This is a genomic window from Caulobacter segnis (assembly GCF_003243465.1).
GTDB lineage: Bacteria > Pseudomonadota > Alphaproteobacteria > Caulobacterales > Caulobacteraceae > Caulobacter > Caulobacter segnis_A.
In genome coordinates this window covers 1-53609 of sequence record NZ_QFQZ01000012.1, presented here as the reverse complement: position 1 = coordinate 53609, position 53609 = coordinate 1, and the positions used below count along the sequence as shown (strand labels likewise).

60 protein-coding genes, 1 tRNA gene and 2 pseudogenes (1 of these 63 running past the window's edge) are annotated in these 53609 nt (G+C 67.5%); 13 read left to right on the top strand and 50 right to left on the bottom strand.

Features of this window, described 5'->3' with window-relative positions; translation table 11 throughout:
• A protein-coding gene (locus tag DI526_RS06005) for a pyridoxal phosphate-dependent aminotransferase (RefSeq protein WP_304275339.1) crosses the window boundary here: on the bottom strand, window positions 1–615 show its 5' portion. 546 nt of this gene lie to the left of the window's left edge; the window shows 615 of its 1161 coding nt (coding positions 1–615); it begins with the start codon at window positions 613–615; its stop codon lies off the left edge, out of view.
• Window positions 616–701: 86 nt separating this feature from the next.
• Here DI526_RS06005 and DI526_RS06000 point away from each other — a divergent pair, with 86 nt between their 5' ends.
• Window positions 702–1724, top strand: coding sequence for an SGNH/GDSL hydrolase family protein (locus tag DI526_RS06000; protein WP_304275336.1), 1023 nt, complete (start codon window positions 702–704; stop codon window positions 1722–1724).
• A gap of 127 nt (window positions 1725–1851) precedes the next feature.
• Here the strand turns inward: DI526_RS06000 and rnr are convergent, their stop codons facing one another.
• The 3 genes from rnr to topA all read right to left on the bottom strand — a co-directional run bounded on the left by rnr (window position 1852) and on the right by topA (window position 7416).
• Window positions 1852–4134: a ribonuclease R gene (rnr, locus tag DI526_RS05995; protein ID WP_304275333.1), complete on the bottom strand. Its 2283-nt coding sequence runs from the start codon at window positions 4132–4134 to the stop codon at window positions 1852–1854.
• Window positions 4135–4339: 205 nt separating this feature from the next.
• A complete protein-coding gene (locus DI526_RS05990) occupies window positions 4340–4702 on the bottom strand; it encodes a hypothetical protein (RefSeq protein ID WP_304275330.1) in 363 nt (120 codons plus the stop codon).
• Window positions 4703–4740: 38 nt separating this feature from the next.
• A complete protein-coding gene (topA, locus tag DI526_RS05985; RefSeq protein ID WP_304275329.1) occupies window positions 4741–7416 on the bottom strand; it encodes a type I DNA topoisomerase in 2676 nt (891 codons plus the stop codon).
• Window positions 7417–7590: 174 nt separating this feature from the next.
• On the opposite strand from topA, the gene DI526_RS05980 reads away from it, so the two are divergent.
• From DI526_RS05980 to DI526_RS05965, 4 genes are all read left to right on the top strand, one after another.
• Window positions 7591–7761: a hypothetical protein gene (locus tag DI526_RS05980; protein ID WP_304275327.1), complete on the top strand. Its 171-nt coding sequence runs from the start codon at window positions 7591–7593 to the stop codon at window positions 7759–7761.
• An 89-nt stretch (window positions 7762–7850) separates the two neighbouring features.
• Entirely contained in the window at window positions 7851–8654 is an 804-nt protein-coding gene (locus DI526_RS05975; RefSeq protein WP_304275326.1) for an alpha/beta fold hydrolase, read from the top strand.
• 17 nt (window positions 8655–8671) lie between these two features.
• The gene (locus DI526_RS05970; protein ID WP_304275324.1) at window positions 8672–10204 is read left to right on the top strand and encodes an ATP-binding protein; all 1533 of its coding nucleotides are present in this window, start codon (window positions 8672–8674) and stop codon (window positions 10202–10204) included.
• 108 nt (window positions 10205–10312) lie between these two features.
• Complete coding sequence (locus DI526_RS05965; RefSeq protein ID WP_304275415.1) at window positions 10313–11101, top strand: hypothetical protein; 789 nt, start codon at window positions 10313–10315, stop codon at window positions 11099–11101.
• On the opposite strand, the gene DI526_RS05960 is transcribed toward DI526_RS05965, so the two are convergent.
• From DI526_RS05960 to plsY, 4 genes are read right to left on the bottom strand one after another with little or no spacing between them, the layout of a single operon-like run.
• The gene (locus DI526_RS05960) at window positions 11098–11499 is read right to left on the bottom strand and encodes a DUF2442 domain-containing protein (protein WP_304275320.1); all 402 of its coding nucleotides are present in this window, start codon (window positions 11497–11499) and stop codon (window positions 11098–11100) included. The two genes, DI526_RS05965 and DI526_RS05960, sit on opposite strands and share 4 nt — an antisense overlap.
• Window positions 11492–11731, bottom strand: coding sequence for a DUF4160 domain-containing protein (locus tag DI526_RS23380; RefSeq protein ID WP_369691897.1), 240 nt, complete (start codon window positions 11729–11731; stop codon window positions 11492–11494). The genes DI526_RS05960 and DI526_RS23380 overlap by 8 nt, the downstream gene beginning before the upstream one ends.
• Window positions 11732–11757: 26 nt before the next feature.
• Window positions 11758–12855, bottom strand: coding sequence for a DNA-processing protein DprA (gene dprA, locus DI526_RS05950; RefSeq protein ID WP_304275315.1), 1098 nt, complete (start codon window positions 12853–12855; stop codon window positions 11758–11760).
• Complete coding sequence (plsY, locus tag DI526_RS05945) at window positions 12852–13502, bottom strand: glycerol-3-phosphate 1-O-acyltransferase PlsY (protein WP_304275312.1); 651 nt, start codon at window positions 13500–13502, stop codon at window positions 12852–12854. Before plsY ends, dprA begins: the two co-directional genes overlap by 4 nt.
• A 113-nt stretch (window positions 13503–13615) precedes the next feature.
• Between plsY and DI526_RS05940 the strand changes: the two genes are divergently transcribed.
• Window positions 13616–14278 carry a hypothetical protein gene (locus DI526_RS05940; protein ID WP_304275310.1) on the top strand — a complete coding sequence of 221 codons (663 nt, stop codon included), beginning with the start codon at window positions 13616–13618 and terminating at the stop codon, window positions 14276–14278.
• A gap of 99 nt (window positions 14279–14377) precedes the next feature.
• Here the strand turns inward: DI526_RS05940 and pyrC are convergent, their stop codons facing one another.
• Together pyrC and DI526_RS05930 are read right to left on the bottom strand one after the other, a co-directional pair.
• Complete coding sequence (pyrC, locus tag DI526_RS05935; protein ID WP_304275308.1) at window positions 14378–15679, bottom strand: dihydroorotase; 1302 nt, start codon at window positions 15677–15679, stop codon at window positions 14378–14380.
• A 181-nt stretch (window positions 15680–15860) separates the two neighbouring features.
• Window positions 15861–16859 carry an aspartate carbamoyltransferase catalytic subunit gene (locus tag DI526_RS05930; protein ID WP_304275305.1) on the bottom strand — a complete coding sequence of 333 codons (999 nt, stop codon included), beginning with the start codon at window positions 16857–16859 and terminating at the stop codon, window positions 15861–15863.
• 319 nt (window positions 16860–17178) lie between these two features.
• On the opposite strand from DI526_RS05930, the pseudogene DI526_RS05925 reads away from it, so the two are divergent.
• Window positions 17179–17326: pseudogene (locus tag DI526_RS05925) on the top strand (hypothetical protein); the annotation flags it as partial.
• A 57-nt stretch (window positions 17327–17383) separates the two neighbouring features.
• Here DI526_RS05925 and DI526_RS05920 read toward each other — a convergent pair.
• Window positions 17384–17575: pseudogene (locus DI526_RS05920) on the bottom strand (hypothetical protein); the annotation flags it as partial.
• 111 nt (window positions 17576–17686) lie between these two features.
• Here DI526_RS05920 and DI526_RS05915 point away from each other — a divergent pair.
• Window positions 17687–17773: a hypothetical protein gene (locus tag DI526_RS05915; RefSeq protein WP_304275412.1), complete on the top strand. Its 87-nt coding sequence runs from the start codon at window positions 17687–17689 to the stop codon at window positions 17771–17773.
• Here DI526_RS05915 and ruvX read toward each other — a convergent pair.
• Window positions 17770–18240: a Holliday junction resolvase RuvX gene (gene ruvX / locus DI526_RS05910; RefSeq protein WP_304275304.1), complete on the bottom strand. Its 471-nt coding sequence runs from the start codon at window positions 18238–18240 to the stop codon at window positions 17770–17772. The two genes, DI526_RS05915 and ruvX, sit on opposite strands and share 4 nt — an antisense overlap.
• A gap of 82 nt (window positions 18241–18322) precedes the next feature.
• Here ruvX and gatC point away from each other — a divergent pair, with 82 nt between their 5' ends.
• Window positions 18323–18610 (top strand): Asp-tRNA(Asn)/Glu-tRNA(Gln) amidotransferase subunit GatC, encoded by a 288-nt coding sequence (gene gatC / locus DI526_RS05905; RefSeq protein ID WP_304275301.1) that lies wholly within the window; start codon window positions 18323–18325, stop codon window positions 18608–18610.
• Window positions 18610–20082 carry an Asp-tRNA(Asn)/Glu-tRNA(Gln) amidotransferase subunit GatA gene (gene gatA, locus DI526_RS05900; protein ID WP_304275298.1) on the top strand — a complete coding sequence of 491 codons (1473 nt, stop codon included), beginning with the start codon at window positions 18610–18612 and terminating at the stop codon, window positions 20080–20082. Before gatC ends, gatA begins: the two co-directional genes overlap by 1 nt.
• A 62-nt stretch (window positions 20083–20144) precedes the next feature.
• Here gatA and DI526_RS05895 read toward each other — a convergent pair whose 3' ends face one another.
• Window positions 20145–20750, bottom strand: a complete 606-nt coding sequence (locus tag DI526_RS05895; RefSeq protein ID WP_304275296.1) for a hypothetical protein — start codon at window positions 20748–20750, stop codon at window positions 20145–20147.
• A gap of 240 nt (window positions 20751–20990) precedes the next feature.
• Between DI526_RS05895 and gatB the strand changes: the two genes are divergently transcribed.
• A complete protein-coding gene (gene gatB / locus DI526_RS05890; protein WP_304275293.1) occupies window positions 20991–22487 on the top strand; it encodes an Asp-tRNA(Asn)/Glu-tRNA(Gln) amidotransferase subunit GatB in 1497 nt (498 codons plus the stop codon).
• A 77-nt stretch (window positions 22488–22564) separates the two neighbouring features.
• On the opposite strand, the gene DI526_RS05885 is transcribed toward gatB, so the two are convergent.
• Entirely contained in the window at window positions 22565–22936 is a 372-nt protein-coding gene (locus DI526_RS05885) for a proteophosphoglycan 5 (protein ID WP_304275290.1), read from the bottom strand.
• Between the two features lie 190 nt (window positions 22937–23126).
• Window positions 23127–23612, bottom strand: coding sequence for an RcnB family protein (locus tag DI526_RS05880; protein ID WP_304275287.1), 486 nt, complete (start codon window positions 23610–23612; stop codon window positions 23127–23129).
• A 536-nt stretch (window positions 23613–24148) separates the two neighbouring features.
• On the opposite strand from DI526_RS05880, the gene DI526_RS05875 reads away from it, so the two are divergent.
• On the top strand, window positions 24149–24427 hold the full coding sequence (locus DI526_RS05875; protein WP_304275284.1) for a sel1 repeat family protein: 279 nt from the start codon (window positions 24149–24151) through the stop codon (window positions 24425–24427).
• 256 nt (window positions 24428–24683) lie between these two features.
• Here the strand turns inward: DI526_RS05875 and DI526_RS05870 are convergent, their stop codons facing one another.
• Window positions 24684–26039 carry an exopolysaccharide biosynthesis polyprenyl glycosylphosphotransferase gene (locus DI526_RS05870; protein WP_369691895.1) on the bottom strand — a complete coding sequence of 452 codons (1356 nt, stop codon included), beginning with the start codon at window positions 26037–26039 and terminating at the stop codon, window positions 24684–24686.
• 294 nt (window positions 26040–26333) lie between these two features.
• Here DI526_RS05870 and DI526_RS05865 point away from each other — a divergent pair.
• A tRNA-Ser gene (locus tag DI526_RS05865) sits at window positions 26334–26424 on the top strand.
• A 102-nt stretch (window positions 26425–26526) separates the two neighbouring features.
• Here DI526_RS05865 and DI526_RS05860 read toward each other — a convergent pair.
• From DI526_RS05860 to DI526_RS05695, 34 genes are all read right to left on the bottom strand, one after another.
• Complete coding sequence (locus tag DI526_RS05860) at window positions 26527–27603, bottom strand: tyrosine-type recombinase/integrase (protein ID WP_304275278.1); 1077 nt, start codon at window positions 27601–27603, stop codon at window positions 26527–26529.
• Window positions 27604–27605: 2 nt separating this feature from the next.
• Window positions 27606–28001, bottom strand: coding sequence for a hypothetical protein (locus tag DI526_RS05855; protein ID WP_304275274.1), 396 nt, complete (start codon window positions 27999–28001; stop codon window positions 27606–27608).
• A 308-nt stretch (window positions 28002–28309) separates the two neighbouring features.
• The gene (locus DI526_RS05850) at window positions 28310–28444 is read right to left on the bottom strand and encodes a hypothetical protein (RefSeq protein WP_304275271.1); all 135 of its coding nucleotides are present in this window, start codon (window positions 28442–28444) and stop codon (window positions 28310–28312) included.
• Window positions 28445–28617: 173 nt separating this feature from the next.
• Window positions 28618–28875, bottom strand: a complete 258-nt coding sequence (locus tag DI526_RS05845) for a hypothetical protein (RefSeq protein ID WP_304275269.1) — start codon at window positions 28873–28875, stop codon at window positions 28618–28620.
• Between the two features lie 17 nt (window positions 28876–28892).
• Window positions 28893–29333, bottom strand: a complete 441-nt coding sequence (locus DI526_RS05840; protein ID WP_304275266.1) for a DoxX family membrane protein — start codon at window positions 29331–29333, stop codon at window positions 28893–28895.
• Entirely contained in the window at window positions 29330–29506 is a 177-nt protein-coding gene (locus tag DI526_RS05835) for a hypothetical protein (RefSeq protein WP_304275263.1), read from the bottom strand. The genes DI526_RS05840 and DI526_RS05835 overlap by 4 nt, the downstream gene beginning before the upstream one ends.
• The gene (locus DI526_RS05830; protein ID WP_304275260.1) at window positions 29503–29907 is read right to left on the bottom strand and encodes a hypothetical protein; all 405 of its coding nucleotides are present in this window, start codon (window positions 29905–29907) and stop codon (window positions 29503–29505) included. Before DI526_RS05830 ends, DI526_RS05835 begins: the two co-directional genes overlap by 4 nt.
• Before the next feature lie 32 nt (window positions 29908–29939).
• On the bottom strand, window positions 29940–30185 hold the full coding sequence (locus DI526_RS05825; RefSeq protein ID WP_304275258.1) for a hypothetical protein: 246 nt from the start codon (window positions 30183–30185) through the stop codon (window positions 29940–29942).
• A gap of 10 nt (window positions 30186–30195) precedes the next feature.
• Window positions 30196–30426 (bottom strand): hypothetical protein, encoded by a 231-nt coding sequence (locus tag DI526_RS05820; protein ID WP_304275255.1) that lies wholly within the window; start codon window positions 30424–30426, stop codon window positions 30196–30198.
• Window positions 30426–30581: a hypothetical protein gene (locus tag DI526_RS05815; protein WP_304275252.1), complete on the bottom strand. Its 156-nt coding sequence runs from the start codon at window positions 30579–30581 to the stop codon at window positions 30426–30428. Before DI526_RS05815 ends, DI526_RS05820 begins: the two co-directional genes overlap by 1 nt.
• A complete protein-coding gene (locus DI526_RS05810; protein WP_304275250.1) occupies window positions 30568–30693 on the bottom strand; it encodes a hypothetical protein in 126 nt (41 codons plus the stop codon). Before DI526_RS05810 ends, DI526_RS05815 begins: the two co-directional genes overlap by 14 nt.
• A gap of 83 nt (window positions 30694–30776) precedes the next feature.
• Window positions 30777–31073 carry a hypothetical protein gene (locus tag DI526_RS05805; RefSeq protein WP_304275247.1) on the bottom strand — a complete coding sequence of 99 codons (297 nt, stop codon included), beginning with the start codon at window positions 31071–31073 and terminating at the stop codon, window positions 30777–30779.
• Window positions 31073–31354, bottom strand: coding sequence for a hypothetical protein (locus DI526_RS05800; RefSeq protein WP_304275246.1), 282 nt, complete (start codon window positions 31352–31354; stop codon window positions 31073–31075). Before DI526_RS05800 ends, DI526_RS05805 begins: the two co-directional genes overlap by 1 nt.
• A gap of 89 nt (window positions 31355–31443) precedes the next feature.
• The gene (locus DI526_RS05795; protein ID WP_304275244.1) at window positions 31444–32190 is read right to left on the bottom strand and encodes a hypothetical protein; all 747 of its coding nucleotides are present in this window, start codon (window positions 32188–32190) and stop codon (window positions 31444–31446) included.
• A gap of 89 nt (window positions 32191–32279) precedes the next feature.
• On the bottom strand, window positions 32280–32483 hold the full coding sequence (locus DI526_RS05790; RefSeq protein WP_304275243.1) for a hypothetical protein: 204 nt from the start codon (window positions 32481–32483) through the stop codon (window positions 32280–32282).
• Entirely contained in the window at window positions 32480–32701 is a 222-nt protein-coding gene (locus DI526_RS05785; RefSeq protein ID WP_304275239.1) for a hypothetical protein, read from the bottom strand. Before DI526_RS05785 ends, DI526_RS05790 begins: the two co-directional genes overlap by 4 nt.
• A 1610-nt stretch (window positions 32702–34311) precedes the next feature.
• The gene (terL, locus tag DI526_RS05780) at window positions 34312–36021 is read right to left on the bottom strand and encodes a phage terminase large subunit (RefSeq protein ID WP_304275237.1); all 1710 of its coding nucleotides are present in this window, start codon (window positions 36019–36021) and stop codon (window positions 34312–34314) included.
• A 133-nt stretch (window positions 36022–36154) separates the two neighbouring features.
• Window positions 36155–37447: an SGNH/GDSL hydrolase family protein gene (locus tag DI526_RS05775; RefSeq protein ID WP_304275234.1), complete on the bottom strand. Its 1293-nt coding sequence runs from the start codon at window positions 37445–37447 to the stop codon at window positions 36155–36157.
• Window position 37448: 1 nt separating this feature from the next.
• Complete coding sequence (locus DI526_RS05770; RefSeq protein WP_304275232.1) at window positions 37449–37859, bottom strand: hypothetical protein; 411 nt, start codon at window positions 37857–37859, stop codon at window positions 37449–37451.
• 7 nt (window positions 37860–37866) lie between these two features.
• The gene (locus tag DI526_RS05765; protein WP_304275229.1) at window positions 37867–38127 is read right to left on the bottom strand and encodes a hypothetical protein; all 261 of its coding nucleotides are present in this window, start codon (window positions 38125–38127) and stop codon (window positions 37867–37869) included.
• Window positions 38124–38387 (bottom strand): hypothetical protein, encoded by a 264-nt coding sequence (locus tag DI526_RS05760; RefSeq protein WP_304275226.1) that lies wholly within the window; start codon window positions 38385–38387, stop codon window positions 38124–38126. Before DI526_RS05760 ends, DI526_RS05765 begins: the two co-directional genes overlap by 4 nt.
• Before the next feature lie 18 nt (window positions 38388–38405).
• On the bottom strand, window positions 38406–38750 hold the full coding sequence (locus tag DI526_RS05755) for a hypothetical protein (protein WP_304275223.1): 345 nt from the start codon (window positions 38748–38750) through the stop codon (window positions 38406–38408).
• Between the two features lie 632 nt (window positions 38751–39382).
• Window positions 39383–40294: a hypothetical protein gene (locus tag DI526_RS05750; protein ID WP_304275221.1), complete on the bottom strand. Its 912-nt coding sequence runs from the start codon at window positions 40292–40294 to the stop codon at window positions 39383–39385.
• Window positions 40294–40974 (bottom strand): hypothetical protein, encoded by a 681-nt coding sequence (locus DI526_RS05745; RefSeq protein ID WP_304275219.1) that lies wholly within the window; start codon window positions 40972–40974, stop codon window positions 40294–40296. The genes DI526_RS05750 and DI526_RS05745 overlap by 1 nt, the downstream gene beginning before the upstream one ends.
• Window positions 40967–41164, bottom strand: coding sequence for a hypothetical protein (locus tag DI526_RS05740; protein WP_304275216.1), 198 nt, complete (start codon window positions 41162–41164; stop codon window positions 40967–40969). The genes DI526_RS05745 and DI526_RS05740 overlap by 8 nt, the downstream gene beginning before the upstream one ends.
• The gene (locus tag DI526_RS05735; protein ID WP_304275213.1) at window positions 41161–41334 is read right to left on the bottom strand and encodes a hypothetical protein; all 174 of its coding nucleotides are present in this window, start codon (window positions 41332–41334) and stop codon (window positions 41161–41163) included. Before DI526_RS05735 ends, DI526_RS05740 begins: the two co-directional genes overlap by 4 nt.
• Window positions 41331–43061, bottom strand: a complete 1731-nt coding sequence (locus DI526_RS05730; protein WP_304275211.1) for a phage tail fiber protein — start codon at window positions 43059–43061, stop codon at window positions 41331–41333. Before DI526_RS05730 ends, DI526_RS05735 begins: the two co-directional genes overlap by 4 nt.
• On the bottom strand, window positions 43062–47069 hold the full coding sequence (locus DI526_RS05725; RefSeq protein WP_304275209.1) for a hypothetical protein: 4008 nt from the start codon (window positions 47067–47069) through the stop codon (window positions 43062–43064).
• A gap of 3 nt (window positions 47070–47072) precedes the next feature.
• Complete coding sequence (locus DI526_RS05720) at window positions 47073–48626, bottom strand: hypothetical protein (RefSeq protein ID WP_304275206.1); 1554 nt, start codon at window positions 48624–48626, stop codon at window positions 47073–47075.
• A 3-nt stretch (window positions 48627–48629) separates the two neighbouring features.
• Window positions 48630–49094 carry a hypothetical protein gene (locus DI526_RS05715; RefSeq protein WP_304275203.1) on the bottom strand — a complete coding sequence of 155 codons (465 nt, stop codon included), beginning with the start codon at window positions 49092–49094 and terminating at the stop codon, window positions 48630–48632.
• On the bottom strand, window positions 49087–49578 hold the full coding sequence (locus DI526_RS05710; protein WP_304275201.1) for a hypothetical protein: 492 nt from the start codon (window positions 49576–49578) through the stop codon (window positions 49087–49089). The genes DI526_RS05715 and DI526_RS05710 overlap by 8 nt, the downstream gene beginning before the upstream one ends.
• Complete coding sequence (locus DI526_RS05705) at window positions 49575–51746, bottom strand: hypothetical protein (protein ID WP_304275199.1); 2172 nt, start codon at window positions 51744–51746, stop codon at window positions 49575–49577. Before DI526_RS05705 ends, DI526_RS05710 begins: the two co-directional genes overlap by 4 nt.
• A gap of 8 nt (window positions 51747–51754) precedes the next feature.
• Window positions 51755–52375, bottom strand: a complete 621-nt coding sequence (locus tag DI526_RS05700; RefSeq protein ID WP_304275196.1) for a hypothetical protein — start codon at window positions 52373–52375, stop codon at window positions 51755–51757.
• Between the two features lie 137 nt (window positions 52376–52512).
• Window positions 52513–53463, bottom strand: a complete 951-nt coding sequence (locus DI526_RS05695) for a hypothetical protein (RefSeq protein WP_304275194.1) — start codon at window positions 53461–53463, stop codon at window positions 52513–52515.
• Window positions 53464–53609: the final 146 nt, after the last annotated feature.

Here is a 53609-nt window from a genome sequence, read left to right as displayed (position 1 = left end):
CGTGCGGCCGGCATAGGTCAGGCCGTGATAGATCTCGTCGCTGATGATCCGGATGCCCCGCTCGCGGCAGACCTTGGCGATCGCTTCCAGCTCCTCGGGCGTGATGATCGTTCCGGTCGGGTTGGCGGGGCTGGCGACGATGACGCCGGCCGGGGCTTGATCCAGTTCGGCCAGATGCTTGGCGGTCAGCTGGAAGCGGTCTTCCGGCCCGCAGGCGATCTCGACGGGCGTCAGGTGCAGCGCCTTGATGGTGTTGCGATAGGCGACATAGCCGGGGCGGGCGATGGCGATGCGGTCGCCAGGCTGGAACGCGCTGGACAGCGCCAACACCAGCGCCGGCGATGCGCCGCAGGTCAGGACGATCCGCTCGGGCTCGACCGTCACGCCATAGAGCGTCTGGTAGCGCTGGGCGATCTTCTCGCGCAGCAGCGGGCTTTCCCAATAGCCCATGGCCTCGGCGTCGAGGATCTCGTGCGCCTTGGCGATCGCCTTGCTGGGGGCGCCGGTCGAGGGCTGGCCGAACTCCATGTGGATGATCGACCGGCCCTCCATCTTCAGCTGGTGGGCCAGGCGGCTGATGGCGATGGCGTGGAAGGGTTCGATCTCGGCGCGCATGGAACGGACATAACCAAGTTCGCGCCGCCTCGCAGCAGCCTAGATCAAGTCTGGCATAGGTTTGGACGGCATGGCATGAAGCCGCCATGCGTTTTGCCCTGACCCTCGCCGCCGCCCTGGCGCTCACGTCTCCCGCGCTGGCTCAGACAGCGCTGTCTTTGAATATTGGCGGCCGCGTGGCGTCGGCTCCGAGCGGCGGCTACGATTTCGGCTGGCCGGGCGTCTATTTCGAGGGACGCTTTTCCGGCCCGTCGGTCGAGGTCGCCGTCGACACCGGCGGCGAGCATCTGGCGGTCAGCGTCGATGGCGTGCGCAAGGCCGAGCTGACCAAGTCCGGCGCGACGCGGCTGACGCTGGATCGTCTCGGCCCGGGCGCGCACGTCGTGCGACTGGACAAGCTGACCGAGAGCCAGAGCGGCTCGTCGCGCTTCGAAGGCTTCTTCGTCGGCAAGGGCGGCAAGGCTCTTCCGGCGCCGGCGCGGCCTCACCGCATCGAGTTCATCGGCGACTCCCACACGGTCGGCTACGGCGTGCGGTCGGCCAGCCGCGACTGCACCGAGCAACAGGTTCACGACCTGACCGACACCAGTCTGGCGTTCGGGCCGATCCTGGCCGCGCGGCTGGATGCGGACTACCGGATCGAGGCGTTCTCGGGCCGGGGCGTCGTGCGCAACTACAACGGCATCGCCCCCGGCGAGCCGCTGCCGGTATTGTTTCCCCGGCTGATCGCCGGCCAAGCCGAGCCGCGCCTGGCCGCCAACGATCCGTGGAAGCCGGAGATCGTGGTCATCGGCCTGGGCACCAACGACTTCTCGACCGCTCTCCACGCGGGCGAGGCCTGGCCCGGCGAAGCGGCGCTGCGGCGGGATTACCGTGATCGCTACGTCGCCTTCATCGAAGGGCTGAAGGCCAGCCGCCCCGGCGCGCGCTTCTTCCTGATCCAGGGCGACACCTTTGTCGACGATGTCGCCGAGGTCGCCGGCCGGACCGGCGCGACGGCGGTGCGGATCACGGGAATGGAGCGCACGGCGTGCCACGCGCATCCGTCGGCGGGGGATCAGCGGATGATGGCCGACAAGCTCGAGGCGGCGATTAGATCAGCGCCGTAGTTCTCCTCCCCCTCCGGGGGAGGTGGCCCAGGGGGCCGGAGGGGGCTGCTCGGCCTAAGCCGGCGACGCCCCTCAGTCGGCTTCGCCGACAGCTCCCCCAACGGAGGAGCAGATTCCGTTTTGAGCTCTACCGCCGCTTCCCGCGCCGGACGCCCTTGGGCAACCCGCCGCGCGGCTTCACCGCCGCTTGCCGACGCGCGCCGAGCCGTGGGCGCGGCGCCTTCGGGTCGGGCGGCAGCGGATCGCTGAGCATTTCGAACAGCAGGCCGCCCGTGACCGGCGTCGCCTCGACCAGCTTGACCTCGACGGAGAGGCCCAGAGGCCAGCGCTTGCCCGTCCGTTCGCCGACCAGGGCGTGCATCTTGTCGTCGTGGACGAAGAACTCCGCGCCCAGGCTGGAAACCGGCACGAGTCCGTCGGCCCCGGTGTCGGTCAGCTTGATGAACAGGCCAAAGCGGGTGACGCCGGTGATCCGACCCTCGAAGGTCGCACCCACGCGATCGGCCAGGAAGGCGGCGATGTAGCGGTCGGTGGCGTCGCGCTCGGCGGCCATGGCCCGGCGCTCGGCGTGGGTGATGACCTCGGCCGTGTCCTTGATCTGGGCGATGTCCTGGTCGGTCAGGCCGTCGGTCCCGAGCCCGAGCGCCCGGATCAGGCCCCGATGCACGATCAGGTCGGCATAGCGGCGGATCGGGCTGGTGAAGTGGGCGTACTTGGCGAGGTTCAGGCCGAAGTGGCCGATGTTCTCGCTGCTGTAGTGGGCCTGCATCTGGGTGCGCAGGACCACCTCGTTGATGATCGCCGCGTTCGGGCTCTCGCGCGTCTCGTCCAAGAGCTTGTTGAACCGCGAGGTTTGCGGTGCCTCGCCCTTGCTCCAGCGGATCTCCAGGGTCTGCAGGAAGTCGGCCAGATTCTGCACCTTCTCCAGGCTCGGCGTGTCGTGCACCCGGTAGATCAGGGGCGATCGCCTGGCCTCCAGGCTCTCGGCGGCGCAGACATTGGCCTGCACCATCATCTCCTCGATCAGCTTGTGGGCTTCGAGGGCGGCGCGCTTGGTGATCGAGGCGATCTCGCCTTCGCGGATGATGATCCGGCGCTCGTCGCTCTCGATGGCCAGCGGCGAGCGCGCCTCGCGGCCGATCTTCATCGTATGATAGGCGGCCCAGAGGGGCTTGAGGATGGGGTCAAGCAGCGGACCGGTCTTGTCGTCGGGTTGGCCGTCGATGGCGGCCTGGGCCTGCTCGTAGGAGAGCTTGGCCGCCGAGCGCATCAGGCCGCGCACGAACTTGTGGCCCTTCTTCCGGCCCGACTTGTCGAACACCATCCGCACCGCCAGTGTGGCGCGGTTCTCGCCCTCGCGCAGCGAGCACAGGCCGTTCGACAGGGTTTCGGGCAGCATCGGCTCCACCCGGTCGGGGAAGTAGACGCTGTTGCCCTTCTCGCGCGCGTCGCGGTCCAGGGCCGAGCCAGGGCGCACATAGGCCGCGACGTCAGCGATCGCGACCCAGACGATCCAGCCGCCGACGTTCGTGGCGTCCGGATCAGGGTGGGCGTAGACGGCGTCGTCGTGGTCGCGGGCGTCCACCGGGTCGATGGTCACGAACGGCAGGTCGCGCAGGTCGTCGCGGCCCGACAGGGTCGGCTCGACGGCGGCCTTGGCCTCCTGTTCGGCCTCCTCAGAGAAGCCGGTCGGGATGCCGTGGCTGTGGATGGCGATCAGCGAGGCGGCGCGGGGATCGTTCTCGGTCCCGACCACCTCCAGCACCTTGCCGGGCTTGGGTCCGTAGCGGCCGCCGTGCGTGCCGACCTGGGCGACGACCAGGTCGCCGTCCTTGAAGTCGTGGGCGACGCTGGGATCGAGGACCAGGCTTTCCTTGGACTTGCGGTCGACCGGCTCGACGCGGACCTCGCGGCGGTGCTTGCGGATCACGCCCAGGATCTTGTGAGCGCTCTGGCCCAGCTTCTTGATCAGGCGCGCCTCGAACTCGCCGGTCTCCAGCCGTTCGAAGCGGACCAGCAGGCGGTCGCCCAGGCCCGGCGCGCCGCCGGCGGCCTCGCCCTTGCCAGGCGCCAGGCGCACATTCGGCACGTCGTCGTCGGACTTGGTGAGCTTGACATAGAGCTCGCCGTCGCTGTCGCGCTCGACCACGTCGGCCACGCCGACGGGGGGCAGGGAGCCGGCCTCGGCGAAGCCCTTGCGGCCGCGCTTGGCCAGCGCGCCTTGCGCTTCCAGCTCGCGGATCATCTCGCGCAGGGCCCGGCGATCGGCGCCCTTCAGGCCGAAGTGCCGGGCGATGTCGGCCTTGCCGGTCTCGCCGGCGTCGCGCAGGAACGCCAGCAGCGTCTCACGATCGGGCAGGCCGGCCGGCGGGCGAGGCTTGAAGGTCTTGGGCGGGCGAAGTTTGGCCATGCCCTGCCTTAACGCGTTCGGCGGACTTAGGGAAACGCGGGGTGGGATAAGTCGACCATAGCCGACCTCCCCGGCGAATGCCGGGGCCCAGATTCAGCCTGAGCGGTTTGAGGGCTCGCGCCAGTCGGTCTTGCATCAAAGCGGACGCGTCTATGGGTTCGATCTGGGCCCCGGCATTCGCCGGGGAGATCGGAAGAAGAGAACTCTAGTACAGATCCTCGATCGACTTCGGGACCTGTGGTTCGGCCGGCTTGGGCGCGGCCTCGGCGGCCGGCGGCGTCGCGGGCGGGGCCTCGATCACCGGCGCGGGAGCATCCTGCTCGGTCGTTTCCACCTCGACGGCCTTGGGCTTTGGCGCCTCGACCGGCGGCGGCTCGTAGGCGAGGGCGGGCGCGGCGTCCTTGACCGGCACGCCCGAGACCTCGGCCAGGGGCTGTGTGGAGGTCGCCGCGCCGCCGCGGTCGATCTTCATCGCGTTGGTCAGGCCGAGGGCGAAGCCGGCGACGCAGCACAGGACCAGCGCCGTCAGCACCACGTTCAGCGGCAGGGGACGTTCCAGCGTCGTCATGCGCCTAATCTACTCCCGTCCAATCGGCCTGAACAGGCTCAGCCCTCGTCGTCCCACGGCGCGGCGCCGTCATCCGAGCCGGCGGCGGCCTTGGCCTTCGGCGCGGCTTTCTTGGCGGCCGGCTTTTTCGCGGCGGTCTTCTTAGCGGGCTTGTCCGCCTCGGCTTTCGTCGCGGCTTTCTTCGGAGCAGCGGCCTTCTTGGCCGGCTTCTTGCCGCCGCCCTTTGCCGCGCGCTCGGCGATCAACGCGACCGCCTCCTCGAGGGTGATGGCGGCCGGGTCCTTGCCCTTGGGCACATTGGCGTTGGTGTCGCCGTGCTTGATGTAGGGGCCGAAGCGACCCGACAGCACGCGGATCGGCTTGCCGTCCTCGGGGTGATTGCCGAGCTCGGCCAGGGCCGCCGCCGCCGCGCGCTGCGGACGACCGCCGCCGGCGCGCTTGTCGGCCAGGATGGCGACGGCGCGGTTCAGGCCGACGTCGAACACCTCGTCGGCGTTCTCCAGATTGGCGTAGGTGCCGTCGTGCAGCACGAAGGGCCCAAAGCGCCCCAGGCCCGCCGTGATGACCTTGCCGTCGTCCGGGTGCTTGCCCACCTCGCGCGGCAGGGAGAGCAGGCGCAGGGCCTTTTCCAGGTCCATGGCCGAAGCGATCCAGCCCTTCGGCAGGGACGAGCGCTTGGGCTTGTCGCCCTCGGCCGCCAGTTCCTCGACATAGGGGCCAAAGCGGCCATTCTTCAGCCACACGGCGCGGCCGGTCGCCGGATTGACGCCCAGCTCCTTGTCGGCGCTCTCGGCCTCGCCGTCGCCTTCGGACACGCCCAGCTGGCGGGTGTAGCGGCACTCCGGATAGTTCGAGCAGCCGATGAAGGCGCCGAACTTGCCGGTCTTCAAGGAGAGCTGTCCCGTGCCGCAGGTCGGGCACAGGCGCGGGTTGGAGCCATCGCCCTTGTCGGGGAAGATGTGCGGGCCCAGGGCTTCGTTCAGGGCGTCCAGGACGTTGGTCGTGCGCAGCTCGGCGATCTCGCCGACGGCGGCGTGGAAGTCCTTCCAGAAGTCGCGGAGGAACTGCTTCCAGTCCAGCTTGCCGTCCGAGACGAGGTCCAGCTGCTCTTCAAGGGCGGCCGTGAAGTCGTATTCGACATAGCGCTTGAAGAACTGCTCCAGGAACGCGGTGACCAGGCGGCCTTTGTCCTCGGGGATGAAGCGCTGCTTCTCCATGCGGACATATTCGCGGTCGCGCAGCACGCCCAGCACCGAGGCGTAGGTCGAGGGACGGCCGATGCCCAGCTCTTCCATCTTCTTGACGAGGCTTGCTTCCGAATAGCGCGGGGGCGGTTCGGTGAAGTGCTGGTCGGCGCGGGCCTCGCGTACCTGGGCGGCCGCGCCCTCGGTGATGGCGGGCAGGCGGGCGCTGTCCTCGTCGCCCTCGTCATCGCGGCCTTCCTCGTAGACCGCGAGGTAGCCGGGAAACTGCACGACCTGGCCAGTGGCGCGCAGGCCGGTCTTGCCGTCGGCGCTCTCCAGGTCGACCGTGGTGCGCTCGATGCGGGCGCTTTCCATCTGCGAGGCGATGGTGCGCTTCCAGATCAGCTCGTACAGGCGGCCCAGCTCCGGCTCCAGGCGCAGCGAGCCCGGGTTGCGGTTCAGGCTGGTCGGGCGGATGGCCTCGTGGGCCTCCTGGGCGTTCTTGGCCTTGGACTTGTAGAGGCGCGGGGCGTCGGGGACGTATTCCTTGCCATAGACCTTGCCGATCACGTCGCGGGCTTCGGTGATCGCCTCGGGCGCCATCGAGACGCCGTCGGTCCGCATGTAGGTGATCAGGCCGACGGTCTCGCCGCCGATGTCGACGCCTTCGTACAGCTTCTGCGCCGCCTGCATGGTGCGCTGGGCCGAGAAGCCCAGCTTGCGGGCGGCTTCCTGCTGCAGGGTCGAGGTGGTGAACGGCGGGGCGGGCGAGCGCTTGCCGGGCTTCTTCTCGACGGCCTCGACCTTGAACACGGCCGCCTGTACGGCGGCCTTGGCGGCCAGGGCCGAGGTCTCGTCGCCGAGGTCGAACTTGGTGAGCTTCTTGCCCTCGTGCTTGACCAAACGCGCCAGGAACGGGTCCGAGCCGGCCGAGACGTCGGCCTCGACGGTCCAGTATTCCTGGGTCTTGAAGCGCTCGATCTCCAGCTCGCGGTCGACGACCAGGCGCAGGGCGACCGACTGCACGCGGCCGGCCGAGCGCGAGCCGGGCAGCTTGCGCCACAGCACCGGCGAGAGGGTGAAGCCGACCAGATAGTCGAGGGCGCGGCGGGCGAGGTAGGCCTCGACCAGCTCCATGTCGAGGTCGCGCGGGGCCTTCATGGCCTCGGTCACCGCGGCCTTGGTGATGGCGTTGAAGGTGACGCGCTGGACCGACTTGTCCTTCAGCGCCTTCTTCTTGTTCAGGACTTCCAGCACGTGCCAGCTGATCGCCTCGCCTTCGCGATCCGGGTCGGTGGCCAGAATCAGGCGGTCGGCCTTCTTCATGGCGTCGACGATGTCGCTGACGCGCTTGGAGGCCTTGGCGTCGACTTCCCAGCTCATGGCGAAGTCGTTGTCGGGCTCCACCGAGCCGTCCTTGGACGGCAGGTCGCGGATATGGCCGTAGGAAGCGAGAACCGTGTAGTCGGACCCGAGGTACTTGTTGATGGTCTTGGCCTTGGCCGGGCTCTCGACGACGACGACGTTCATTATGACTCTGGGCTGGAAGGCGGATCGCCCGGGAGGCGAGCGCCGGGGAAAGTGGGGCCCGCTTGGGGGTCTGTCAACGCGGGCTCTGCCGAACGGCCGCGCTTTGGGCCGCTGGTAGCCGCTTGTTAAGACGCTTGTGCGAGTTTTCTTGCCTGGTTTTGTGACTGTTCGCCGATGGACCTAACCGTCAACAGGATCGCCACCGAGGCCTATGTCTCGCCGATCCGCCCGATCAAGCCCGTAACCTCCAACGCCGAACGCGCGGATCTCGCCAATCGGATGAAGGAGGCCGTGCGCGCCGCGCCGGCCGCCGGGACGGGGCTTGTCCTGGACATGACCGTCTAGCGAATTATGCGCGCTCCCGATCCGGCGAACGATGGCGGGCGGGGCGAACCTAGCGCCTCGGCGCGTCATCTGCGCCGGAGGCCGTGGCCATGAACGTCAAGCATCGCAACAATGTCACCATCCTGGGCGAGGGCGGCCAAACCGTGCTGTTCGCTCACGGTTTCGGCTGCGACCAGTCTATGTGGCGGCTGGTGGCCCCGCACTTCGTCGACCACGCCAAGGTGGCGCTCTTTGACCACGTCGGCGCGGGCGCCTCGGATGTCGGCGCCTATGACCAGGACAAGTATGCGGGTCTGGAAGGCTACGCTACCGACGTCATCGAGATCTGCGAGACGCAGGGCTTGCGCGACGTCGTGTTCGTCGGCCATTCGGTCAGCGCGATGATCGGCGTGCTGGCGGCCGGCCGGCGGCCGGACCTGTTCTCGCGGCTTGTGCTGATCGGGGCCTCGCCGCGGTTCGCCAACGACGGAGACTATTTCGGCGGGTTCGACGAGGCGGATCTGGAGGACCTGCTCGAATTGCTGGCCAAGAACCAGATGGACTGGTCTGGCGCGATCGCCCCCGCCGTCGTCGCCGACGACGCGTTCCAGGACGAATGGCGGGCGAGCGTCTGCCGCATCGATCCAGACGTCGCCAAGGACTTCGCCCGCGCGACCTTCCTGTCCGACCACCGCGCCGATTGCGGGAAGGTCGTCACGCCGACGCTGCTGATCGAGCGCAGCGAGGACACTCTGGCCCCGCCGCAGGTCGGCGCCTTCGTCCACGCCGCCATCCCCGGCAGCCGACGCGTCGTTCTGGAAGCCGCCGGTCACAGCCCGCACCTGACCGCGCCGGGGGCGGTGGTCGAGGCGATGCGCGCCTTCCTAGACGACGCGCGCGCCAGCCGACACTGACGGAGCCTGGCGTCCAGATGTCCCACGACGCGGCGGTTGGGCTGCAAGATCTCGCGCCGTGCGGCCTGCTGGTGCTGAATCCTGAATGGGGCATCCTGTCCGCCAACCGCTATGTCCTGGACGTTTCGGGCCGCTCGTCAGAGGCGCTGGGCGCGTCGCCCAAGTTCACGACGCTGCTGACCGTGGCCAGCCGGATCCTGGTCGAGGGACGGCTGCAGCCGCAGCTGGCGGTCGAGGGGCGCGTCGAGGAGATCGCCCTGGACATTCGGCGGCCGGACGGCGTCCGCGTGCCGATCCTGCTGAACGCCATGCAGGAAAAGGACGCCGACGGCCTGCCCGGCCGCATCCACGTTGCCTTGATCCGCGCCGTCGCCAAGCGCGCCTATGAGGCCGAGGTGCCCAAGGCGCGCCAGGAAGCCCAGGCCGCGCAACGGGTGAAAGCCGACTTCCTGGCCAATGTCAGCCACGAGATCCGCACGCCGCTCAATGGCGTGATCGGCGTGTTGGGCGCGCTGCGCGGGACCGGGCTCACCGCCCGCCAGCAGGATATGGTGGCGCTGATCGAATCGTCGGCCGTGACCCTGGAGCGCCTCGTCGGCGACATCCTGGAGATCTCCAAGGTCGAGGCGGCGACCCTGTCGCTCGAGACACGGCCGTTCAGGCCTCTGGACGACCTGCGGGGCGTGCTGGATCTCACCGCCCTGGCGGCGCAGGGCAAGGGTCTGGCGTTCAGCGAGCGCCTGGGTGCTGGCCTTGACCGTCGCCTGGTCGGCGATGGCGTCCGCCTCAAGCAGATCCTCAACAATCTGACGTCCAACGCCGTCAAGTTCACCCAGGCGGGCGGCGTCGCGGTCGACCTGGCGGTCGAGGAGCGCGAGGGCGTTCCCAACCTGCTGATGGTCGTGGAGGACAGCGGCGTGGGCTTCGACGAGGCCGAGGCCGAGGCGCTGTTCCAGCACTTCCATCAGGTCGAGGGGGGACTGGCGCGCCGGTTCGGCGGGGTGGGCCTGGGGCTCTCGATCACCAGGGCCCTGGTCGATCTGATGGGCGGATCGATCACCGCCAGCTCGCGGCCGGGGCAGGGCAGCGTCTTCTCGGTGAGCCTTCCCCTGGCGTGGGCGGACGAGGACAGCGCCGACGAACGCCAGGCCGCGACCGCCGATCTTGATCGTCCGCTGCGGGTGCTGCTGGTCGAGGACAATCCGACCAACCAGCAGGTCGTCCGCATGATCCTCGAGCAGGCCGACGTCGCGCTCCGCGTGGCCGACAACGGCGCCATCGGCCTCGAGGCCTGGCGGGGAAATCCGTTCGACGTGGTCCTGATGGACATGCAGATGCCGGTCATGGACGGCCTGACCGCCATTCGCGCTATCCGCGGGGAGGAGGCCGGCGCGGGGCTGCCGCGCACGCCGATCGCGGTGCTCAGCGCCAACGCCATGGACCACCATCGGGCCGAAGCGCTCGATGCGGGCGCGGACCTCCATATCGCCAAGCCGATCACCGCCGCCGGCCTGCTGATCGGCATCAACACCGTCCTGTCCGCGGGCTGAACGGGCCCGACGGAGGCCGCCAAGCGTGGCCATTCGCCCACTTCCTGACGTGGAGCCATGCTCCACAGGTCCTCGGACCGGCGCTTCGGTCCGTGGCGCGGCGAGTCGATGGCGCGGTGGAGACGACGTGGCGGCAAGGGCGCGGCCCTGGTTGTGAGCCTGGCGGCGCACGCCGCGGCCGTGGCGGTGCTGCTGAGCGCCCACGTGACCCCCGCGCCGCCGGAGCCCCCGTCGGTGATGGTGTCGCTGGTGGATCCTCCAGAGCCTCCGCCGCCTCCACCGCCACCGCCGCCCGCGCCGCATGACGCCCCCAAGTCGCCGGTGAACGCGCCGAAGAAGCCGCCTTCGCCGGAGAAGCCCAAGGACAAGGCGCGGGCCGCACCGCGCTCGCCGCTGCGCGTGACCAAGGCCCCTATACCCAAGGACGTGACGCCGCTGCCGGCCAATCCCAAGCCCGCGCCGGCCCGGGTGATGGGCCTGGGCGAGGCCGAGTTGATGGGCGCGGCCAGCGCCGGTTCTGGGAGCGGCGGCGGGGGCGGCGGTGCGGGCTGCGACATGGTCCGGCTGCTGCAGGAGGGGCTGCGCAAGAACCCCCGGGCTCGCGCCTCGCTGATGCGCGCCCACGCCGCCACCGTCGGCGCCGGTCGCGCGCCGCTGGTCTGGAGTGGCGACTGGGTGCGCACCGACGGCGAGGAGGGCGACGGTCTCTCGGGCCTACGCGAGATGATCATGATGGAGGTCGCCTTCGCCCCCGCCGCCTGCCGCGCCGAGCCGATGCGGGGGCTCGTCTTGATCTCGCTGAACGACGGTCCCGGCGCGGCGCGCTTCGCCCTGGGCGGCGGCCACTGGCGGTGGTCCGACCTGCTGTTCGCCAAGGGCGCGCGGCGCGGGGGTTAGGCCGTTTTGCGCGGCCTGCCGCCCTTGGCGCCGTTGGCCCGGGCGGCCGCCGCCTTGGCCGGCGACGTCGCCAGACCCGCCCTGCGCGCCAGATGAGCGCGCGTTCCGAACAGGTCAGCCAACAGGCCTGGCACGGTCAGGTCCAGATCCAGAGTCTCCCAGTGCAGGCCATAGCCCGTTCCCAGCACCTGCACCGCGGCGACCGAGGCCGGTTCGGCGTTCGCCAACTCCGTCACCAGCGCCGTGGGGAAGGCGAAGGACGCGCCATTGGTCAGGTCGACCGTGATCTTCCGCGCCTTCGGATCATAGCGCGCGGCGCAGGCGCGGGGTTCGTCAAGCCGGGCTTGCCGGCCTCGCCCTAGGGCGGCGTCGATCTGGGCGTCGGTCAGCTCAGCCATGCATTTCGCTCCAACGCGTCAGGAGCATCTCCCGATGATCGTCGACGACAGCGACCGCTCGCCGAACGTCGGCGCGGCTGAAACCAACGGTCCAGACAAGCTCCGCATTTCCCTCGTCGCCGAGGAGATTGATCTTGGCTTCGCCGTCCCCGAAGACATGGACGTGGGCCGGTTCATGGTCGTTGGAGAAGATCACGATCCGCAGGCCTTCCACGCGAAGAACGGTCACCATCGAGCATAACCCATCAGGATCGGTTTCTAAAGCCCCGCCACCAGGCCACCGTCCAGGAACTCAGCCCGGCCGGCCAGGCTCAGCTCGACCAGCGCGGCCATCACCGCCGAGGTCGGGGCGGCGACCGCGCGGATCAGGTCGTTGCGAGAGACCGGCGTCGGCGAGAGCAGGGCGGCCACGCGTTCGCGCAGCCCATCCGGATCGACGTCGGCGGGCGGCTCCGGATCGTAGGCGCGGTCCCGCTCGCGCACCCGTGACCCGCCCGCCAGCGACCGCAGGACGTCCTCGGCGCCCTCGCACAGGATCGCGCCCTGCCTGATGAGGTCGTTGGTCCCCTTCGAGCGCGGATCCAGGGGCGAGCCGGGCACGGCGAAGACATCGCGGCCCTGCTCGGCCGCCAGGCGCGCGGTGATCAGCGAGCCGGACTTGAGCTCGGCCTCGACCACGACGACGCCCAGCGACAGGCCCGAGATGATGCGGTTGCGGCGGGGGAAGTCCTTGGCCTGGGCGCGGCGGTCCGGGGCGCTTTCGGAGACGATGCAGCCCTCGGCGGCGAGACGGGCGTGCAGCTTGTCGTGTTCCGGCGGATAGATGTCGGCCACCCCGCCGCCCAGCACGGCGACGGCCCCGGTGGCGAGCGAGCCTTCGTGCGCCGCGCCGTCGATGCCGCGCGCCATGCCCGAGACCACGACATAGCCTGCGGTTCCAAGCTCGCCGGCCAATTGCCGCGCGAAGCGTTGGCCGGCGGCCGAAGCGATGCGGGCGCCGACGATGGCGATGGACGGCTCTGACAGCAGCTCGGCGCGGCCCAGGGCCCACAGCACCGGCGGCGGCGGATCGAGGGCGGCCAGGCGCGAGGGGAAGTCCGGCTCGCAGCCGCACAGCAGCCGCGCGCCCAGCGCTTCGCCGGCCTCCAGCTCGCGCTCGATCGCCTCGCGCGGCGGCAAGGAAAGCGGGACGGCGCGGCCGCCCTTGCGGGAGAGGTCGGGCAGGGCCGACAGGGCCCGCTCGGGCGTGCCGTAGCGGGCCAGCAGGTGGTCGAAGGCGACGGGGCCGACCGTCTCGGTGCGCGCCAGGCGAAGCCAGGCCAGGCGCTGGATGTCCGACAGTCGGCTTGGGGTCACGGCGTCTCGGGGGCGGCCGGCGGGGCCGTCTTCTTCTTGCCGATCTTCGGCTCCTCGCCTTCCAGCAAGCGCGCGATGTTCTCGCGGTGGCGGATCAGGATCAGGATCGCCATGAAGATGGCCAGGCCCAGGAACGGGCGGGGCTGGTCGGTGGCGATGGCGAAGGGGGCGGCCAGGACGGCGGCGGTCAGGGCGGCCAGGGAGCTGATGCGGAACAGCGCGGCCATGGCCAGCCAGGTGATCGCCGCCAGCACGCCCACCGGCCAGCAGGCGCTGAGCAGCACCCCGTAGAAGGTGGCGACGCCTTTGCCGCCCTTGAACTTCAGCCACACGGGGAACAGGTGGCCCAGGAAGGCCGCTCCGCTGGCCAGGGCGATCACGGCGGGGTTGCCGTGGGTGAGGTAGCGGGCCAGAAGCACCGCGGCCACGCCCTTGCCGCCGTCGCCCAGCAGGGTGATCAGAGCCAGATCCTTGCGGCCGGAGCGCAGCACATTGGTCGCGCCGATGTTGCCCGAACCGATCTGCCGGATGTCGCCGGCGCCGCCCAGGCGGGTGGCGATCAGGCCGAACGGGATCGATCCCAGCAGGTAGCCGCCGACCACGGTGATCGCGAGCGTCAGATAAACGGCAGGGGCGAGACTTTCCACGTTTGCTACCTTAAAGAGAGTTTTGCGCGAGCTCAAGCGCGCCGTGTCAGGGCAGGGTGTAAATCGGTTCGATCCGCGGGCAAAGCCGTGCGGAGTCTCTGGAGGGAGGAGGCATGACGGCGAAGGTCGAGCTGGGGCGTGGCGAGGGGGCTCGCGGCGGCTGGGGCGTCTGGGTTCTGGCCACGGCGCTGGCCGAGCTGTTCGGGGTGGTTCTCGGCGCCTGTTGGTGGGTGTGGGCCGACGGCCTCAATCCCGAGCCTGACGGCCTCGCCCAGCAGCTGGCCATGCTGTTGCTGAAGGCGCTGTCGGGCGCGCCGGAAGGGCTGGTGCTGGGCTTGACGCAGGCGAGCCTGCTCAGCCGGCGCCTGCCGCAGCTCTCCGTCGTGCGCTGGACGGCGGCGACCTGCGCCGTGGCGGTGGTCGGCTGGGCCGTCGGATCGTCGTTCGCGATCTTCGCAACCGGCGACGGCGGCGCGACTTTCGATCCCGGCGTCGGCGAGACGATCCTGATGGCGGCGGGCTTTGGTCTCGTGGTCGGCGCGCTGTTTGGCGGGGCGCAATCCCTGGCGCTGGGCGGCCTGGGCGTCAGCCGCTGGCCGTGGATCCTGGGCAACGCGACGGGCTGGGCCATGGGCCTGCCGGCGATCTATGTCGCGGCTTCGGGCGCGGCGGTCGCCCCGCTCTGGATCCTGGGCGCGGTCGGCGGCCTCGTCGCCGGCGCCTTCGTCGGCCTTGCGACCGCCGTGGCCGCCGCCTTCATGACGCGGAGGGTTTAGAGCACTTTCGAGCGAAGTGGTCCCGGTTCGCGTGAAGAAAAATGCGCTAAAACAAGCGACTAGAGCTCACGACCTGACTCCGTCAGGTCGTGAAATGCTCTAGCCCTCCGCCCGGTGGACCACCCGGCCGTCCACGACCGTCATCAGCACCTGGCCCTGCAGGCGACGACCGTCGAACGGCGAGTTCTTCGACTTCGACAGCAGGCGGGCGGCGTCGACGATGATCGGCGCGTCGATGTCGCACAGCACCAGGTCCGCCGGCGCGCCCGGCGCGATCCGCCCGCCCCGCAGGCCCAGCAGCCCGGCCGGGGCGAGGGTGACGGCGCGGATCAGGTCCACGAGCGCGATGCGCTCCTCGTGATACAGCGACAGCAGGGCCGGCAGCAGGGTCTCCAGGCCCACCGCGCCCGGCGCGGCCTCGTCAAACGGCAGGCGCTTGTCCTCGGCCGGGGCCGGGCTGTGCGAGGAGACGACGACGTCGATCAGGCCTGACGCGAGCGCCTCGATCAGCGCCTGGCGGTCGTCCTCGCCGCGCAGGGGGGGATTGAGCTTGGCGAAGGTGCGGTAGTCGCCGATATCCAGCTCGTTGAAGGACAGGTGGTTGATCGACACCGAGGCGTGGATCCGCAGACCTTTGCCCTTGGCGCGCGCCAGGGTCTCCAGAGCCTGGGCCGAGGTGATCTGGTCGACCAGCAGCTTGCCGCCGGTAGCTTCCAGCAGGGCGACGTCGCGCTCCAGCATGATCCGCTCGGCCATCGGCGAGATCGAGGGCAGGCCCATGCGGCCGGCGAACTCGCCGCCGATCGCCGCGCCGCCCTTGCCAAGCCATGGGTCCATCGGCCGGTGGGCCAACAGGGCGTCGAAGCCCTTCGCATAGGTCAGGACGCGCTGCATGACCTTGCTGTCGACGATTGGCTTGCCCGCGTCGGTGACATAGACGCAGCCAGCCTCGCGCATCAGGCCGATCTCGGCCATCTGCTCGCCCTTCAGGCCGCGCGTCGCCGCGCCGGCCACCAGGATGCGGGCGCTGTCGATGTCGCGCGCCCGGCGCAGGATGAAGTCGACGACGCTGGGATCGTCGATCGCCGGCGCGGTGTCGGGCTGGACCACGAACGAGGTGACGCCGCCCGCCGCCGCGGCCTTGGCCGCCGAGGCGAGGGTCTCCTTGGTCTCCGCGCCGGGCTCGCCGGTGCGGACGCGCAGGTCGATCAGGCCGGGGGCCAGCAGGGCGCCGCTGCAGTCGATGACGCGGACGGCCTTGCTGAGCTTGCCGAACTCGCGGCCCTTGGCGACGTCGGTGATGACGCCTTCCGAGACGATGACGCCGCCGGGGCCGTCATAGCCGCTTTCGGGATCGACCAGGCGGGAGTTGACGAAGGCGAGAGGCTGGGGGGCGTTCATGCTTGCGGACCTCGCGAACCGAACACAAACATCCGACCTTCCCGGCGAATGCCGGGACCCAGATTCATCCAGTGAAGTTGGGGTGATCGCGCCATCCGGCTCGGCTTCAAGCGGCGCTGTTCGAGGGTTCGATCTGGGCCCCGGCATTCGCCGGGGAGGTCGTGAATGTTCGGAGCGGTGATCATCGGCCAGCCTCGTCCAAACGCGCGGCCAAGCTGGTCAGCACCGCCATCCGGGCGGCGACGCCCATCTCGACCTGGTCCTGGATCAGGCTGATGGCCGGATCGTCGGCGACGTCGCTGTCGATCTCCACGCCCCGGTTCATGGGCCCAGGGTGCATGACCTTGGCGCCGGGCGCGGCGCGCGAAAGCTTCTCGCGATCCAGGCCGTAGAAGCGGAAGTACTCGCGGGTCGAGGGCACGAACGCGCCCTGCATCCGCTCCAACTGCAGGCGCAGCATCATGACGACGTCGGCGCCGGCCAGGCCCGACTTCATGTCGTGGTGGACGGTCACGCCCCAGCGCTCGGCCTGGGCCGGCATCAGGGTCGGCGGACCCACCAGCCGCACGCTGGCGCCCAGGGTGTGCAGCAGGGCGACGTTCGAGCGGGCGACGCGGCTGTGCAGCACGTCGCCGCAGATCGCCACGGTCAGGCCCGAGACGCGGCCGAAGGCGCGGCGGATCGACAGGGCGTCCAGCAGGGCCTGGGTGGGATGCTCGTGCTGGCCGTCGCCCGCGTTGATCACGTGGCCGCTGACCTTCTGCGAGAGCAGGCTGGCCGCGCCCGACGAGGCGTGACGCACGACCAGAAGGTCGGGCCGCATGGCGTTCAGGGTGACCGCCGTGTCGATCAGGGTCTCGCCCTTGGCCACCGACGAGGTCTTGGGGTTCATGTTGACGACGTCGGCGCCCAGCCGCTTGCCGGCCAGCTCGAACGAGCTCTGGGTCCGGGTGCTGTTCTCGAAGAACAGGTTCATCAGCGTCCGGCCCTTCAGGATGTCCAGGGTCTTGGACGTCTGCCGGTTCAGGGCCACGAAGGCCTCGGCCAGGTCCAGCAGCTCGACGGCCTGAAGCGCGTTCAGGTCGCCGGCCGAAAGAAAGTGGCGCTTGGGAAAGGCGAAGACGCGAGCGCGGATCGTCTCGATCGCCGCGTGGGCGGGGTCATGGGCTGAAGCCGTCATGAGCCCGCGTCATAGGCGGCTTTGGGCGGGAAGGGAAGCGAAGGAGGGGAAACGCTCTGTGGAGGATGTCATGCCGATGACAATCGTCCACCGCCGCAGGCGCCCACCTGACCTGCTTCGCAGGTCGTCCGCCCCCGAAGGGGGCAGAAGGAAACGCGCTCTTTCTTCCCCCTCCGGGGGAGGAGCGCCGCAGGCGCGGAGGGGGCGAGTACGAGCGTTCGTGGCGCTCTATCATCCGCGTATCCGGAATCGAAGTGAGCGATTTCAACCACTTCTCACTTTTGCACGCCGCTGCATCATCCGCGTTGAAACCGCCCGTATGCTTTACCCACCTCGTCGCGAGGAAAGGGCGCATGGCCAGCGACCATCGTGGCGGCGGGGGGCGATCGAGCGGGGACAGGTCCGAGGGGGATACTCGGACGGTCCGGGGACCTGACGCTGGTCAGGCCCGCCCGCCGCTGGCGTGGTTGGAGGCAAAGGGATGTGTCTTAGCCTGTAGTGGCTCGTCCTTTCCGACCGCTGGGTCACCGGGAAACCGGGAACCCAGGTCCCGGTAAGGCCTGAACAGGGCCACCCGACGGGGACGCTGGCGGATAACGGTCGCGCGGAGCGTTCGGGCTTCGTCGAAACGGTAACCACTACTCACACTCCGGACGTCGTCCGGCGCTCCGCGTCCCTTTCCACACCTTCAGCGAGCGATCGCGTGAAGCGGCGGAGGCGTGCTTGTGGGGAGCGCTTTCTCTCCTCCCCCTCCGGGGGAGGGGGACCAGCGAAGCTGGTGGAGGGGGGGCTGTGCGGCGGGGTTAGATCCTGTGGTCGACCGGTTGATTCACGGTGATCGTGGCCGGCTCGGCTGGCCCCTCCACCGCCGTTCGGCGGTCCCCTTCCCCCGATGGGGGAGGAGAGATAATTAGAAAGCCCGCAGCCGCTCCAGCGCGCCCTGCAGGATCCAGCCGGCGGCCATCTTGTCGACGACCTCGTCCCGACGCTTGCGAGACACGTCATGCTCATCGATCAGCACCCGCGTCACCGCCGCCGTCGACAGGCGCTCGTCCCAGAAGGTGATGGGCAGGTCGGGCTTGAGGCGCAGCAGGTTGCGGCCCAGGGCGCGATTGGACTGGCAGCGAACGCCTTCCGTGCCGTCCATGTTCATCGGCAGGCCGATGACGATGCCCACCGCGCCGCGGCTGTCCATCAGCTTGAACAGCGCCTCGGCGTCCTTGCTGAACTTGGTCTTTTCGATCAGGGCGAGCGGGCTGGCGACGGTGCGGGTGATGTCGGAGACGGCCACGCCGATGGTCTTCTCGCCGGGGTCCAGGCCCACGACGGGGGCGTACTGTGGGAGGGCGGCGGCGAAGTCTTCGATGTCGAGAACGGGCATGGCCCTCTTTATCAGGAGCCGCGCCGCTTGAAACCTTGTCTCCGGCCTAGTAACCGACGCGTTCGAATTTCAGGAGATCCCCATGGCCATTGACGCCGCCACGGTGCGGAAGGTCGCCCGGCTCGCCCGCATCGCCGAACCCGAAGAGCGCATCGAAGCCCTGGCCAACGAGCTCAACGGCATCATGACCTGGATCGAGCAGCTGGCCGAGGTCGACACCGACGGCTGTGAGCCGCTGACCAGCGTCGTGGCCGCCGGCCTGCCGCTGCGCGACGACGTGGTGACCATGGGCGGCGATCCGGCCCGGGTGACCGCCAACGCGCCGAAGTCGGTGGGCAACTTCTTCGTCGTGCCGAAGGTGGTCGAATAATGAGCGCCCTCACGAACCTGACCCTGAAGGCCGCCGTCGATGGCCTGGCCAAGGGCGACTTCACCTCGGTCGAGCTGACCAAGGCGCACATCGAAGCGATCGAGGCCGCGCGCGGCCTGAACGCCTACATCCTGGAGACGCCGGAAAAGGCGCTGGACATGGCCGCCCAGTCCGACGCCCGTCGCGCGGCGGGCCAAGCCGGTCCGCTGGAAGGCGCGCCGCTGGGCGTGAAGGACCTCTTCTGCACCGAGGGCGTGCGCACCACGGCCTGCTCGAAGATCCTGGAAAACTTCGTCCCGACCTACGAGTCGACCGTCACCAGCCAACTGTGGCGCGACGGCGCGGTCATGCTGGGCAAGCTGAACCTCGACCAGTTCGCCATGGGCTCGTCGAACGAGACCTCCTATTTCGGGCCGGTCACCAACCCCTGGCGCGCGAAGGGCTCGAACAAGGCCCTGACGCCGGGCGGCTCGTCCGGCGGTTCGGCCGCGGCCGTCGCGGCGGACCTGTGCCTGGGCGCCACGGCCACCGACACCGGCGGCTCGATCCGTCAGCCGGCCGCCTTCACCGGGACCGTCGGCATCAAGCCGACCTACGGCCGCTGCTCGCGCTGGGGCGTCGTGGCCTTCGCCAGCTCGCTGGACCAGGCTGGCCCGATCGCCAAGACCGTCGAGGACGCGGCCCTGCTGCTGACCTCGATGTCGGGCCATGACCCCAAGGACTCGACCAGCCTCGACATCCCGGTTCCGGACTTCACCCAGTTCGTCGGCAAGTCGGTGAAGGGCCTGAAGATCGGCATTCCGAAGGAATACCGCGTCGACAACATGCCCGCCGAGATCGAGAAGCTGTGGCAGGACGGCATCGCCTGGCTGAAGGAAGCCGGCTGCGAGATCGTCGACATCAGCCTGCCGCACACCAAGTACGCCCTGCCGGCCTACTACATCGTGGCTCCTGCCGAGGCCTCGTCCAACCTGGCCCGCTATGACGGCATGCGCTACGGCCTGCGCGAAGAGGGCGCCAACCTCACCGAGATCTACGAGAACACCCGCGCCGCCGGCTTCGGCGACGAGGTCAAGCGCCGCATCCTGATCGGCACCTACGTGCTGTCGGCCGGCTATTATGACGCCTACTACCTGAAGGCCCTGAAGGTGCGCCGCCGCATCGCCGAGGACTTCGACAACGCCTGGGCCCAGTGCGACGCCATCCTCACCCCGACCGCGCCCTCGGCGGCGTTCGGCCTGGGCGAGAATTCGAACGACCCGATCGCCATGTACCTGAACGACGTCTTCACGGTGACGACGAACCTGGCGGGCCTGCCGGGCCTCAGCCTGCCGGCCGGCCTCGATGCCAACGGCCTGCCGCTGGGTCTGCAGATCATCGGCAAGCCTCTGGACGAGGCGACGGTGTTCTCGGTGGCCGGGGCGGTCGAGAAGGCCGCGGGCTTCAAGGCCAAGGCCGAGAAGTGGTGGTGACGTAAAAAGGGCGGCTCCGGTGGAGCCGCCCTTCTTCGTTCAGGGGTGTGGGACCCTGGGGATTACATCGGCGCGCTGGGATCGCTCGCCGGAACCGGCGCCGACGGGGCGGGAACCACCAGCGGAGCCGGGTCAGCGATCGCCGGGGCCGGGGCGGCGCTCACGGTCGGCGGCGCGGCCGGGACGGTGGCGCTGACATTGGTCGCGGCGCTCGACGCGTCAGGCGCGCTGGTCTCGACCGGGGCGGCGCGGCGGGGGGCCGGACGGACCGGAGCTGCGGCGCGCGGCGTCGTGGAGCGGGCGACCGGCGCCGGGGCGGGCATCTCGTTGGCGGCCAGCTCGGTCGGCTGCGGGATGGGCGACGGCGTGGTCTCCGGAGCCAGCGGCGCCTTCAGCGGCGCGGGGCTCTGGGCGGCGGCGGTCTGGAGCGACTGAGGATCGGTCGGCGCCTCGGCTCGATTTGCGCTCATGCCCCAGATCAGCGCGCCGGCGGCGACGACGACCACGGGAGCGCCGATCAGCAGCAAGTTGTTCGACGCCTTTTTCTTCGGCGTGCGAGCATAGACCGGCTGCGAGGGAAAGAGGGCCGAAGCATTCGCGTCCGTCGTGACGGCGGGTTCGGGCGCATCGAAGTTCAGGGTGGGGCGGGTAGTGTAAGCGGTGGGCATTTCTACCTCCGTAAGTGAGCTGTTCGAGAAAATGAACGATGCGATAACTCAGCGGTTCCCTTGCCCTGCAATGGCGCCGGATTTGACGGATTCTCGCCTTATTCTGAGATCCCGAAGAACGAACGCTTCCACTCGCCGCCAAAGCCTTGAAAGCCTTGCCGGCCTTTAGGTTGGAGAACATGCGTGGAGCGACGTCCCAGAGCTTTTCCGGCCTAGGGCGCTTGATGTAGAGAGACGGCCATGACGCAAGAATCCAAACAGATCCAAGGCCGCACCGGCCCCTGGGAAATGGTCCTCGGTCTCGAGGTGCACGCCCAGGTCGCCAGCAAGTCCAAGCTCTTCTCCGGCGCCGCCGTCGGCTTCGGCGCGGGCCCGAACGAGCAGGTCAGCCTCGTGGACGCCGCCATGCCGGGCATGTTGCCGGTGCTGAACAGGTTCTGCGTCGAGCAAGCGGTGAAGACCGGCCTGGGCCTGAAGGCCCAGATCAACCTGAAGAGCCGCTTCGACCGGAAGAACTACTTCTATCCGGACCTGCCGCAGGGCTATCAGATCAGCCAGTTCGACCAGCCGATCGTCGGCGAGGGCGTGGTGAGCGTCGAGCGCGACGACGGCACGACCTTCGACGTGCGCATCGAGCGGCTGCACCTGGAACAGGACGCCGGCAAGTCGCTGCACGACCAGGACCCGAACGCGACCTATGTCGACCTGAACCGCGCGGGCACGGCGCTGATGGAGATCGTCTCCAAGCCCGACATGCGCACCTCGGAAGAGGCGGCCGCCTACGTCAAGAAGCTGCGGACGATCCTCGTCTATCTGGGCACCTGCGACGGCGACATGGAGAAGGGCAACCTGCGCGCCGACGTGAACGTCTCGGTCTGCCGCCCCGGCGACTACGAGAAGTTCCGCGCCACGGGCGACTTCAAGCACCTGGGCACGCGTTGCGAGATCAAGAACGTCAACTCGTATCGCTACATCCAGCAGGCCATCGAGTACGAGGCGCGTCGTCAGATCGAGATCCTGGAGGATGGCGGCAAGATCGACCAGGAGACCCGCCTGTTCGACCCGAACAAGGGCGAGACCCGCTCGATGCGCAGCAAGGAAGAGGCGCACGACTATCGCTACTTCCCGGATCCGGACCTGCTGCCGCTGGTGCTGGACTCGGCCTGGGTGAAGTCGATCGAGGAGACTTTGCCGGAACTGCCGGACGCCAAGAAGGCGCGCCTGCAGAGCCAGTATGGCCTCTCGGCCTATGACGCCGGCGTGCTGATTATCGACGCCGACCGCGCCGACTACTTCGAGGCCGCCGCGAAAGGCCGCGACGCCAAGCTGGTGGCCAACTGGGTGACGAACGAGCTCCTGGCCAAGCTGTCGGCCGCGGGGACCGAGTTTTCGAACTCGCCGCTGCCGTCGTCGGACATCGCCCAGCTGGTCGAACTGATCGAGAACGGCACGATCTCGTCGAAGATCGCCAAGGAGGTCTTCGAGCACATGTGGGCCGGCGAGGGGCGGCCCGCCGAGATCGTCGAGAAGCGCGGCCTGGTTCAGATCAACGACACCGGCGCGATCGAGAAGGCCATCGACGACCTGATCGCCGGCAATCCGGACAAGGCCGAGGCCGTGAAGGAGAAGCCTCAGGCGCTTGGCTGGTTCGTCGGCCAGGTCATGAAGGCCACCGGCGGCAAGGCCAATCCGGCCACCGTCAACGAGCTCCTGCGCAAGAAGCTCGGCGTCGAATAGGCGCGACGGATCGCCGAACATGACGAGGGCCCGCGGTGGAAACCGCGGGCCCTTCTTCGTTGATGCGAATGCTTTTCTTATTGCGGCGTGGTCGGGCCGGCCGGCGCGCTCGGATCGGTCGAGGACGGCGTCGCCGCATCGCCGCGGTGGTCCTTGTGCTTCTTGCTCTTCTTGGCGGGCTTCTCGCCCGTCATCGCCGAGCCGTCGGCGGCCGTCGGCGCGGTCGCCGAGGTCGGCGTGCCGGCGCTGTCGGCCGGAGCGGCGGTCTCGGGCGAGGTCTGGGTCGTCGCGCCCGTGGAACTCGTCGAGTCGCTGGTCGGGGCGGTGCTGGTCGTCGGCGGCGGGCTGGCCGGCGAAGTTTGGGGCAGGGTGGTTTGGGCCATGGCCGAGCCGGCGAAGGCGACGGCGGCCAGGGCGACGGCGGCGGTGGTGATACGCGGGGTCTTCATGGTCTCGGACCTGTTGCGGCGGCGTCGGGTTGTGACGCACCGTTCACGCTGGGCCGCCAATGCGGTCGAAATGACTTCGTAATCGGGCCTTTGCGCCGCATGCGCGACAGGGTTGCGGCGAGCATGGCGGCAAAGCGGCGTCCCAGGCATAGCCCAGGACGCCGTCCGAGCCGTGCAGGACCCGGCAGGTCTAGCGGTTGGCGATGACCTCGAAGATCAGGCCCGTGGCGATGGCCGCGAGCACGTAGTCATTGCCGGTGCGGTACCAATAATAGCCGCGGGGCGGCGGCCGCAGGTGGTAGCGATAGTAGTCGTTCACGACATAACCTCCGCCGCGATAGTAGGACGGCAGGTAGGCGCCCCGTCGCCAGGCCTCATAGCCCGGACGATACCCGGGACGACCGTAGTAGGCGGCGGGTGGCGGGCCGTAGTGCCAGCGGCTGTTGTAGTAGTAGCCATTGTGGCGGCCGTGATCCCAGCGGTCGCCCCGGTCCCAGCGGTCGCGGCGATCCCAGCCGTTGTGGCGGCCATTGTCGTGGTGGCCGCGATCACGATCCCAGTCGCGGTCCCGATGATCCCAGCGGCCGCGATCCTGTGCGCTGGCCTCCGTCGCCGACAGGCTCATCGGGCCGGCCACCGAGGCGACGGCGGCGATGGTGAGCAGCAGACGTTTCATGTCGTCTTCTCCTAAGGACGGCGGCCTAAGCCGCCGAGAGATTCCCTCGACCTTTGAACGCATGATCTGTGCTCGCGACTGAACCGCGCCTGAATGGCGGTGACAGGCAGGGGCGGGCTTCCAGCCCGTTGAGGTCCTCGGAGGCGATCCGTCATCGCCGGGCCTGGGCCGGCTTTCGGGGGCGGAGAGGGCTAATACCGGATGAACTCCCCAAACTGGGGACCGTCCGCCAAGGCCCGGCGCGCGTGAGGATGTGCAGAAATGCTTAAGGCCTGACGCTGAGCTGCGGCTGAAAACCCTTCAACCCTAAGCACAGGCGGATGAAGAGGGGCAATAGGCCCTCACGCCGGCGAACGCCTGTTAAGGCTCTATAGACACAGCTTTACATCCAGTAATCGCGCGAAGAGTCGAGGATACATTTCGCCGCATTCATGATGTCCGTCTGATTAACCCTATGTTCAGTCGCACGGGACTTTCCTTCGAACGTGCTCTGATCCGGCAGAACGCCGTGGTGAGCCTAAGAAAGGAGATGAGCCATGATGTTGATGAACGAACCACCGGCCGTCGTCGCTACGCTGCCGCTGCCCAACGCCGAGTCCACCGGCGACGAACTTTTCCGCATGGGCCTGCTGTACTCCACCGGCCAGGGCGGCGCGCCGCTGGACTATGTGTCCGCGCACATGCTGTTCAATCTGGCGGCCATGCGAGGCTCGGTCGAGGCCAAGCTCTATCGCAAGGAGCTGGCCCAGGAGATGGCCAGCGACGAAGTCGCCGAGGCTCAGCGCCAGGCGCGCGAATGGCTGGCCCACGGCTGACACCGTCCTGATTCCGGAGCTTGTCCGGACAGAGGGCTGTCCGGACCGCCCGCGCGCCTCGCGCGATGTGCTACGCGAGGCGGCTGCTGCTACATGACTGACGCGGCGTACGACGACACGGCCGCGCCCCTCTGTGTTCGCCGTCGTGCGGCGAGACGCATGCGCCGGCGGCCAAGCCGCCCACAACTCTCACAAGCCCCACAAACCTGGATGGCGCGGGCGCCGTCGAAGCCAGGCGCGACGATGCGGCGCGCGTCTATCGGACCGCTGACCGGTCTCCGATCAGGCACGGCACGGTCATCAGGATGATATACAGGTCCAGCCAGAACGACTGACGCTCGATGTATTCGACGTCCAGGGCGACGCGCCGCCGGACGCATTCGACCGTGTCGACCGGACCGCGCGAGCCGTTGATGGCCGCCCAGCCGGTCATGCCGGGTTTCATGCGGTGTCGGTGAGCGTACTGCGCCACCAACTGCGCCGACTCGACGCCGGCGGTCTTCATGCCGATGGCGTGGGGGCGGGGCCCGACCATGGACATCTCGCCGCGCAAGACGTTGAAGAGTTGGGGCAGTTCGTCGAGACTGGTCTTGCGGATGAACCTTCCGACCCGGGTGACCCGATCGTCGTTCGCGCGGATCTGGCGCGCCGCGTTGGCGTCAGCCAGTTCGTGGCGCATCGAGCGGAACTTCCAGACCAAAATTTCCTCGTTGTTGAAGCCGTGACGGCGCTGGCGGAAGAAGATCGGACCAGGGCTGTCGAGCTTAACCGCCAAGGCGATGGCCAGCATGGTCGGGGCCGTCAGGACGAGGCCCAGGCTCGCGAAGGTCAGATCCTGAAGGCGCTTCGCCAGGGCCCGGCGCCTGGACGCCTTGCTCGATCCCGATGGCGGGTGCTCCGCGTCGGCGGCGATCCGTGCGAGCGCGGCGTCGATGGCCGCCGGATCATCGTCGTCGATGAACAGGCTCAGAGGGTTCGGCAGCACGCCCAGGCGGTCGGTCAACTGGGCCACGCGCGTATCGGCCTTGGGATCGATGGCGATCACCACGCGGTCGACATAGGGGGCGATCCGGTGCGCCAGCAGCGCGCCCGTGTCACCGAGAAGCGGTACGCCCAGAATGTTTTCCGGCGCACGTTCGAGGCGGTCGTCGAACAGTCCGAGAATGTTGACTTGTCCTGTTCTGAGCGCGGCCTGGATCAGGCGTTCGGCGTTCGGCGTCGCGCCGATCAGAACGATGTTCGGCGTCAGACGGCCCAGCCGGCGGCCTCGGGCGATGGCTGTCCACCACGCCGCGTGAAGCAAGGCGATCACGGCGCCCGCGCCCAGCAGAATGAACAGGCTCCGCCCATCGGTCTGTCGCCAAGGCAGCGCTGCGATCAGGGCGGCCGCCAGCGCGAGGGCCAGCGCGCGCCCCACCACCGTCAGATGGCGTTTTAGGCTTTCCTGACGGGGAAACGCATAGCCGCCCAGGATGCGAATGGCGATCAGCAGCGAGCAAGCCCACAGCACCCCGACCAGCGGGTGGCCGAGCAAGGCCAGGCCCGCGGCGACAGCGGCCGCGCAGATCAGGTCAAGGAGCCTGGAGGCTTGGGCCAGGACGCTGGCGCTCATTCGGGCGCGGGAGGGCACAAGGCGACCCGGCCGCAGCGGTCCTCGTCGCTTCAGCCCAGTAATGTTCTCGGGACCCTTGCGGCCGTACGAGGATCCAGCGCCCTCGGCGGTGAACGTCAAGCCGGGCGGCGGCGATGAACTGGGCTCTGACAAGGGCTGCACGCGGCTTGGGGCTGGTAAAACGACGTTCAACCTAGCGTGGCCTCCTAAGCGTCACGTTAACGCGTATATTTTTGCCATCGACGCCGTTGTCATGTCGCACCGAACAGGCTATCGAACCGCTCCCTCTCAGGAGGAGACGTGGCCGAGAGGCTGAAGGCACCGCTTTGCTAAAGCGGCATACCTCAAAAGGGTATCGAGGGTTCGAATCCCTCCGTCTCCGCCATTTCCCCCTAGTAAAATCAACGAGTTAGCTGCGCCGGGGTGCGCTCGTTTGGCGCAGATAACACGCACTCAGTTGGACACCCTGATAACACAGTATCCGTCATCAGTCGGATAATTGAGTCTCGAAGGCGTCCAAGAGATCGCCTGCGTTGGTCCGCAGGTAGCGCTGCTCGGTGATGATCGTGTTCGCGTGGCCTGCCCACTTGCTCACCCAGTGGATCGCCATGCCGCCCTGAATGAGGCGGGTCAGGCAGGTGTGCCGGAAGGTGTGCAGGTTCACGTCGTCGATGTTGCCCTTACCGCTGAGGCGGATGTCCTCGCGGATGGTGTCCCACATATACCACGCCGTGGCGGGGGTCATGGGGAACAGCCGGTCGTCCGTCATGGTCGCCTTCAGGTAGGGGACGGTGTCCATGATGGCCTTCGTGAGCGGCACCGGGCGAGCCTTGCCGGACTTACAGGCCTCCGGCGGGAGAGCCAGGACCGGCTTACCCTTCACCTCGACGATCCAGTCCGGCTTCGCCTGGAGCGGCTCGGACAGACGGAAGCCGCCGTCGATGAGCCAGCGGACCAGGGCGCGGAACCGCTTCCACTGGCGCATCGGCTCACGCTGGGCGCGGGCGTCGATGGCGTCGAAGATCAGAGCCTCCTCCTCGGGAGACACGATGCGGTCCTTCTCGTTCTTCACGACGACCACCGGCATGTGCGGGCGTTCGTCGATGATCCTACGGCGGACGGCGGCTGTCAGAGACCTACCGACCATGTCCAGCTTCCGCTTCACGGTGGCTGGGGCGTACCCCTTGGCCTCCAGAGCGGCCTTCAGGTCAACGAGGTCTTGGTCGCCGACGTCCTTCACCAGCTTGCCCCCGATAAGCGGGGTCAGGATCTTGATGTTGGACATCAGGGTGCGCTGAGACTTCGTCCGGCTGGGCGACCACTCGTCCTTGAGCATCGTGTCCCAGAGGTCGGTCAGCGTGGGACCGCCTTCCTTGGCGCGGGTCTGCGTTTGGGAGGGGTGCGCGGCCGGCGGTGCGATCTTCCCGAGGACGATCTCGCGGGCCAGCTTGGAGGCCTGGGCCTTGTCTCTGGTGCCGGTCGAGATGCGCTTACGCTTCCCGTCCTCACCGTCGTAGTCGACGATCCAGATGCCGCTGGGCTTCTGGCGCATGGAAATGTTCATGGTCAGTCTCCAAGGATTTTGGCGACCGCCGTCTCCCCAAGCTTCGAGAGCTTCAGGTACTTGCGTCGGCGGTCATCCGGGTCGACCTCCTGTCCAACCCAGCTCAACGCATCCGGGTGGACCTTGGAGGGTTCTAGGAATAGGCCGAACGTCCGCTCCAGGGAGCGACCAAGTAACGGGGAGCCCCGTTCGTCGTCGCCGCCCATCTGGACAAGATCAGCCATAGTGATCGACTGGTTGCGAATGTGGTGCATCGCCACCATACAGAACGCCAGGATCTGGCGTGCAGAGGTTCTCGGCGGAGTGATTGACGTCACCCCCACCAATAGTGTCGCGAAACGCTCTAATTCGTTCGCGGAATGCGGCTGCAGCCTCGGCTGCGAAGTTGATCCGGTCATGTTGTTGCTCCTGGGATCGCAAGGGATGCTCCGTAAAGGTTGTAACGCGCACGGAGATCCATCGCCAGTAAACCAACTGACGGTGGACTCCGTGTCAAGACGCTGATCGCCTTGAGTTGGTGGTGATGTTGGTCAAGCTCTCAGGTTGAGACGCTATTGTTGCCCCCGCACGACACCCGGTGGGCGTGTCGGCAAGAACTTAATCGTCCTAGGATGGTGAAGAAAACTTCAACGCCCCTAACCCCAAAAAACCCTCTGGGTTGTTCTATTTTCGTTCTACGTCAGGAACGGTCGTAGTCGTTAACACTTCAGCGGCCGAACTCCTCCACGTAGAAGTGATCTCCGGGGAACAGAGCCCCGAAATCCGCGGCCACAGCGGCGGCCTGCCGGTACTTGGAGTAGGTCATGCCGGTGCGCCGGCCGTTGACGTAGACTTCGAACATCAGGTGGTTGTCCGTTCTGAGTTGGGGAAGGCGCGGCGGCCTGAGCCGCCGACGCTGAAAGAAGGCGGGGTCTCAGCCCCGAGAGGTCCAAGCCAGGCAGATCCAGGCGAACTCGACGATGCCTGGGGCCGCCATCAGCAGCGCCAGGATCAGGTGGACGAGGGCGGCGAGGCTCACTTGCGGGGCTCCTCGCAGAACACCACGAGCATCCCGAGGAAGCCCGCCCAGGCGGACATCGGGGTGTGCAGGACATGGAGCAGGCCCACGACCGGCAGCGAGGGCGGCAGCAGCGTGACCGTGATCAGGTCGACAGCGAACAGGCCGGTCGCCGAGTAGGCGAACAGCACCTTGCTGGTCTTGCGACGGTGGTCGCGATCCAGACAGGTGCGGACGTGACGCAGGTACTGGGTGACGTTCTCGATGACGTACAAGGGCGGTTGCTCCGGGGCTAGATCAGCGGGATGCCGAAGAGGCGGGTGAGGAGGGCCGAGCCAGCCAGGAGGCCGGGGCCTTGGATCAGCAGCACGAGCAGCAGCAGGCAGAGCAGCGTCTCGGGCAGGTAGATCGCCTTAGCGATCCAGTCGAAGGCGTCGCGCGGGCGCTTGGCGACCACGTCCTGCCAGCAGTCGAGGCAGATCGCGCCGACCGTGATGATGAGCAGGCCTAGCGCAGCGGGCTGCGTCAGGACGCCAGCCAGGAGGCCCAGGCCGCCCAGGAACTCGCCCCACTTCACGAGGCGACGCTGGACGGGCGGGACACCCAGGCGGGCGAACAGCCCGTCGACCTTGGCGGAGACCTCGGGGACGAACAGCTTGTGGTAGCCCGAGGAGGCGAAGAACAGGCCGAGGGCGGCCCGAATGGCGAGGGACGAGACGTCAGCAGGGATCATCGGGCCACCCCCAGCGGGCGGTAGCAGACCACCGAGCCGCACGGCGAGACCACCGTGATGCAGTCCACCTGGGCCTCGACCAGCTCGTAGCCGAGAGACAGGAGGTAGGCCTCCCAGTGCAGGCGCAGGGCCTCGGCAGCGAGGCCGACAGGGATATAGGAGAGCACGCTCATTCGCCGTCCTCCAGCAGGCTGCAGACAGCGACGTCGTCGCCGTCGAGGATGATCTGGATCTCTTCGATGCAGGCTTCGAGGCTGGTCTCGCAGTCGGCCAGCTTGGTGAAGGCGGCGGCCATCGTCCTGCCCAGCTCGCTCAGCGGCTGGCGGTTGCGCGCGGCCAGCTCAGCGGCGGCGTTGACGAGGACGATCATGTAGCAGCCAGGGCACAGGAGCTGCGTCTCCGCCTCCCGAGGGGATCGCGCGCCGGATCGCTCAGCGTTCTCGCGCATCTGTCCCTCAATGAAGTTGGCGGCCAGCATGCCGGCAGCGGTGCGCTTGCCGTCCGCGATGTGGATCAGGTCGCAGTCGCCGCCGTAGACGCGGCCATCGGTCCCGTTCCGGGTCAGGGTTTGCATTGAGTTGGAGTCCTCTCTGAGTTGGGTGTTGGTTACGTGAGCTGACGAAGGTGGCGCAGGATCGCAGCGATGCGTCGGGCCGAGGCGTGAGCCTCACCCCACGACATGGCGGCGGACGTCATGAGGCCGTAGGACCGGCGAAGCGCCCTCGCTCTCTCCCGCTCGGCCCCCTTGGCCTCCTGTTCGAAGCGCTCGATGCGCCAGTCCAAGGCTTCGCGCACTTGGTCCAGCCGCGTCGTATCAGCGACAGGGTCGCGCCAGACATAAGGGTCGCTCATCTGCGGCCTCCTAAGCTGCGAGCGGGCGCAGGCCCGCCTCTTCGCGGAGATCCCGCGCGGCGCGGAACAGGTCCGAGACGGCGAGGTTGACGTCCACAGCGGTGACGCCTTGAGGCCAACGCCTGACCGGCGTCCCCTCAAACAGCCTGGCTCGCTGCTCCAGTAGGGAGGCGGCGCGCTTGGCGTCAGGCATGACGCGGGCTTGCAGGATCAGGGCGGACACTGTCTTGGCGAGGTTCATCAGGCATCCTCATCACGGTGGGTTTGGATTAGCTCGGCGTCGCACTCGTCGGCCAAGCGGCGGTCATCGAGCCCGCTCTCGATCTCTCGAAGGCGGGCCAGAAGGGTCAAGGCGGGCGTCAGGCACAGCCCGGTGACGCACTCACGGCCAGACATCGACGGTCTCCACGAGGAAGACGTGGCATCGGTGAGCGATACCCAGGTAGGCGCGGGCGGTGGCATAGCGCCGCTCCTGGCGGGCCATCGCCGCCATGCAGAGCGCGTTCACCAGGGCCTCGTGAGCGTCACGCTGGTCCTGCGTCGGGCGGCGCTTAGGCGGCCCGAAGATGGCTTGGAGCAGGCCCGAGGCGGTCACAGGGCGTCCCCGTAGCTGGACGCGGCGACGGTCGCGGCGACGTCATCGGCGGACATGACGACGTCAATCTCGGAGGCGTCGAAGTCGACGGGCTCGACGCTGTTGACGTGCCAGTCGCCCAGCTCGTCGTCGAAGTTGCCCGGCCCGGCGTCGTCCGGGGCGGTGTCGTCGGCCGCCGTGGCGAGCTGCGCGCCCAGGCGCTCCGCCTCTTCGGCGGTGTCGGCCTCGACGTACCGCACGAAGCGGTCCCAGTTGGTGACCTCGCGGTCGATGTTGACGCGGAAGATGGGCATCAGCGGCCCTCCGCGACAGGGGCGCGATACGCACCGCCTTCGAGCATTTCCAGCAGGGCGTTGTAGTCGTCGCCGTTCGGGGCGATCTCCTGCTCGTTCAAGGCTGCGTTGTAGCGGCTCACGAGGGTCATCCTCGCGTTCCACTGGTCGGCGGCCTCCGCCATACGGCGCAGCTCCTCGCGGGCCAGCTTGGCCCCCTCGGGCGTGCCTTCGGTCAGCGCCGTGGCGATGATGGGCAGGACCGCGCGCCACGTAGGCGTCAGGTCGATGGTCTGGGACATGGAAGGGCCTCCAAGCGAAACCCTTGGCCAACCCAAGGGCTTGGACAGGAGGCCCCCGCTTTAACGCGGAGGCCGCTTTGAGTTGGGGATTAGGCCGCAGCAGGCATAGCTTCGCCGTTGCGATAGAGCGCAAAGCGGCGGGCGGTGGCCCCATGGGCGATAATGACGGGCGACGCCTTGGCCTTGGCCGAGGTCCCCATGCACGCCCGGCAGGACGCGCAGTCCGTCCGGTAACCGGCCTCTTTCGAGGCGGGGCATATGAACTCTCGGCGGGCGTCCACAGGTTCGCCAGCGAGGCGGACCCGGAACGTGCGCCACCCCTCACGGTCGGCGGCGGCCTTCTCTTCCGGCGTATCCACGGACGCCATGACGAGGGGCTGAAGGTGGCTCGCGGTGCGCCACTGATGGGTGTAGCCGGTCCAGGCGGACGCCTCGGCGACCAGAGCGCCCCAGATGTGCGCGGGGACGGCGGCCGGATCTCCATAGGAGCCCAGACGGACGGCGCGACCACGGCCCAGAGCGGTCAGGGCGGCGGCATCGGAAACGAGGGGGTATGCCCCGCGTTGCGCGGCCTTCCACACGCTCTTGGGCGCTTGGAAAACCTTGACGTAACACGACGTGCCCCGGTGCGGGCAGTCGCCGCAGACACTGGCGTCCTGGCCGGACTTCACGGCGTCCCAAGGGTCGACGTCGTCCCTCATGATCCAAGTCTGGACCATGTCGCCGGTCTTTTCGTTCCGGCTGGACCGGCCTAGGCCAGTCGCGATGACGACGATTGGTTTTCCGTCCAGCTCGGACGGCCCGCGATACAGGATCGCGCCGGTAAGGCCTGTCATGTTCTCCTCTCTGAGTTGGGCTTCCGGTGAAGCCTCGCGGCGGACCACGGGCTTGACGAGAAGCCCCCGCCCTAAGGCGGAGGCCGCTTTCAGTTGGATATCTGGGCGCGAGGAACCCAAGGGCGGGGCGTTAGGTCGCCCTGCCGCGCAGCGTCGGCGGCGGCCCAGTAGTGCGCGGCCTCTTCCAGCAGGTTCCTGCCGACCACGCTTTCCTTGCCGTGCGCCTCGGCGAAGCGCTCCGCTAGTTCCGCGCGCTTCGAGCGCTCGGCGGCGATCTTTTGGGCGAGCGTCATTGTCTCGCCTCCAGGTCCCACGCGGTGTGCGCGTCGTCGAAAGCCTTCCAGGCCTTGGCGAGGGCTTCACGGGCAACCCGGTGTTCCTCGCGGAGCGCGTCAATCTCCGGCGGGTAGGTCGCGGCCTTCAAAGCCTCCCAGACCCTTTCCTCGCGGAGCTTGGCGTGGCCCCAATCGACGGCGGCGTTCAACACCGCATCGGTCGGCTGCAGTTTCACGGCGTTTCGGCCCTCCTAGGCCATCATCAGCGACGCAGGATCAGCGCCGGACGCCAGCCCCCGCTTTAACGCGGAGGCCGCTTTCAGTTGGGTATCGGGCCTAAGCGGCCCGGCGTATTATCTGGGCGGCTTGCGGCATCGGTCTGAGAACCGCCCGGTCGTAGTCATGACAGCGCCCGGTGACCTTGGAGAGCACCCAAGTCCAGGCCCTAGCGGCCCAACGGTGGCGGACGACGCACGCCACGCCGTGAGGCCGGGTGCAGTCGAATACTTGGTAGACGCGCAACGTGTTTCGGCCCTCCTTAGGCCATCGTCAGGGAGGCGGTTACAGCCCCCGACACATCACCCCGCTGAGACCAGCCTGCGACCTCAGGGCGGGTGGCAATGACGGGGTCCTATGTCCCCGCCCTGGCCTTGCGCCGTGGTCGCCGACTACTAGCCGGAGGGAACCCTTATGCTTGGCGGGTTCCTTGCCGCTTCGATCCGGTGGCCGTGTCGGCCGCCCCGTCTCGATGGCCAACTGATAGCGGCTTCCGTTCTGAGTTGGCAAACGAAAAATGATGCTGGCCAGCAACTTTTTTATATCCCCTTGGTTTTCTTAGCGAATTTTCAGCCGCGGCTAGAAGTCCCTTCGAGGCCCCCTCTACGCGCGAACGCGCGGCGTTAGACGTGGGTAGCCGGGCAGAGCGTTTCGCCCCTTGGCGGCCCCTCCAGGCCCCTGCTAGGCGTAGCTCGACGACGAGGGCGCGGAGGGCGTGGCGATGCAATGGCGGGAACCTGTAGGGGCTTATGGGCGCGGCTTGGCCGTCACGTTCTCCCTCGCGGTGATCGCGGCGGGCTCATACCTCGCGGCCCTAGCCGTGGTCGGTGTCGGGCACACGGTCGGGCAATGGGTGACCGGAGGCGGGCTAGGCGACGTCCCCCGGTACGTCACCGGGTCACTTGCGGTGCTCATTGGGCTACCGCTCGCGGGTAGGTTCTGGCCGTCTCAGGGTGGACACTAGGCCGGGACGAAAAAAGCAGGGGGCCAAGAAAGCGAACGCGGAAAGCGTCGGAGGCCGCTAGGCGGCTCGCGGTGGCCCTGAGATAGGCTCGCGGCCCTCCCAGTGGCCCCTGTAGTGCCAACAAAACCCATATGGCGTAAGGCTTTCACGCATCAGTGTGCCTCACCACTGTGCCAATAGCACGCGCGGCCGGGCTTCTAGGCGGCCGGGGTGGCCCCTGGCTTGCCCCAAGGTACCCCCTACGGGGGGAACTGCACACGGGCGCGCGTAAACCTGGCCCTTCGCGTATCTGACCCCAAAACCATCGGGACTCCTTCAGGACACCCTGGAGCCCCCTAAAGCCTCTTCGGCTGGGATGGTAGCGGCCGACCCTGTTCCTGCCCTCCAGGCCCGCCCCAGGAGTCACGACAGGCCATCATGAAGATTACCCGTGGCTGACCCACGAGGGGAGGGACAGGAGAGGGACCACCCCCGGTGATTATTCACCGAGGGGGTCTTGAAACAGGAGACCACCTGTCTACGTATATCTCTAAGTCTATCTTAGAGACCTATTAGACAGGTAATAGGTAGGTAGTAATCTAAGACCTATCTCGAAGCTACCTCAGGTCACCTTCTGGATCTCCTCAGGTCCCGCCCAATGCCTCGCTTCAGGCCACCCCGAGGATTGCTCAGGGTCTGTCCGAGGAAGGTGCCGGCGAAGAACTCCCTTTCGAACGCAGCGTCTGCCTTGCGGCGGTAGTCCTCCTCGGCCTTGAGGACGTCCGCGTTGAGGCGGTCGGCCCAATAGGCGAGGGCGAGGGCCAGCACGTCGAGCCTGTCGTCGTGCTTGAGCGCCCCGCGTTGGGAGGTCAGGTGGGTGAGCTGGTACAGTCCCCGCTTGACCGGGTCCGGGTGTGCCAGGTCCTTACGGATCACGTCCTCGTCGATGACGAGGCGATGCTGGCGCAGGACCGGCTCGATGGCCGAGAGCATCCGCACTTCCTTCTGGCCGCTGCTCTTGATGCCCTCCAGGGCGCAGGGGCGCTTACGGGCGAGCACAGGCTCGAACAGCCGGCGGAACATGCCGTCCCCGAAGTTGTCTTCGGCGATGATGAGGTTGACCTCTTCCTCCGCAGCAATGGTCGCCAGGGCGGCGAGTGTCTCGTCGGCAAAGCCGTCTTGGAAGCCGCCCCAGCGCCGGACGTAGATCATGCCGTTCAGGAACTTGGTCACGACGTAGCCGGTCTCGTCCTTGCCTCGGCCCGAGGGGTCGATGTGCATGACGCTGCCGGTGAAGTCCGTGAACTCCGGCGAGACATACATGGGTCGGAATAGCCGGTCCCCGTCAAAGCCCACGTTGGCGAAGTCCTTGAGGACCAGCTCGGGGTTCGAGGCCCACGCGATGCGGACAGGGGCGATCTTCGGGTTGACCGCGGTGACGATGAGGTCGCGGGTCTTGAGCGGGTACTTGTCCCCGTCCGACAGCGAGGTGTCGAGCTGGAACTGCAGCAGGAAGCCTGCTGGGCCGTACTCGGTCTCCCGCTCCAACAGATCCAGCTCAGTGAAGCGCTGGGTGTCCGTAGGGCGTCCGCCGCACTGGGTGCCACGAGGGGTGCCAAGGGTCGGGTCCTTCTCCAGCTCGGCCGCCAGGAGGGGGGCGAGGTGACCGTGGTAGGACGCGAGGCGGGCCGGGGTGGGGTAGCGCGCCGGCCAGATGCGAATGGCGTAGCCCTTCTCCGCGAGCTTGCGGTAGATGGACTCCTGGGTCTGCGGGGTGCCCAGGTAGATGATCTCGCCGTCCGGCTTCAGGATAGCCGCGTATTCCTTCGTGCGGGCTTCGAGCTTCTCCCGCATGCCTTCGGTCTCGGCGTTCTTCGGGACCTCGACGTCGTCGGAGATCACGATGTCGGCGCGCGAGCCGGTGAGCTGGCCGAAGATGCCCACGACCTTCACGGAAGGGGACTTGTCGGGAACCGCGGGGCCGACGTCGAAGGCCAAGGTGGACGTGCGCTGCCCAGGCTTCGGGCGCAGCTCGTCCCACAGGCCGTCGCCGGCATCGTGGTCGATGATCTGCTTGATGAGGGTCGCGCACTCGTTGGCGAGCGTCTCGTTGGCCGAGACGATGACGACCTTGAGGTTGGGGTCCTTCCAGAGCCGCCAGACGACGTAGGCGCATGTCAGGAAGGATTTGCCGACACCCCGGAACGCTTGGATGAAGCGGCGTCGGGGGCCGGTCGCGAGGAAGCGGCCGACGTCAAGTTGGACCCTGGTGGGGACCGGGAGCGACAGAACGCGCGTCCAGACGTACCAGAGGAACTTGAGGAAGTCGGCCTGCATGATCTCCCGCGAGGAGGGGGCAGGTTGGGTCAGGTGGATCTCAGGATGGCCCGTGGTGACTCTGGGAGGGGTCTAGGACGGGCGGAGCGAGGGACTCCGCTAGGGTGGTAGCGAAGCCCGCTCTGAGTTGGGTTTAGGCGGCCAGAAGCGGCCCAAGGATCGCGGCGTTGAAGGCAGCGCCCAAGGCGGCAGCGCCGGCCTCGTTATAGTGGCGGTCGCCATAATCGTAGGCGGGGTTCAGCGTGTCAGGAGACGACGGGTTCTCCAGCACCGAATAGGCGTCGAAGTACAGCGTGCCGCTGAGAGCGCACTGCGCCTTCGCTCGATCTCGCTGCGCCCTCACCGCCGGTTGGGACGTCGTGTAGAACGGAGTCGGCCCCCAGAGGACCGGAACGATGCCTGCCGCTTTACAGCGCGCAGCGATGTCCTGCGCTCTCGCCCAGGAAGCATCGAGAGTGGCCTGGGTCGTCGCCGAGGGGTCGTTCGGGCTACTCACCGGGAACACCAACACGGAAGGCTTGTGTGGGCCGCTGATGGCCTTGAGCGCCTCCTGGTAGAAGTTGGTCGACTGCGATCCCGCGACCCCGAAATTCGCCCACGTCACCGGAGCCTGCGGCTTAGACGCGAGGCAGGCCGCCTTGAACAGGAAGCTGTCATGGTCGGCACCGGTTCGGTAGCCCTGCGTGAGGCTGTCGCCGAAACCGACCAGCGAGATCCCCTTCGTCTGCGACCGGACTTGCACGACGGCGGGACACACGCCATCCGCAAAGGTCACGCCCGTCCACGAGCCAGGGTTGGTGACCCCGTCCGAGGCGTACTTGTAGCAAGACGTGAGGTGGCGGCCCTGGTCGATGCCGGCCCATGCGCCGCCAGCGACGCCAGACGACGAGAGGGTGCCCGACAAGGAAGTCTGGGTGATCTGGCCGTAAGTGCGGATGAGCATGTAGCGAAGGCCGGACCCAACAGACGGAACAGCCTGCCATGCGGTGGCGGTGTAGGCACGGTCGAAGTTCGGCGTCGCGGCCCCGGTGGCGCTCGCGGCGTTGACCAGACCCGTCGCCGAAGTGATGGGGACCCAGAGCGTGTTGTCAGGGACGCCGCTCGAATTGAGCGGTGTGAAGCCGTCCGTGTGGATGCCCCAGCAGAAAGCCACCGACGCCTTGTTGATGGTCCGAGCCGTGGTCTCGTGATTGGCGTAGATCAAGCGGACAGCTGAGACGGCCATGTCTTCGATGTTGTAGTTGTTCTGGATAGTGGCCGCGCCGATATAGCTGGCGTTCTGCGACATGTACTTGATCAGGTACTCGTCGACCAAGGCGGGGTTGCCGTTTTTGCTCTGCGTCACCAAGGTCTGCGGAGCTGCAGCCCCGAGCAGGCGAAGGCGTAGACCGCCTTGCCCGCCGTTCGAGAAGTTTGCCGTCTGCATCTTACGAGCTGGCTCTCGTGAAGACAGGCGTGACGTTGCCGCCCGTGATCGCCGAGGCGTTGACTCGGTACCACGCCGCGCCCGGTTCACTGAACCTCTTGGCGCGCACCGAGCCGCTCGAAGCGTCACCCGAAAGAGTACCGCCGTCGACCTTAGTCCAACGGGCCGTGCCGGCAGGGTCTGTGTGCGAACGTTCCAGTTCCGCGGTGACGGCAGTCGCGGTGCCGTAGAGCGAGATCGCGAAGTCACCCACGATGAGGACCGCAGTGCCAGCGCCAGCGGCGGATAGAGCTGCTTGCTCGACGTGCGAGACCGGGCCGGGGAGCGAAGCAAGCGCCCCGTTGGGGCTGGCGAGCACAACCGCTGCGGCGTCGCCGGTCGTGCCCGAAACGGTAGGAAGTTGGATGCTCATTGAAATCCTAGTGAGGAACCCCGAGCACTTCGGCGTCGAGGTCAAGATCGGTGAGAGTTTGGGCCAGGGCGTCCACACGCGGGGCGGACTTGGGAGCGTCCACGCCGTTCTGGGCGAGGAACTTCATGACCTTGTCGAGGAGCTGCGGGTTCACCGGGATGTTCTGCTCCTTGGAGGCCTTCATGGCCGCCTCAAGCTCGTCCTTCAGGACGCCGGCCAGCAGACCGTGGAGGGCGTCCAGGGCGTCTTCCGTGGCGCGACCGGTCATCCCAGCACCTGCGTCAGGAAGGCCGAGAGAACCAGGCTGGCCACCGAGGCCACCGCCGAAGCGATACCCACGATGAGCCAGCGGAAGCGCTCCAGTTTCGTAAGGCGCTCGCCGTGGTCCTCATGGACCTCTTCGTGCTTCTCGAAGCGGCGATTGGTCTCCACCCGGTGCAGCCCGAAGGCGTCGATGAGGGCGGTCAGCTTGCCGTCGATGCGGCCGAGCATGATGTCGGTCGACTGCGGCGTATCGTTGTCGTTCACGGGGTACTCAGGGAGGGGTTAGGTGAGAGCCGCCACGGCCTGGACCAGAGCGACAACTTGGGAGGGGGTGAGGCCGAAATCCGAGGCGATCTCGGAGATCCTGGCGGGAACCTGGGAAGGCGGTGCCGGGCCGTAAGTCGGCGTCTCGTAGACTACGCCGTCACGAAGCTCCAACGTCACGGCCTCAATCACCTGGCCGGCCGGCGCGGGGTCAGCCTCGATGCGCGGGTAGACGCCGATCTCAGCGAGGTCTTCCGGCGACCAGAGTGTAAGGACGTTAGCGGGGTATTGGATGCCGCCAACTTCGAAAGGTTGGTAGGGGAGGGGCGTGAGGACGCCGTCCGCCCGTATGGCGAAGGACAAGAAGTTCTCCTAGAAAGTCCAAGTGAGACGGACAAGGCCCGCCGCGTTCGTGCCCCAGACGGGGCCAAGGCCGGGGTCCCACCACACGGCGCAGCCCCCGCCGGGAAACTTACCGTTCGGGTCTACGGGACCGGTACCGCCTTCACCTTGCGGAGAGGGCCAGCCGGACGAGGGTGTAGCACCTGCGCCGCCCGGACCGCCGGAGCCGCCGCCTGGGAGGCTACCAGGCCCCCCTTCGTAGTTGACATCGCCTGAATACCCAGCGCCGCCTAGCGACTGAGAGCCATCGGTGTACCCGGAGAAAGCGCGGCAGATTATGGAGCCACCCGAGGTCTTGACCCACGAGGAGTCCCCGCCGGCTGAATTGATGGGGCGAACGTAGACGTTCTGAGGCAGGACCACCTTGCGCGAGTAGCCGCCCCCAGCCCCGCCCCACCAGCCGGTATAGGTTGAGCCGTCATCTGTCGCGCCGTGGCCGCCACCCGCGCCCACGCACTCAATCGTGAGTGTCTGCGCTCCTGAGGGAGCAGTCACGAGCTGAGGGGCGAGGAGCGCGCCGGAGCCTCCGTTGAAATCCTGAACCAGCGGCGCGCGCTTGCCGCCGAAAAGGCATGCGGTAGCGAAAGGTAGCACTAAGCCACCGCCTTGCTGATGGTGCAGTTGATTACCGGCGTCGCAGCGTCGACTACAACGTAGGCGATAAGATCCACTGCACCGGCCGTTGTGGTCAGAGAGGGAGCGCCGCCCGAGAATTTCCAGGCCGACCCAAAGGCCAGCGTGCGGCTTCCCGTGGCATCCTGGGTGATGCGGATCAGACCACTCTGGCCTTCCTTCACGTTCGTTGGGTTGGCGAGCGTTCGGTTGCCGCCGAGCGTGACCTTGGCGTTCAAGAAGTTCGACATGTCGACCGCGATGGTCGCGGCATCCGCCAGCGGAACGAACAGCGAGGCGTCGTAGAGCGATTTCGAAGTCAGGTATTTGGCGTCGTCAGCACCGGCGCGGATGTCAGCACCGGTTCCCTTCGTCAGGGTGGTGCCGTTCGCGCCGGCCGGGCCTTGGGCACCCTGAGCCGCCAAGAGCATCCACTTGGTGGGGCTCGAAGACGGCGTGTTGCCTTGGTTCGCGGCGACCAACGAGATGTAGCTCGCGGCCCCGTCCGTCACGACGTCGTTGACGGCGTAGGTGGAGCCGGCGGCGTAGACCCCCCTCGGGGTGAACCCTTGAGCAACCGGAGTAGACCCGGTGTCTTCGTCGAGCGAAAACACGACGGTGACGCCCGTGGCGTCCCCCTTCGCGCTGATGTAGTCGCCCGGCTGGAGGGCGATGGGTTTGCCCCAGGTCTTGTCCAGGCCAGCCCCGAGGGTGAACGGGACGTCGACGGGGGTGCCGGCTGCTGCCTGATAGACGCGCAGGGTAATAGTTCGGGTGGCTGCGGTCGTGTTGACGAACACGAGACCGAAGACCACGACCTCGGCACCCGCGCCGCACTGGGCGACGGTAGCGAGGCTGGTGGTGAGCGCCAGAGCGCCCGACTTGGTGGCCATTAACTTCCGAAGAGGAGGGCGGCCTTCTTAGCGACGCGCTTGGCGTACACCTTGGAGGCCAGGGTTGCAGGGTCGAGCCCGACGACAGCCACGGCGGCGTCTCGGGCGGCTTCGGCGGCGGCCTTCGCGGCCTGGGCGTTGGAAGCATGGGTGCTGGCGGTGCTCGCCGACCCAGCGGCGTTGGAGGCCGCAGTCTCAGCGGCTCCCTTCGCGGTCTCGGCGGCGGTCTTGGCCGATGCCACGGAGGCCTGTGCGGCGGCGGCGGCGGATGCCGAGGAGGAGGCGTTACCGGCGTGGGTTCCGGCCTGATCCCGGTAGGACTGGGCCAGATTGCGCGCGGCTTCGGCTGCAGTCTGAGCAGCGACAACACCGTTGGAGGCGGCGACCGCTGCGGCGGTGGCCTGCACAGCGGCGTTCTTCGCGGCCTCGGCCTGAGCGATGGCGGCCTGGGCGACAGCCGCAGGGCCGACCACCATGTCGGCCAGGAGGGCCGGGCACTCGACCAGCACATCCTCGTCCTCATCGAAGGGGAGAGGGTACTTGCCGTTCCCCTGAGGACCGCCGGTCGGCGTGCCGGTAACCCAGGTCGTCCATTTGCCGTCCCGCGTCTCTGCCCAGTCCAGCAGCGCGGAGATCCGAGCCGCCAGAGTGGCGCTGGAGGTGGGGACGGTGTCAGTCATCGGCCGCCTGGGTGGCTTCAGCCGCGAGCTGCTGTCCGAGCTGGACGCCGCGGAGCTGCGCGCGCACGTCGGCAAGATCCTTGAGGTACTGGTTGAGCGCCTCCTGGGTCACCGCGACGGCGCACAGGAGTTCTCGCTGCTTATCGAGCAGCGCGTTGACCGCCGAGGAGGCGGCCGGCGTCTGGGTCATTGGGTGTCCATGTCGGAGAGCGTGGGGATATTCAGCGGGTCCACGTCAGCTTCGAGAGCGTGGACCACCTCGCCGGGGTAAAAGGCCTGCCGAGGCACGTCGTCTGTCGGACAACGGCCCCAGCGTTTGGCTTCCCCGGAGGTCTCGTCGAAGACGACGTAGGGGGTCACTTCTTGGTCTCTAGGAGGTTGAGGGCGCGGGACTGGAACAGCACGCCGGACGACAGCGAGGCTGATGTGGCGCAGCTTGCGGCGACCTCGTAGAAGTTCCAGCCGGCTGGCGGACTGTCATTCAGGATCACAGCCTGGAGACCGCCGGGGAGTAGGTAGTTCCCCTCGTTCATCTTCATGGCCACGCCGCCCCGGACGGACTGCACGAGGCTTCCGTTCCGATACAGGTTGATGGTCACTAGATCGACCTGAGAGGCTGCGCTGTTGTTGTGCGCCCATGTGACAGGGTTCAGGTAGTACGACAGGCTGATCTGCACGCGCCCTCCGTTGGTGGACATACCGACCGACTGGAGGGTCGATGAGCTGCCAGGAGCGCACGTGACGTAGCCGGAAGAGAACGCGGATGCGCCGTTGGTGACGGCGTTGTCGGCGATCTTCGTGGTCCCGACTGACAGGTCGACGATCTTGTTGGCCGTGATCGTGTTGGCGAAGATGTCGCCGGCCACGATGTAGGGCGCGCGGACCACGCCGCCGCTCACCTCGAAGGGGACGATGGGGGTCCCGCCGTTCGGATCGACAATGGCGAACCGATTGGCGACCACGGTGAACGAGCCGCTCGACCCGTTGTTGTTCTGCAGGAACCCGGTGACGTAGCCGTTCACGTTGAGCGCAACGCCGTACTTCACGCCCAGCGCGGTATCGGCCTGCTGCAGCGTCGTGATGCTGGCCTCGGTCTGACCGACGCGGGCGATGACGCCGTTGATGGCGGTCGCACGGGCGGAGGTCTCGTTCGAGATCGCCGTGTTGTTGGCGATGATGCCCGCCTCGGCCGAGCCGATGCGTGACGTCAGGCCGCTAACGGTCTGCGCCAGCGAGGTACCGCCGGATAGCTTCACGATGTTGTCGTTCAGGATGAAGCCTGCCCCGCTGGGGTCCTCGACGCCCAGGCGCTGGCGGAGCCGCGCCACCGCGCCGTCCGGGCCGATGGTCGCCTCCTGCAGCGTGACTATGCTCGCCTGGGTGCTGGCGATGTTCGTCTGGATGGCCTCGAAGGCCTGAGCGTATGACTGCCCGTTGCCTCGGAAGACCTTGTCTTCACGCAGCACAAGGGAGTCGCCATCCGGCTCTTGGATGACCAAGAGGTCGACCACGGAGGCGAGCGTGCCGGTGGCGTCCTTCACGACCTTCAGCTCGTCGCGGACGACGTTGACGCCCATCTTGAGATCGTGCGTGCGGAGCTGCTCAGCGATGAGCGTGTCGGCCGTCAGGTTGATGTCGTCCAGGCGTTCCTTCAGGTCGGCCAGAAGTTCGTCGGCGAGAACCATCTGGGCCAGCTCGTCCATGACGGCGGCCGGGTCGGTGACGATCCCGAGGTTGTTCCCTAGACGGATCTGGGCTTCCGACAGGCTCGACTTGTAGAGGTCGAGGATCTCCTGCTGGCTGAACAGGACTTGGCGGGTGGCCTTGTTCAGGTCTTCCTGGGTGAGGACCGCGCCGTCTTGGAAGCTGACTAGGGCGCGGTCGATAGGCGTCTCACGGCGAATGGTGATGGCAGTCCCCGCCCCCACAGGGTTCACGAGCCTGATGCGGGACTCGTTCACCCACTGGTAGGGGACGGGGCTGTTGTTCGCCGTGACCTTGACGTGGTCAGGGGCCAGGTATTCGAACGTGACGTCGAACTCTCGCTGGTCCACCTGAGCCACATAGGACACGTGGGTGAGGTACATTTACTCCTGAGGTTGATCCTCAAGGTCGAGCGCGGCGCGAAGCGCGTCGATCTCACCTTGGGCGTCCACACGGGAGAGACCCATGTGCTTGGCGCGGTGCAGCGCCCGGCGGTCGGACAGACCCCTCGCCTTCACCTCCTTACGGAGGGCGGCGGCGGCAGTCCGCTTGACCACGTCGCCCATGTAGAACTCCGAGCGGGGGTCCTTCATGGCGCGGTTGGCCAGGGTCCGGTACTTGGACATCAACTCCTTGACCGTCTGAGCGCGCTGCTCGTCCGGCCAGGACTTGTACTCGTCCGTCTTGATCAGATCCCTAACGGCCTCCTCCATGTTCATCCCGGTCCTCGGGTGACGCCAGAGCTGGCCCTGGACTTCGAGGATGCGGGCGAACTCCTGGGGCTCCACACGCTCACCGTTGAAGGTGCGCGGCGGGCGGGCCAGGGACAGGTCCACAGTCTGACCCAGGCGGGCCAGCTCCAGGGCCATAGGGTCCTTCGAGCGGCTCGTGTGGTTCAGCGCCTGGAACGCGCCGGTCTCGCCCTCTTGGCGAACCAAGGGGCGGCCGAAGGCGTCCCGCATGGCGGGAAGACGCTGGGACAGACCGGGCGTCAGGGCTTCGAACTGTTCGAGAACACTGTGCGCCTCGCGGCGGACAGGGTCGATCTCCTGAGCGGTAGACCGCAGGAGCGAGGACAGGGGGACCATCGACATGAGGGTGGTCGCGAGTTGCTCCTCGGTGCCTCGCGCCCTTGACTCCTCCGACCCGCCCGGCGTCTTCCCGAAGAGGGTTGAGTCGAGCTGGTGGAGGCCCTGGAGCGTTGTCTTGTTCAGGATGTTGTTCGAGATCGCGGTCAACACCGCGCCGACCAAGGCCTCGCCGGTCTCTTGGTCCGGCTGACGGTCGCCCAGGATCTGAGCTAGGTCAGCCACGAGACCAAAAGGTTCGGCGAACGGCGAGAGAGGAGAGAAGTCGATCCACTCGTTCCCAATGCGGATCGAGTACGGACGGACGCCGTCTTGACGCTGGGCGTTGCGACTATCGCCGCGCCCGCCGACGAGGTGGCCCCTCTCATACAGCGCGAACGCCGTAGTCATCAGGCCCATGCCCATCACCATCTTGGCCCAGGCGATATCGGCCTCGGCACCGCCCCGCTCGATGGCGGAGTTCAGCGCGTCGGCTGCGCCGGTCAGGGCCTTATGGTTGGCCAGGATCGAGAGCGGGGTGCGGTCGATCAAGCCGGCCTTAATCAGCGCGGCCGGGGTCTTCAGGAACGGGGCGTAGAAATACTTGATGACGGGCCACGCACGTAACGCCTCATCCAGCTTCTTGGTGCCAGGGCCGACCTTCTGGAAGGCCAGCTCCTTTGCGTGGTCCTCGGCCAGCTTGCGGACGTCCAGGGACGCCAGCACGCGGCTCATGTCCTCAGCCTTGGTGCCGGAGGCGAAGGTACCAGCGGCGTCCTGGCCGGTGTCGGCGAAGAACTCGCGAGCGGCCTTGAGGGCCTCGGCGGTGGGCTCCTGGCGGACGGCGGTAAGCACGTCGGCGAAGACCTTGTTGGCCGCCGCAGGGTCCGCCTCGCGGGCGGCCCGGTAGGTCGCCTCGCGCACGGCCAGCGCGTTGAGCTGTGCGTTCCGACCGAGGGTCTTCGTGAACTCGTCCATGGCGATGGACGGGCGGAAGCCCAGCGTCCGGGTGGCGGAGAAGATCCCCCAGGCCAGCATCTCAGGGAGATTGCGGACAGGGTCCTTGTGCCACTTGGCCCAGCGGTCGGGGTTCATCTTGAACGGGACGTTGTGGAGCGTCTTACCGCCCAGCACCGACGACGTGTCGACGTCGGCTCCTGCATGCTTAAAGGCCTCCAGCCCAGCGACGAAGGCGTCGCGCAGAGCGCCCTTCATCCCTGCCGCGTAGGCGTTAGCCTCGCGGAATGTCACCCGGTCGGAGCCTTGGCCCAGCGTCCGCAGCGTGCCAACGCCTGCGGCGACATAGCGCTCGGCGAGGTTCAACGTCGTGAAGGACACGGAGCCGAGGAGGTTCCGAACGAACGACTTCGGCGCGGACAGCAGGCCGCCCGTGATCAGGTAGCCGGCGTAGTCCATGAAGCCCAGCTCGCGCGCCTTACGGATCTCGTCCTTCAGGCCGGCGGTGCCCTTCTTCCGGTAGACCCCGGACATCCGGTCGAGGATATCCTTCAAGCGGGTCGGGTCGATGTCGCCGTTGCCGCCCATGCTCTCCCTCAGGAAGTCCATGGCGGCGTTGAGGTCGTTCACGGCCCGGCGCTTCTGCCGCGCCATCTTCAGCACGTTCAGGGCACGGCCCACCTCGGACGCGGAGCCGGCGGCCATGGCGTCCATGAGGGCGGCCTCCTGAACCCCGGCGGCCAGCTTGGCGACATCCTCGGCGTTGACCTGTCCGGCTTCCACGCGCTGCTTCATCTGGTTGATGTGGCGCACGAGGTTGTCGGCATGGCTGTCGGCGATGGACTGCAGGGCCACCAGCTTGGCGGCCAGCCCGGCCTCACCGTTCGCCCCGACGATCTGCCCGTGGGCGGTCACGACGTTGGACTGGGTGGTGCCGAACACCTTGGCCGCTTGGTCGACGGCTTCCCAGCTCTTGGAGGCGGTACCAGCCTTCTCGTAGGTGTCCTTGAAGAACGCCTGGAGCGAGGCTTCGAGGTTCATGAACTCGTCCGGGTTGGACGAGAGCTTGTCCCAGTCGACCCAGTCGGGGTTCACGCGGGCGTGGTGGCCGTCACCGATCATACGCGGAGCGCCTTCGGCAACCCAGCGCCCGAAGGCCTGGGCGTGCTCGGGCTTGATGGTCCGGCGCAGGGTTTCGAGGTGCGCGGCGGCGGCCAGCTTGCGGGTGCTGCTGCCTTCCGCGCCCCAGTTCACGGCGTCCCAAGGGTCACCCTCAGGAGCCTTGGCGTCGGCCTCGGGACCAGCCTTGGCGACCTTGATGGGCTCCAGGCCGGTGGTCTCTGCGTGGACGCGGGCGTTGTCGTTGGCGACGCGGAGGTCCGGCAGCTCCTTGGCGGAGAGGGTCGGCTTCGCGACGATGTCGGCGGCATCCAGCTCGGCCTTGAAGTGGGCGTCGAGCGGGGCCTCCGGGTGGATCTTGGGGGCCTTCAGGTTCTTGACCGCAGCGGCGGCTTCGCCCAGGCCCTGGAAGCCAGCCCCGGCGAGGCCGGAGAAAGCGGTCTGCTTCAGGTCGATGCCGTCTTGCAGGCCGCCATCCACAGCCGTGGTCTGACCGACGATGTCCGCGCCCGAGGCGACAGCGCCTTGGACCAGCACGCGCTGGAGGACGGTCTCGCCGCCAGTCAGGTAGGACGTGGGGTCCAGCGCGGTCCCGGCCAGGACGCCCAGGAGGGCGGCCCCGCCGTGGGCGGCCTTACCGGCCAGCCCACCATCCGCCTTGTAGAACGGATCAGCGTGGGACTTGGCGGCGAACTCGGCGCGGCGCTGGCGTTCGGCGTCGTCCACGGCCTTGCGGGTTCCGGCCTTGACGGTGTCCGCGAACTGACCCGCGACGGAGAACCCAGCGCCGCCAGCGGCGATGCCAGGGACGGCGTTCAGGGTGTCGGTGACACCTTTCTGCACCGCCTCCTTGACGGAGCGCGGCTGGCCTGGGGCGAGCTTCACGGGCTTTCCGGTGACGGCGTCGAACAGTTGCCCGACACGGTCAGCAGCGTCGATGGCTTGCTGGACGGGGGCGAACGCGCCCTTCAGGCCCAGGAGCGGATTGGTGAAGCGAGACCGGGCGAACTCGACCAGGGGCTGGGTGTTCACGGTGTTGGAGACGTTGTCCCCGAACCGCTCCAGCACGGAGCGCTTTGGCCCAGCCCCGGTCTTGTTCATGGCCCAACCGAGGACCGAAGTCCGGGCGGCCTGGGTGTCCTGGCCCTTGCCATAGCGGCGGTCGAGGACCCGCTTGATGACGTCCTGCGAGGTCCCTTCAGGGAACTCGTGGACCGCCCCATCGGGGCCTTCGACGGTGATGCTCATGGCTTACTTCAGGTTCCCCTGGTTGTCGTATTTGAAGGTGGTCTTCTTGGTGGTCGGGGCCGGCGACTTGGCGACGCCCGCGACACGCGGACCCCACGTCTTCGCCACAGCGTCAGCGGCGGCGGAGGGGCTCTCGCCGTTCTTGACGCGGTTGCGCCATTCGGCCTTGGCCTGGATGAACATCCGGGCGCTGTCAGGGTCGACCACGCCGTCGTCGCTCTCGACCGGGAGGAGTTTCCCGAGCAGCCACTTGCCGTCCGCGTAGTCGTCCTTGGAGGCTCCGCCACGCTCCGTCTCGTCGGCCGTCTGGCTGTCATGGGCCGTCGAGCGCATGAGGCCCAGGTACGCCTTTGCGGCGGCTCGGCCGGTGCCGAGGCGACCGTCGTGGAACATAGCGGTGGCGCGGGCGCGCACGGCTTCGTAGTTGGGGTGACGCTTGGCCAGCTCCAGCTCCAGCTTGATGACCGCGTCCTCGTTGGCTTCGCCGTCGAGATGGTCGTCGCGTAGGCGGGAGAAGGCGCTTCGGAGACCGATGGCCTCCTGGCCGGTGAACAGGCCCTTGGCGACGGCGGCGTCGATCTCGCCTTCAACCACCTGTCCCTTGTTGGCCGCCTCGTACCACTTGAGGGTCAGGGCGTCCTGCTGCCGGTCCTTGTCCTCCTTCTGCTTCTTCTTCAGCAGACCCTCGGCCTGGACGAAGGAGTTCTCGACTTGGAGCTGTTCCTCCGCCGACAGGGAAGGCGTCTTGCCATCTGCCTGCTTGGCGTCGAGGAGGTCCGAGAGAAGCTCGGGCCGCGGGTGGTCTGGGTCCAGAGCCACCGCCGTGATGGCGTGGCGCACGGTTTCCTTGGCGACGGCCGGGGCGATACCGGCTTCGATCAGCGGGCGGATGCCGGCCTCGAAGTCCACGGGCTTGCCGGCCTGGATGTCGGCCGCGACGGTGGCCGCTCGGGCGTCCACCATCTCCTTGTCGGCGCGAGCCTTGATGCTGGCGTTTAGCTTCGCTTCGAGCTGGCCGGCGAACTTCATCGTCCCTTCGGCCACCTTCATCCGAGCCTCGTTGGTCGGGTAGATGTCCTTGGCCTGATTGGCGTGTTCGGCGACCGAGTCCGTGATGAACTTGTGGATCTCGTCGAGGTGGGCACCCTGGTTGACCATGGAGGTCACCTTGGTCTCGATGTCGGTCTCGAAGGCGGACTGCTTCTGCTCGGCGCTGACGTTGTAGTAGGCGCGCTGGTAGGCGACGGACTTGGCCTTGGCCGGATCGAGAGCCTTCCCCTGGACAGCATCGAGACCGCCATCGGCGGAGTCCTTGCGGTTCTGGATCTGGGTCTCGACCTTCCTCAGGTCGACGGCGCTGTCGACCACCTTGTCCACCAGCCCGAGGGCGCGGCGGACCTCGTCGACGGAGTCGCCCCTGAAGGCGTTCCGCATGTCAGCCCGGACGATGGCGTCAGGGGCCTCGACGATCCGCCGGTTGGGAAGGACGGAGTCGCGGTTGTTCGTGATGCGGTTCTGGGTCGTCTGGCGACCCTGCACCGTGGAAAGATCCGGCATGGGTTATCCTGCAGCGGCGGCTTTGGACGTGGCGGAAGCGCCCGCGTAGGCGGCACCGCCGGCCATGGCGATGCGGAGACCGGCACCGACGAGGGTCGGCTGCTGGATGCGCGAATACATGCTGTTGGCTTCAGCCCGGACGCCGCGCTTCTCGGTCTCAGCGTTGAGGTTGGTGCGCTCGTTCGAGAGCTGCTGCTGCATAACGGTGTCGGCCAGGAGGCTCTCGACCGAGCCGGTCAGGGAGAGCCCGGCCTCGCCGGCCGCCACCTTGATCTTGGCCTGCTCGCGCCGCGCCGCGCGGGCGCGGTCATTCAGCTCGGCAGTCTGCTTGGTCTCGATCTGCTGCTCGCTCTCGGCGAGCTGGGCGGTGATGGCGGCCTTCTGGTTCTTGGCGGCCTGGACTTCGGTGATCACCTGGGTCGCCGTGGAGACGACCGCGATGGTCGCCAGGGTGACGGGGTCACACATCGGGGTCGTACCTTGCGAAGATGAAGAAGAGGCGGCCCTCGCGTCCGTAGTCAGGGACAGCTTCGAGCAGCCGGAAGCCCGACCAGCGAAGCCACTTCATGGACTTCTCGTTGCGGGCGTCGATGTGGTTCCAGAGGCAGGCGTATCGCTGATGCATCTGGCGGAGGTAGGGGACGGTGGAACGGGCTATGGAGATCGCCGTGCGGCGCTCATCCATGAGCGGGGTGCCCATCATCCAGACCAGACCGGACCCTGCTGGGCCGGCCGGGGCGCAGCCGAAGACGGCCACGGGAATGTCGTTGGAGGTGATCACCCAGGCCATGTCGGAGAGCATGACGCTGGTGGTCAGGGACAGGAGCGGGTCCATGTCCGAGGTCGCTGCGATCTCGTCCAAGTCGGACGGACGCAGGTTCTCCGCGAGAACCTCCATCCAAGCAATGGTCTGCTCGGGGGAGGCCTCGCGGAGGCTGTGGTATTCGATCAAGCGCGGTTCCAGTAGAAGGCCAGCCACTCAGCCGCGACGAACGTCGAGGCGACATGGGAGTCGTTGCTGATGCTGACGGTCGCCTGGGCGGCGTCGCCATAGACCTGAAAGGTGTAGTCCCCGGTGTGGAGGACCGGCCTGTTCAGGATCAGGTCGGCGGCCCCGACGATCTTCCCTGAGAACTCAGCGAGCTTCGCAGGGATGACTTCCTCGGAAACGGCGTCCAGGCCGTAGGGGGCGACCTCGGTCTTGAAGTAGCCCGTGCCCTGGTAAGCGACCGTCATCGTGCGGAGCTGCAGGCGGCCGGAGGTGATCGCCGTACCGTCAGAGCGCCGAGGGAACTGCTGGCTGAACTTGAAGCGCAGCTCGTACTTGTTCCCACCGAAGACCGAGTAGCCGGTCTCGTTGCCAGGGACGCGCAGCGAGGTGGCACTCAGCCACTCGTAGCTCGCCGGGTCGATCAAGGAGCCGGGTCGAGTAGCCGCGCCAGACCCACGCACCAGCCGGAATGTCGACTGCGTGGGGGCATAGGGCAGCGTGAAGGTGGTCTTCTGGGTGCCCGAGACATACGCCCCGGTCAGCTCCGTGCGTCGGTCGAGGTGGACCTGAAGCGGCGCGTTGGCGGGCTTCGAGCCAGACTGGAGCGTGACCCGTTCAAGGAACAGGCCGTCCGCTCGGGAGACCACCAGCACGAGCTGGCCGGCGATATAGGTCGCCGACAGGATCTTCACGCCCGAGCCGAACTCCCAGTAGTGCCACGCGGACTGCGCCTTCTCCGAGCTGGAGAGCCAGTAGAACTGGTAGGCGTAGATGCGCGACGGAGCGCCGTCCGTGAGGACGAAGAGGGCGTTCATGTCCTCCGCCGGCACCAGCTTCGAGACGCCCGCCGGGATAAACCGGGGGACGTGCGCGGTGATGTCGGAGGCGGTCGTGGCTTCGGAGTTACCGCTGATCAGCGAGTATTCGCGGACGGCGGCGTAGCCGCTCCGCTCGACGCTGAAGTAGACCTCGGACCCGAGGGTGGCGAGGCCGGCGCGGGTGTTCACGTGGTAGCTCGTGACCGGCTTGATGGCGATGCTGGTGGGCGACAGGCCCGCCTCGCCGTTGGTCATCGAGAACTGCGTCTGGTCGGACGTCAGGATGATCCCCTCGTTCCATGGCGCGGCGTCGTAGAGGATCGAGACCTGGGTGGTGGTCGCCGAAACGTCGATGACGTCGCTGTCGAGGTAGTCGAGGATCGTCATCCGCCAGAAGTTACCGAAGTCCCCGGCGCAGGAGAGGACGGCGTTCTCGTCGTAGAGGAAGGCCAGTCGGTTCTGGTAGAAGAAGACCTTGCGGATCGTCCGGCCGATGAAGCCAGGGTTCGGGTTCGAGTCCCCGTCGCCGACCCGGCGCGGAGCCCAGGCGAACGGGATGAAGCGGAACGAACCGTCAGCCCGGCGGACCAGGGCGTGCGGCATGGTACCAGGGTCGATGGCGTTCTGGATGCCGGGAGCCACGCACTCATCCCAGACGCCGCTGGAGTAGCGGACGTAGTAGGAGATGAAGTTCGTCTCGTCGGTGCCCGCGACCTTGTAGATCGCGCCATTGGCCGCCGTGGAGGGCAGCTTGTCGAAGGCCTGAACGGTCCCGGTGAGCGTCCCTGTGGGGTTCGGGTCGTACTGGTAGTCGCCGCCGGGGCCGTAGGACACGCCGTTATCATCGACGCCGTGCGTCCGGTTCAGCCACGCCGCGGCGCTGGAGGCCACTTGGTCCTGGCCCACGGCCAGCATCGAGCAGACCCGCTTGCGGTTCACGACGAAGGTGTAGTCGGCCACGGTATACATGGCGACGTCGTTGGCCCAGTCGGTGACGTCAGACAGGTAACCCCAGCCGTTGGGCGCATAGCACGGAGCCTCGACGCCCGTGTTCAGGTCGAACACGCGGATGACGCCGCCGGTCGCGATGGCGATGTGGCGTTGGCTGGCGTCGCGGTTGATCTCGTGGACCAGGGCGTTGGCCGGCGCTGACGGCAGCAGCTTGGCGACATGCTCGGTGGGGGCGCGTTTGCCCAGGCCGTCAGCGATGGACGGCCACCCGTTGACCAGCTCCTCCAGTTGGCCCTTTGATCGAACCAAGGCCGACTGCTGGGAGACCCCCTCGTACAGAGCCGGGAGGTTGTCGGTCATCAGGCCCACTAATCGGTGACCCTGGTGCCGCGTCGACCACTACGGTCGTAGGCGCGTTGGAGCTGAGGGTTGGCCTCGAAGAGATTGGTGTCGCGCGTGCGGCGCTCGTCGCGGATGAGGATGGCCCAGGCCTTCTCCTCGTCCTCCTTGTTGTAGCCGTCCAGTTCGGCGGACCCGATGATCCGCTTCTGGAACTTGCGCGCGGCGGCGATGGCGATGAAGTAGCGGGCGCTCTCGGGGAGGTCTTCGTAGGCGAAGCCCCAGGTGATCTCGAAGTCGACCGAGGTGGCGAGGTTCCACGTCAGGTTGGTGGCATCCCAGATACACACACCCTTCGTTGGGTGGCGGCGCTGCACCAGCTTGGCGCGCGGGTCCATGGGGGTGATCCGCAAGACACCCGAGGGGACGGCGATCTGGCCGCCGACGTCAGGCGAGAGGCTGTAGCCTCGGTCGGTGTTGAAGGCGAAACCGTAGAGCTGGACGAAGCGGTTCACCTTGGCCAGCTCGGCCTTGGCGATGTTCACGTCTTGGATGCCGCTGACGGACAGCGTGTTCACCGGGGCCTGCCCGATGGACATGAGCATCTCGTTCACCGCGTCCAGTTCGGTGAGAGGGGTCAGTAGGGTCATTGGCTCCGGGGAGGATGGGGCCAGTCCAGGGTGTCGAACCCTGTCCGCTCAGCTTATGGGGCTGGCGTCCGCCCGGCGGTGACTGGCAAAAACAAAGCCCCCCACAGGCTTTCGCTCATGGGGGGCTCGGGGTTGGCTTAGGCCGTCTTCAGCTCGACGGCGCACTTCGACCGCAGCGGGTCGGTGCCGACCATCAGGCGGGCCAGCATCAGCGTGCCCTGCTTGTCCGGCTGGTCGACGATCTGCGAGGACAGACCTTGGACCTCAGCCGTGGCCACCGCGTAGGGGGTCCACAGCGCGCCGACCGTGGTCGAGAAGTTGGCGCGGTACTTCGCCGGGATGGCGGCGTTGGCCGAGTCGTTCGTACCGAACGGCGTCAGGTTCGACTTCAGGATCGTGATCCCGTCGATGGTCTGGAGCGCCATGTCGCGGATGGACGAGGTGCCGCCGTTGTAGTCCTTGTTCAGGTTCTTGTCCGAGCGGGCGACCATGTACCACAGCGACGTCGGCAGCACGGCGTAGACCGGCTGGGTGTCGATGGGGACATCCTTCAGGTCCATCTGCTCCTTGCCCGCCGACAGACCGTTGATCAGCGTCGAGGCGTCGGTGCCGTAGCCGGCGTTGGTCAGGACGGTGCCGCCCTGGTCGCCCGTGAACAGCGCGCCCGAACGGGCGGCCTGGACCACGCGACGCATCACGTTGGTGTCGTAGAAGCGAGCGAGGGCTTGGCCCAGCTCCGCCGTGTACGGCGCACGGACGTCGTAGTGGTTCAGGATCTCGTCGATGTCCGCGACGAACACGTGCGAGATCAGCTTGTCATCCGGCGACACCACGATCTCGGTGTGCGGGATCTGGTTGCCCAGGATGTCGGTGCCCGGCGTGTGGTAGGCGACCGAGGTGCGCCACGTGGCCGGGAAGCGGAACTGCTTGCCCTTCTCCAGGGTCTTCACCATGTGCTTGTCGCGCATGATGGTCGTGGTCTCGAACGCGGTGGCGACTTCGCCGCCGTACAGATCGAGAAGCAGCTCGTAGTTGCCGCCGCTACCGCCTTGCTTGATACCGGGGCGGTTAGGGGTCGAGGTAGTCATTCTATGTCGTGGTCTCTAGTGGAAGGGGTGGGTGGTCCCTTGGCCTCAGAGTCCATGCGTGGTCGGGTGTCCGTCGTCAGAAGTTTTGGGACAGCCGGGCTGCGGATTTAGTGGAGGGTTGGCCTCGTCTGGGGTTGAGATTTAGG

What these genes read in the sequence shown, in the direction of transcription:
- DI526_RS06000 (WP_304275336.1), top strand. Translation starts at nt 702, where the DNA reads ATGCGTTTTGCCCTGACCCTCGCCGCCGCCCTGGCGCTCACGTCTCCC.
- rnr (WP_304275333.1), bottom strand. Translation starts at nt 4,134, where the DNA reads ATGGCCAAACTTCGCCCGCCCAAGACCTTCAAGCCTCGCCCGCCGGCC.
- DI526_RS05990 (WP_304275330.1), bottom strand. Translation starts at nt 4,702, where the DNA reads ATGACGACGCTGGAACGTCCCCTGCCGCTGAACGTGGTGCTGACGGCG.
- topA (WP_304275329.1), bottom strand. Translation starts at nt 7,416, where the DNA reads ATGAACGTCGTCGTCGTCGAGAGCCCGGCCAAGGCCAAGACCATCAAC.
- DI526_RS05980 (WP_304275327.1), top strand. Translation starts at nt 7,591, where the DNA reads ATGGACCTAACCGTCAACAGGATCGCCACCGAGGCCTATGTCTCGCCG.
- DI526_RS05975 (WP_304275326.1), top strand. Translation starts at nt 7,851, where the DNA reads ATGAACGTCAAGCATCGCAACAATGTCACCATCCTGGGCGAGGGCGGC.
- DI526_RS05970 (WP_304275324.1), top strand. Translation starts at nt 8,672, where the DNA reads ATGTCCCACGACGCGGCGGTTGGGCTGCAAGATCTCGCGCCGTGCGGC.
- DI526_RS05965 (WP_304275415.1), top strand. Translation starts at nt 10,313, where the DNA reads ATGGCGCGGTGGAGACGACGTGGCGGCAAGGGCGCGGCCCTGGTTGTG.
- DI526_RS05960 (WP_304275320.1), bottom strand. Translation starts at nt 11,499, where the DNA reads ATGGCTGAGCTGACCGACGCCCAGATCGACGCCGCCCTAGGGCGAGGC.
- DI526_RS23380 (WP_369691897.1), bottom strand. Translation starts at nt 11,731, where the DNA reads ATGGTGACCGTTCTTCGCGTGGAAGGCCTGCGGATCGTGATCTTCTCC.
- DI526_RS05940 (WP_304275310.1), top strand. Translation starts at nt 13,616, where the DNA reads ATGACGGCGAAGGTCGAGCTGGGGCGTGGCGAGGGGGCTCGCGGCGGC.
- pyrC (WP_304275308.1), bottom strand. Translation starts at nt 15,679, where the DNA reads ATGAACGCCCCCCAGCCTCTCGCCTTCGTCAACTCCCGCCTGGTCGAT.
- DI526_RS05930 (WP_304275305.1), bottom strand. Translation starts at nt 16,859, where the DNA reads ATGACGGCTTCAGCCCATGACCCCGCCCACGCGGCGATCGAGACGATC.
- ruvX (WP_304275304.1), bottom strand. Translation starts at nt 18,240, where the DNA reads ATGCCCGTTCTCGACATCGAAGACTTCGCCGCCGCCCTCCCACAGTAC.
- gatC (WP_304275301.1), top strand. Translation starts at nt 18,323, where the DNA reads ATGGCCATTGACGCCGCCACGGTGCGGAAGGTCGCCCGGCTCGCCCGC.
- gatA (WP_304275298.1), top strand. Translation starts at nt 18,610, where the DNA reads ATGAGCGCCCTCACGAACCTGACCCTGAAGGCCGCCGTCGATGGCCTG.
- DI526_RS05895 (WP_304275296.1), bottom strand. Translation starts at nt 20,750, where the DNA reads ATGCCCACCGCTTACACTACCCGCCCCACCCTGAACTTCGATGCGCCC.
- gatB (WP_304275293.1), top strand. Translation starts at nt 20,991, where the DNA reads ATGACGCAAGAATCCAAACAGATCCAAGGCCGCACCGGCCCCTGGGAA.
- DI526_RS05885 (WP_304275290.1), bottom strand. Translation starts at nt 22,936, where the DNA reads ATGAAGACCCCGCGTATCACCACCGCCGCCGTCGCCCTGGCCGCCGTC.
- DI526_RS05880 (WP_304275287.1), bottom strand. Translation starts at nt 23,612, where the DNA reads ATGAAACGTCTGCTGCTCACCATCGCCGCCGTCGCCTCGGTGGCCGGC.
- DI526_RS05875 (WP_304275284.1), top strand. Translation starts at nt 24,149, where the DNA reads ATGATGTTGATGAACGAACCACCGGCCGTCGTCGCTACGCTGCCGCTG.
- DI526_RS05870 (WP_369691895.1), bottom strand. Translation starts at nt 26,039, where the DNA reads ATGAGCGCCAGCGTCCTGGCCCAAGCCTCCAGGCTCCTTGACCTGATC.
- DI526_RS05860 (WP_304275278.1), bottom strand. Translation starts at nt 27,603, where the DNA reads ATGAACATTTCCATGCGCCAGAAGCCCAGCGGCATCTGGATCGTCGAC.
- DI526_RS05855 (WP_304275274.1), bottom strand. Translation starts at nt 28,001, where the DNA reads ATGACCGGATCAACTTCGCAGCCGAGGCTGCAGCCGCATTCCGCGAAC.
- DI526_RS05850 (WP_304275271.1), bottom strand. Translation starts at nt 28,444, where the DNA reads ATGTTCGAAGTCTACGTCAACGGCCGGCGCACCGGCATGACCTACTCC.
- DI526_RS05840 (WP_304275266.1), bottom strand. Translation starts at nt 29,333, where the DNA reads ATGATCCCTGCTGACGTCTCGTCCCTCGCCATTCGGGCCGCCCTCGGC.
- DI526_RS05835 (WP_304275263.1), bottom strand. Translation starts at nt 29,506, where the DNA reads ATGAGCGTGCTCTCCTATATCCCTGTCGGCCTCGCTGCCGAGGCCCTG.
- DI526_RS05830 (WP_304275260.1), bottom strand. Translation starts at nt 29,907, where the DNA reads ATGCAAACCCTGACCCGGAACGGGACCGATGGCCGCGTCTACGGCGGC.
- DI526_RS05825 (WP_304275258.1), bottom strand. Translation starts at nt 30,185, where the DNA reads ATGAGCGACCCTTATGTCTGGCGCGACCCTGTCGCTGATACGACGCGG.
- DI526_RS05820 (WP_304275255.1), bottom strand. Translation starts at nt 30,426, where the DNA reads ATGAACCTCGCCAAGACAGTGTCCGCCCTGATCCTGCAAGCCCGCGTC.
- DI526_RS05815 (WP_304275252.1), bottom strand. Translation starts at nt 30,581, where the DNA reads ATGTCTGGCCGTGAGTGCGTCACCGGGCTGTGCCTGACGCCCGCCTTG.
- DI526_RS05805 (WP_304275247.1), bottom strand. Translation starts at nt 31,073, where the DNA reads ATGCCCATCTTCCGCGTCAACATCGACCGCGAGGTCACCAACTGGGAC.
- DI526_RS05800 (WP_304275246.1), bottom strand. Translation starts at nt 31,354, where the DNA reads ATGTCCCAGACCATCGACCTGACGCCTACGTGGCGCGCGGTCCTGCCC.
- DI526_RS05795 (WP_304275244.1), bottom strand. Translation starts at nt 32,190, where the DNA reads ATGACAGGCCTTACCGGCGCGATCCTGTATCGCGGGCCGTCCGAGCTG.
- DI526_RS05790 (WP_304275243.1), bottom strand. Translation starts at nt 32,483, where the DNA reads ATGACGCTCGCCCAAAAGATCGCCGCCGAGCGCTCGAAGCGCGCGGAA.
- terL (WP_304275237.1), bottom strand. Translation starts at nt 36,021, where the DNA reads ATGCAGGCCGACTTCCTCAAGTTCCTCTGGTACGTCTGGACGCGCGTT.
- DI526_RS05775 (WP_304275234.1), bottom strand. Translation starts at nt 37,447, where the DNA reads ATGCAGACGGCAAACTTCTCGAACGGCGGGCAAGGCGGTCTACGCCTT.
- DI526_RS05770 (WP_304275232.1), bottom strand. Translation starts at nt 37,859, where the DNA reads ATGAGCATCCAACTTCCTACCGTTTCGGGCACGACCGGCGACGCCGCA.
- DI526_RS05765 (WP_304275229.1), bottom strand. Translation starts at nt 38,127, where the DNA reads ATGACCGGTCGCGCCACGGAAGACGCCCTGGACGCCCTCCACGGTCTG.
- DI526_RS05750 (WP_304275221.1), bottom strand. Translation starts at nt 40,294, where the DNA reads ATGGCCACCAAGTCGGGCGCTCTGGCGCTCACCACCAGCCTCGCTACC.
- DI526_RS05745 (WP_304275219.1), bottom strand. Translation starts at nt 40,974, where the DNA reads ATGACTGACACCGTCCCCACCTCCAGCGCCACTCTGGCGGCTCGGATC.
- DI526_RS05740 (WP_304275216.1), bottom strand. Translation starts at nt 41,164, where the DNA reads ATGACCCAGACGCCGGCCGCCTCCTCGGCGGTCAACGCGCTGCTCGAT.
- DI526_RS05730 (WP_304275211.1), bottom strand. Translation starts at nt 43,061, where the DNA reads ATGTACCTCACCCACGTGTCCTATGTGGCTCAGGTGGACCAGCGAGAG.
- DI526_RS05725 (WP_304275209.1), bottom strand. Translation starts at nt 47,069, where the DNA reads ATGAGCATCACCGTCGAAGGCCCCGATGGGGCGGTCCACGAGTTCCCT.
- DI526_RS05720 (WP_304275206.1), bottom strand. Translation starts at nt 48,626, where the DNA reads ATGCCGGATCTTTCCACGGTGCAGGGTCGCCAGACGACCCAGAACCGC.
- DI526_RS05715 (WP_304275203.1), bottom strand. Translation starts at nt 49,094, where the DNA reads ATGTGTGACCCCGTCACCCTGGCGACCATCGCGGTCGTCTCCACGGCG.
- DI526_RS05705 (WP_304275199.1), bottom strand. Translation starts at nt 51,746, where the DNA reads ATGACCGACAACCTCCCGGCTCTGTACGAGGGGGTCTCCCAGCAGTCG.
- DI526_RS05700 (WP_304275196.1), bottom strand. Translation starts at nt 52,375, where the DNA reads ATGACCCTACTGACCCCTCTCACCGAACTGGACGCGGTGAACGAGATG.
- DI526_RS05695 (WP_304275194.1), bottom strand. Translation starts at nt 53,463, where the DNA reads ATGACTACCTCGACCCCTAACCGCCCCGGTATCAAGCAAGGCGGTAGC.